This is a genomic window from Streptomyces sp. NPDC098101, from assembly GCF_044760185.1.
GTDB lineage: Bacteria > Actinomycetota > Actinomycetes > Streptomycetales > Streptomycetaceae > Streptomyces.
In genome coordinates, this window is record NZ_JBIWAS010000003.1 from 1 (window position 1) to 54,964 (window position 54,964).

Annotated in this window: 56 protein-coding genes, 1 tRNA gene and 1 riboswitch (1 of these 58 cut by a window edge); of the genes, 29 read left to right on the plus strand and 28 right to left on the minus strand. The window is 72.1% G+C overall.

Translation table 11 applies throughout. From position 1 onward, the window contains the following. Positions 1-166: 166 nt before the first annotated feature. From ACIQVI_RS12795 to ACIQVI_RS12805, 3 genes are all read right to left on the minus strand, one after another. Complete coding sequence (locus ACIQVI_RS12795) at positions 167-883, minus strand: nucleotidyltransferase family protein (protein ID WP_351968920.1); 717 nt, start codon at positions 881-883, stop codon at positions 167-169. Positions 884-1,006: 123 nt separating this feature from the next. Next, positions 1,007-1,417: a hypothetical protein gene (locus tag ACIQVI_RS12800; RefSeq protein ID WP_403594580.1), complete on the minus strand. Its 411-nt coding sequence runs from the start codon at positions 1,415-1,417 to the stop codon at positions 1,007-1,009. Positions 1,418-1,644: 227 nt separating this feature from the next. Then, entirely contained in the window at positions 1,645-2,742 is a 1,098-nt protein-coding gene (locus ACIQVI_RS12805) for an ABC transporter ATP-binding protein (protein ID WP_053643515.1), read from the minus strand. A gap of 182 nt (positions 2,743-2,924) precedes the next feature. On the opposite strand from ACIQVI_RS12805, the gene ACIQVI_RS12810 reads away from it, so the two are divergent. Beyond that, positions 2,925-2,998 (plus strand) — tRNA-Thr (locus ACIQVI_RS12810). A gap of 159 nt (positions 2,999-3,157) precedes the next feature. Here ACIQVI_RS12810 and ACIQVI_RS12815 read toward each other — a convergent pair. Genes ACIQVI_RS12815 through ACIQVI_RS12830 form a run of 4 tightly spaced genes read right to left on the minus strand, consistent with a single transcriptional unit; the run spans position 3,158 to position 7,425 of the window. Next, a complete protein-coding gene (locus tag ACIQVI_RS12815) occupies positions 3,158-3,595 on the minus strand; it encodes an NUDIX domain-containing protein (protein ID WP_403594584.1) in 438 nt (145 codons plus the stop codon). A gap of 44 nt (positions 3,596-3,639) precedes the next feature. After that, entirely contained in the window at positions 3,640-4,431 is a 792-nt protein-coding gene (locus ACIQVI_RS12820; protein WP_403594587.1) for an SDR family NAD(P)-dependent oxidoreductase, read from the minus strand. After that, on the minus strand, positions 4,412-5,521 hold the full coding sequence (locus tag ACIQVI_RS12825) for a hypothetical protein (protein WP_403594590.1): 1,110 nt from the start codon (positions 5,519-5,521) through the stop codon (positions 4,412-4,414). Before ACIQVI_RS12825 ends, ACIQVI_RS12820 begins: the two co-directional genes overlap by 20 nt. Beyond that, a complete protein-coding gene (locus ACIQVI_RS12830; RefSeq protein ID WP_403594593.1) occupies positions 5,518-7,425 on the minus strand; it encodes a nucleotidyltransferase domain-containing protein in 1,908 nt (635 codons plus the stop codon). Before ACIQVI_RS12830 ends, ACIQVI_RS12825 begins: the two co-directional genes overlap by 4 nt. 864 nt (positions 7,426-8,289) lie before the next feature. Here ACIQVI_RS12830 and ACIQVI_RS12835 point away from each other — a divergent pair. After that, positions 8,290-9,315 (plus strand): tetratricopeptide repeat protein, encoded by a 1,026-nt coding sequence (locus tag ACIQVI_RS12835; RefSeq protein WP_403594596.1) that lies wholly within the window; start codon positions 8,290-8,292, stop codon positions 9,313-9,315. Between the two features lie 1,005 nt (positions 9,316-10,320). Here the strand turns inward: ACIQVI_RS12835 and ACIQVI_RS12840 are convergent. Next, positions 10,321-11,448, minus strand: coding sequence for a hypothetical protein (locus ACIQVI_RS12840; RefSeq protein WP_403594599.1), 1,128 nt, complete (start codon positions 11,446-11,448; stop codon positions 10,321-10,323). Between the two features lie 932 nt (positions 11,449-12,380). Between ACIQVI_RS12840 and ACIQVI_RS12845 the strand changes: the two genes are divergently transcribed. Continuing rightward, entirely contained in the window at positions 12,381-13,706 is a 1,326-nt protein-coding gene (locus ACIQVI_RS12845) for a hypothetical protein (protein WP_403594602.1), read from the plus strand. A gap of 353 nt (positions 13,707-14,059) precedes the next feature. On the opposite strand, the gene ACIQVI_RS12850 is transcribed toward ACIQVI_RS12845, so the two are convergent. Beyond that, positions 14,060-14,341 (minus strand): hypothetical protein, encoded by a 282-nt coding sequence (locus ACIQVI_RS12850; RefSeq protein ID WP_403594605.1) that lies wholly within the window; start codon positions 14,339-14,341, stop codon positions 14,060-14,062. Positions 14,342-14,844: 503 nt separating this feature from the next. Between ACIQVI_RS12850 and ACIQVI_RS12855 the strand changes: the two genes are divergently transcribed. The 7 genes from ACIQVI_RS12855 (at position 14,845) to ACIQVI_RS12885 (ending at position 19,236) form a co-directional block, all read left to right on the plus strand. Further along, a complete protein-coding gene (locus ACIQVI_RS12855; RefSeq protein WP_403594608.1) occupies positions 14,845-15,231 on the plus strand; it encodes a hypothetical protein in 387 nt (128 codons plus the stop codon). Between the two features lie 396 nt (positions 15,232-15,627). Further along, positions 15,628-16,023, plus strand: a complete 396-nt coding sequence (locus tag ACIQVI_RS12860; RefSeq protein ID WP_403594611.1) for a hypothetical protein — start codon at positions 15,628-15,630, stop codon at positions 16,021-16,023. A 405-nt stretch (positions 16,024-16,428) separates the two neighbouring features. Beyond that, on the plus strand, positions 16,429-16,881 hold the full coding sequence (locus ACIQVI_RS12865) for a hypothetical protein (RefSeq protein WP_403594614.1): 453 nt from the start codon (positions 16,429-16,431) through the stop codon (positions 16,879-16,881). Positions 16,882-17,171: 290 nt separating this feature from the next. Continuing rightward, positions 17,172-17,921 carry a hypothetical protein gene (locus ACIQVI_RS12870; RefSeq protein WP_403594617.1) on the plus strand — a complete coding sequence of 250 codons (750 nt, stop codon included), beginning with the start codon at positions 17,172-17,174 and terminating at the stop codon, positions 17,919-17,921. Between the two features lie 56 nt (positions 17,922-17,977). Continuing rightward, positions 17,978-18,238, plus strand: a complete 261-nt coding sequence (locus ACIQVI_RS12875) for a hypothetical protein (protein WP_403594620.1) — start codon at positions 17,978-17,980, stop codon at positions 18,236-18,238. A gap of 156 nt (positions 18,239-18,394) precedes the next feature. After that, entirely contained in the window at positions 18,395-18,928 is a 534-nt protein-coding gene (locus ACIQVI_RS12880; protein WP_403594623.1) for a hypothetical protein, read from the plus strand. A 47-nt stretch (positions 18,929-18,975) separates the two neighbouring features. After that, positions 18,976-19,236, plus strand: a complete 261-nt coding sequence (locus ACIQVI_RS12885) for a hypothetical protein (RefSeq protein ID WP_402443137.1) — start codon at positions 18,976-18,978, stop codon at positions 19,234-19,236. Here ACIQVI_RS12885 and ACIQVI_RS12890 read toward each other — a convergent pair. Further along, entirely contained in the window at positions 19,221-19,523 is a 303-nt protein-coding gene (locus tag ACIQVI_RS12890; protein WP_403594626.1) for a hypothetical protein, read from the minus strand. The two genes, ACIQVI_RS12885 and ACIQVI_RS12890, sit on opposite strands and share 16 nt — an antisense overlap. A 102-nt stretch (positions 19,524-19,625) precedes the next feature. On the opposite strand from ACIQVI_RS12890, the gene ACIQVI_RS12895 reads away from it, so the two are divergent. Continuing rightward, positions 19,626-20,666, plus strand: coding sequence for a hypothetical protein (locus ACIQVI_RS12895; protein WP_403594629.1), 1,041 nt, complete (start codon positions 19,626-19,628; stop codon positions 20,664-20,666). An 80-nt stretch (positions 20,667-20,746) separates the two neighbouring features. Beyond that, positions 20,747-22,177 carry a PA14 domain-containing protein gene (locus ACIQVI_RS12900; protein ID WP_403594632.1) on the plus strand — a complete coding sequence of 477 codons (1,431 nt, stop codon included), beginning with the start codon at positions 20,747-20,749 and terminating at the stop codon, positions 22,175-22,177. Positions 22,178-22,209: 32 nt separating this feature from the next. On the opposite strand, the gene ACIQVI_RS12905 is transcribed toward ACIQVI_RS12900, so the two are convergent. Then, positions 22,210-23,598 carry an NAD(P)/FAD-dependent oxidoreductase gene (locus ACIQVI_RS12905; protein WP_403594635.1) on the minus strand — a complete coding sequence of 463 codons (1,389 nt, stop codon included), beginning with the start codon at positions 23,596-23,598 and terminating at the stop codon, positions 22,210-22,212. A 159-nt stretch (positions 23,599-23,757) separates the two neighbouring features. On the opposite strand from ACIQVI_RS12905, the gene ACIQVI_RS12910 reads away from it, so the two are divergent. The 3 genes from ACIQVI_RS12910 to ACIQVI_RS12920 are packed head-to-tail and all read left to right on the plus strand — an operon-like array spanning position 23,758 to position 25,600. After that, the gene (locus ACIQVI_RS12910; RefSeq protein WP_351968901.1) at positions 23,758-24,651 is read left to right on the plus strand and encodes an aminoglycoside phosphotransferase family protein; all 894 of its coding nucleotides are present in this window, start codon (positions 23,758-23,760) and stop codon (positions 24,649-24,651) included. A gap of 25 nt (positions 24,652-24,676) precedes the next feature. Next, a complete protein-coding gene (locus tag ACIQVI_RS12915) occupies positions 24,677-25,243 on the plus strand; it encodes a GNAT family N-acetyltransferase (protein ID WP_403596816.1) in 567 nt (188 codons plus the stop codon). 9 nt (positions 25,244-25,252) lie between these two features. Next, positions 25,253-25,600, plus strand: coding sequence for a hypothetical protein (locus ACIQVI_RS12920; protein WP_351968899.1), 348 nt, complete (start codon positions 25,253-25,255; stop codon positions 25,598-25,600). 24 nt (positions 25,601-25,624) lie between these two features. Here the strand turns inward: ACIQVI_RS12920 and ACIQVI_RS12925 are convergent, their stop codons facing one another. Together ACIQVI_RS12925 and ACIQVI_RS12930 are read right to left on the minus strand one after the other, a co-directional pair. Next, entirely contained in the window at positions 25,625-26,635 is a 1,011-nt protein-coding gene (locus ACIQVI_RS12925) for a zinc-binding dehydrogenase (protein ID WP_403594640.1), read from the minus strand. Positions 26,636-26,729: 94 nt separating this feature from the next. After that, entirely contained in the window at positions 26,730-27,893 is a 1,164-nt protein-coding gene (locus ACIQVI_RS12930) for a phytoene desaturase family protein (protein ID WP_403594643.1), read from the minus strand. A 111-nt stretch (positions 27,894-28,004) separates the two neighbouring features. On the opposite strand from ACIQVI_RS12930, the gene ACIQVI_RS12935 reads away from it, so the two are divergent. Further along, positions 28,005-28,691: a pentapeptide repeat-containing protein gene (locus ACIQVI_RS12935; RefSeq protein ID WP_403594646.1), complete on the plus strand. Its 687-nt coding sequence runs from the start codon at positions 28,005-28,007 to the stop codon at positions 28,689-28,691. Here the strand turns inward: ACIQVI_RS12935 and ACIQVI_RS12940 are convergent. From ACIQVI_RS12940 to ACIQVI_RS12955, 4 genes are all read right to left on the minus strand, one after another. Next, positions 28,688-29,197, minus strand: a complete 510-nt coding sequence (locus ACIQVI_RS12940) for a hypothetical protein (RefSeq protein ID WP_403594649.1) — start codon at positions 29,195-29,197, stop codon at positions 28,688-28,690. The two genes, ACIQVI_RS12935 and ACIQVI_RS12940, sit on opposite strands and share 4 nt — an antisense overlap. A 155-nt stretch (positions 29,198-29,352) precedes the next feature. After that, positions 29,353-30,564 (minus strand): FAD-dependent monooxygenase, encoded by a 1,212-nt coding sequence (locus ACIQVI_RS12945; protein WP_403594652.1) that lies wholly within the window; start codon positions 30,562-30,564, stop codon positions 29,353-29,355. A 113-nt stretch (positions 30,565-30,677) separates the two neighbouring features. Continuing rightward, positions 30,678-31,301, minus strand: a complete 624-nt coding sequence (locus tag ACIQVI_RS12950; RefSeq protein WP_351968893.1) for a response regulator transcription factor — start codon at positions 31,299-31,301, stop codon at positions 30,678-30,680. A gap of 76 nt (positions 31,302-31,377) precedes the next feature. Next, a complete protein-coding gene (locus ACIQVI_RS12955) occupies positions 31,378-32,541 on the minus strand; it encodes a sensor histidine kinase (RefSeq protein ID WP_403594655.1) in 1,164 nt (387 codons plus the stop codon). A gap of 334 nt (positions 32,542-32,875) precedes the next feature. Between ACIQVI_RS12955 and ACIQVI_RS12960 the strand changes: the two genes are divergently transcribed. Together ACIQVI_RS12960 and ACIQVI_RS12965 are read left to right on the plus strand one after the other, a co-directional pair. Next, complete coding sequence (locus ACIQVI_RS12960) at positions 32,876-33,415, plus strand: heme-binding protein (protein WP_351968891.1); 540 nt, start codon at positions 32,876-32,878, stop codon at positions 33,413-33,415. Between the two features lie 83 nt (positions 33,416-33,498). Next, entirely contained in the window at positions 33,499-34,905 is a 1,407-nt protein-coding gene (locus tag ACIQVI_RS12965; RefSeq protein ID WP_403594658.1) for a M1 family metallopeptidase, read from the plus strand. Between the two features lie 80 nt (positions 34,906-34,985). Here ACIQVI_RS12965 and ACIQVI_RS12970 read toward each other — a convergent pair whose 3' ends face one another. Continuing rightward, positions 34,986-35,561: a TerD family protein gene (locus ACIQVI_RS12970; RefSeq protein ID WP_121828119.1), complete on the minus strand. Its 576-nt coding sequence runs from the start codon at positions 35,559-35,561 to the stop codon at positions 34,986-34,988. Positions 35,562-35,677: 116 nt separating this feature from the next. Here ACIQVI_RS12970 and arfB point away from each other — a divergent pair, with 116 nt between their 5' ends. Further along, positions 35,678-36,115 carry an alternative ribosome rescue aminoacyl-tRNA hydrolase ArfB gene (arfB, locus tag ACIQVI_RS12975; protein ID WP_366376120.1) on the plus strand — a complete coding sequence of 146 codons (438 nt, stop codon included), beginning with the start codon at positions 35,678-35,680 and terminating at the stop codon, positions 36,113-36,115. Positions 36,116-36,138: 23 nt separating this feature from the next. Here arfB and ACIQVI_RS12980 read toward each other — a convergent pair whose 3' ends face one another. Continuing rightward, entirely contained in the window at positions 36,139-36,705 is a 567-nt protein-coding gene (locus tag ACIQVI_RS12980) for a flavin reductase family protein (RefSeq protein WP_403594662.1), read from the minus strand. Positions 36,706-36,994: 289 nt separating this feature from the next. On the opposite strand from ACIQVI_RS12980, the gene cdgB reads away from it, so the two are divergent. After that, positions 36,995-38,662 carry a diguanylate cyclase CdgB gene (gene cdgB / locus ACIQVI_RS12985; RefSeq protein WP_351972164.1) on the plus strand — a complete coding sequence of 556 codons (1,668 nt, stop codon included), beginning with the start codon at positions 36,995-36,997 and terminating at the stop codon, positions 38,660-38,662. Positions 38,663-38,770: 108 nt separating this feature from the next. Continuing rightward, entirely contained in the window at positions 38,771-39,751 is a 981-nt protein-coding gene (locus ACIQVI_RS12990) for a carbohydrate-binding protein (RefSeq protein ID WP_403594666.1), read from the plus strand. Between the two features lie 88 nt (positions 39,752-39,839). Here the strand turns inward: ACIQVI_RS12990 and ACIQVI_RS12995 are convergent, their stop codons facing one another. The 3 genes from ACIQVI_RS12995 to ACIQVI_RS13005 all read right to left on the minus strand — a co-directional run bounded on the left by ACIQVI_RS12995 (position 39,840) and on the right by ACIQVI_RS13005 (position 42,987). Next, positions 39,840-40,760 carry a 1-phosphofructokinase family hexose kinase gene (locus tag ACIQVI_RS12995; RefSeq protein WP_403594669.1) on the minus strand — a complete coding sequence of 307 codons (921 nt, stop codon included), beginning with the start codon at positions 40,758-40,760 and terminating at the stop codon, positions 39,840-39,842. Between the two features lie 122 nt (positions 40,761-40,882). Further along, complete coding sequence (gene nagA, locus ACIQVI_RS13000; protein ID WP_351972167.1) at positions 40,883-42,037, minus strand: N-acetylglucosamine-6-phosphate deacetylase; 1,155 nt, start codon at positions 42,035-42,037, stop codon at positions 40,883-40,885. Further along, positions 42,037-42,987 carry an ROK family protein gene (locus ACIQVI_RS13005; protein WP_401420910.1) on the minus strand — a complete coding sequence of 317 codons (951 nt, stop codon included), beginning with the start codon at positions 42,985-42,987 and terminating at the stop codon, positions 42,037-42,039. The genes nagA and ACIQVI_RS13005 overlap by 1 nt, the downstream gene beginning before the upstream one ends. Before the next feature lie 304 nt (positions 42,988-43,291). Between ACIQVI_RS13005 and ACIQVI_RS13010 the strand changes: the two genes are divergently transcribed. The 3 genes from ACIQVI_RS13010 to otsB are packed head-to-tail and all read left to right on the plus strand — an operon-like array spanning position 43,292 to position 45,804. Continuing rightward, positions 43,292-44,572: an extracellular solute-binding protein gene (locus tag ACIQVI_RS13010; protein WP_351972169.1), complete on the plus strand. Its 1,281-nt coding sequence runs from the start codon at positions 43,292-43,294 to the stop codon at positions 44,570-44,572. Positions 44,573-44,584: 12 nt separating this feature from the next. Further along, positions 44,585-44,902, plus strand: a complete 318-nt coding sequence (locus tag ACIQVI_RS13015; RefSeq protein ID WP_403594674.1) for a DUF3263 domain-containing protein — start codon at positions 44,585-44,587, stop codon at positions 44,900-44,902. Between the two features lie 59 nt (positions 44,903-44,961). Then, positions 44,962-45,804, plus strand: a complete 843-nt coding sequence (gene otsB, locus ACIQVI_RS13020) for a trehalose-phosphatase (RefSeq protein WP_403594677.1) — start codon at positions 44,962-44,964, stop codon at positions 45,802-45,804. 34 nt (positions 45,805-45,838) lie between these two features. Here otsB and ACIQVI_RS13025 read toward each other — a convergent pair whose 3' ends face one another. Next, positions 45,839-46,450 (minus strand): hypothetical protein, encoded by a 612-nt coding sequence (locus tag ACIQVI_RS13025; RefSeq protein WP_403594680.1) that lies wholly within the window; start codon positions 46,448-46,450, stop codon positions 45,839-45,841. Next, the gene (locus ACIQVI_RS13030; protein ID WP_403594683.1) at positions 46,447-46,800 is read right to left on the minus strand and encodes a PadR family transcriptional regulator; all 354 of its coding nucleotides are present in this window, start codon (positions 46,798-46,800) and stop codon (positions 46,447-46,449) included. Before ACIQVI_RS13030 ends, ACIQVI_RS13025 begins: the two co-directional genes overlap by 4 nt. 50 nt (positions 46,801-46,850) lie before the next feature. On the opposite strand from ACIQVI_RS13030, the gene ACIQVI_RS13035 reads away from it, so the two are divergent. Genes ACIQVI_RS13035 through ACIQVI_RS13050 form a run of 4 tightly spaced genes read left to right on the plus strand, consistent with a single transcriptional unit; the run spans position 46,851 to position 50,477 of the window. Next, positions 46,851-47,279, plus strand: coding sequence for a hypothetical protein (locus ACIQVI_RS13035; protein WP_403594686.1), 429 nt, complete (start codon positions 46,851-46,853; stop codon positions 47,277-47,279). Next, positions 47,276-48,502 (plus strand): hypothetical protein, encoded by a 1,227-nt coding sequence (locus tag ACIQVI_RS13040; protein ID WP_403594689.1) that lies wholly within the window; start codon positions 47,276-47,278, stop codon positions 48,500-48,502. Before ACIQVI_RS13035 ends, ACIQVI_RS13040 begins: the two co-directional genes overlap by 4 nt. Beyond that, positions 48,499-49,206, plus strand: coding sequence for an ABC transporter ATP-binding protein (locus tag ACIQVI_RS13045; RefSeq protein WP_403594692.1), 708 nt, complete (start codon positions 48,499-48,501; stop codon positions 49,204-49,206). The genes ACIQVI_RS13040 and ACIQVI_RS13045 overlap by 4 nt, the downstream gene beginning before the upstream one ends. Further along, positions 49,203-50,477 (plus strand): ABC transporter permease, encoded by a 1,275-nt coding sequence (locus tag ACIQVI_RS13050; protein WP_403594695.1) that lies wholly within the window; start codon positions 49,203-49,205, stop codon positions 50,475-50,477. The genes ACIQVI_RS13045 and ACIQVI_RS13050 overlap by 4 nt, the downstream gene beginning before the upstream one ends. A gap of 575 nt (positions 50,478-51,052) precedes the next feature. On the opposite strand, the gene ACIQVI_RS13055 is transcribed toward ACIQVI_RS13050, so the two are convergent. The 4 genes from ACIQVI_RS13055 to ACIQVI_RS13070 all read right to left on the minus strand — a co-directional run bounded on the left by ACIQVI_RS13055 (position 51,053) and on the right by ACIQVI_RS13070 (position 54,338). Next, positions 51,053-51,589, minus strand: a complete 537-nt coding sequence (locus ACIQVI_RS13055) for a GNAT family N-acetyltransferase (protein WP_403594698.1) — start codon at positions 51,587-51,589, stop codon at positions 51,053-51,055. Positions 51,590-51,608: 19 nt separating this feature from the next. Continuing rightward, positions 51,609-52,970, minus strand: a complete 1,362-nt coding sequence (locus ACIQVI_RS13060; RefSeq protein WP_403594701.1) for a trehalose-6-phosphate synthase — start codon at positions 52,968-52,970, stop codon at positions 51,609-51,611. A 94-nt stretch (positions 52,971-53,064) separates the two neighbouring features. Continuing rightward, the gene (locus ACIQVI_RS13065; RefSeq protein WP_403594704.1) at positions 53,065-53,358 is read right to left on the minus strand and encodes a hypothetical protein; all 294 of its coding nucleotides are present in this window, start codon (positions 53,356-53,358) and stop codon (positions 53,065-53,067) included. A gap of 38 nt (positions 53,359-53,396) precedes the next feature. Next, the gene (locus ACIQVI_RS13070; protein WP_351970939.1) at positions 53,397-54,338 is read right to left on the minus strand and encodes a glucosyl-3-phosphoglycerate synthase; all 942 of its coding nucleotides are present in this window, start codon (positions 54,336-54,338) and stop codon (positions 53,397-53,399) included. 150 nt (positions 54,339-54,488) lie between these two features. Further along, a riboswitch (SAM riboswitch) is annotated at positions 54,489-54,636 on the plus strand. A gap of 17 nt (positions 54,637-54,653) precedes the next feature. Between ACIQVI_RS13070 and thrC the strand changes: the two genes are divergently transcribed. Beyond that, positions 54,654-54,964: the 5' end (the start) of a threonine synthase gene (thrC, locus tag ACIQVI_RS13075; RefSeq protein ID WP_403594708.1), read on the plus strand. Its footprint extends 976 nt past the window's final position; 311 of the gene's 1,287 nt are visible here — the first part of the coding sequence; its start codon is at positions 54,654-54,656; its stop codon lies off the right edge, out of view.

Here is a 54,964-nt window from a genome sequence, read left to right on the forward strand (position 1 = left end):
CCTCCGGGGGGGGCCCCGGGCCGTGGGCCGCACAGCCGGGGGGGGCCACCACCCGCGGGGGGGGGGGGGGCGGCTCGCGCCCGCTAACACTATGGGGGGGGGGGGGCGGCGGGGGGCCCCCCCTTCTCCGTGCGTATGCGCTTACGTATGCGCGTGCGTACGCCCGTCAGACCTTCTGGGCGGCGAGCTCCTTGGCGGCCTCGGTGAGGTCCTTGGCGGTGTCGATGGCCCGCCAGTACGCCCCCTGGGGCAGCGGGAAGCCGGCCAGGCGCTGCTCGCGGGCGAGCCGGGGGAAGGTGGTCCGCTCGTGGTCGCCGAGGTCGGGGAGGAGCTCGGTGAAGTCGGCGGAGAAGACGTACACGCCGGCGTTGATGAGGAACGGCGACGGCGGCGCCTCGATGAAGTCGGTGATGTGCCCGAAGGTGTCGGTCTCGACGGCGCCCCACGGGATGCGGGGGCGGGCCAGGGCGAGGGTGGCGAGGGCGTCGCGCTCGGCGTGGAAGGCGGCCATCTCGCGCAGCGAGAAGCGGGTCCAGATGTCGCCGTTGGTGGCGTACCAGGGCTCGTCGGACGAGGGCAGGTGCGCGGCGGCGTACTTGAGGCCGCCGCCCCGCCCCAGGGGCTCGGTCTCGACGACCGTGGTCACCTCGAGGGGGAGGACGGCGGCCTCCAGCCACTCCTGGAGCACTTCGGCGAGGTGGCCGCAGGAGACGACGGCGTGGGTGACGCCCTCGGCGGCCAGCCAGGAGAGCTGATGGCCGATGATCGGGGTCCCGGTGCCCGGGATCTCGACCATCGGCTTGGGGCGGTCGTCGGTGTAGGGGCGCAGCCGCGAGCCCTGGCCGCCCGCCAGGATCACGGCCTGCGTCGGAGTGGAGTGCATACGGGGAACGATAGGCGTCCGGCGCTCCGTCCCGGCGGTACGGGGGCGGGGCCCTTCGGGGGTCAGCCGGTCGGCCCCGGTGTCCGGCCCGGTGCGGGGGCGGTCGCCCGCCCGGTGCGGGGGTCAGCTGGCGCGCATGACGCCGGTCGCGTACGAGGTGTCGCAGACCGGGCGGGAGAAGGACTGGGCGCGGGCGGGGCCGTAGCGCTGGACGGCGGCGCGGCCGAGGTCCCGGGCGATCGACACGCAGTGCTGGGCGAGGGAGGGACGGTTCTCGACCTCGCGCTGGAGGTGCGTGAGGGCGACGCCGGGGTCCGTCGCCCGGAGCTCGGCGAGGAGCTGGTCGCGCAGGACGTCCTGCGGGGCGCGGGACTTGGCCGGGACGGAGACGTCCTTGGCGGACGCCGTCAGCTGGGTCGAGGAGTCCTGGCCGGCCCACGGAACGGCGGACACCGCGAGCGTTCCCGAGAGCACCAGGACGACGGGCAGGACGAGGGCGAGGGAGCGGCCGATTCGGCGGGCAGAGTGGGTCACGCAGGCGAGCGTAGCGGGAGGTAGTGATATGGCGACATTTAGTCACTCTCGCGGGGGATGGTTCGAGGTGGCTTTTCGAATCGCGTGTTGACGCGGAGGGCGCCGAGGGGCCGTTGTGGGACCGGAATGCCGGGGTTTCCCGCCGTAAACCCCTCTATGGGATCCGGATGGCCGAACGGCCCCGCGTCCGGGGTGGACGCGGGGCCGTTCGGGTGGTGCTTCCCGGGTCAGTCGCTGAGGCGGGCGCCCGTGGAGGTGGAGAAGACGTGCAGCTCGCCGGCGCGGGGCACCACGTGGAGGGTGGAGCCCTTGGCGGGGACGTCGCGGCCGCCGACGCGGACGACCAGGTCCTTGTCCTCGCCGCCGACGCGGGTGGAGCCGTAGACGAAGCCGTCGGAGCCGAGCTCCTCGACGACGTTCACGGTGACGGCGAGGCCGTCCTTGCTGGTCGGTCCCGAGACGTCGAAGTGCTCGGGGCGGACGCCGACGGTGACGGTGGTGTCGCCGTTGGCGGAGGCGGCGGCGATGGCGTCGCGGGAGACCGGGACGACGCTGTTGCCGAACTTCACGCCGCCGTCGGTGATCGGGACCTCGACGAGGTTCATGGCGGGGGAGCCGATGAAGCCGGCGACGAAGAGGTTCGCGGGCTTGTCGTACATGTTGCGCGGGGAGTCGACCTGCTGGAGCAGACCGTCCTTGAGGACGGCGACGCGGTCGCCCATGGTGAGGGCCTCGGTCTGGTCGTGGGTGACGTAGACCGTGGTGATGCCCAGACGGCGCTGGAGGCTCGCGATCTGCGTACGGGTCGAGACGCGGAGCTTGGCGTCGAGGTTCGACAGCGGCTCGTCCATGAGGAAGACCTGCGGCTCGCGGACGATGGCGCGGCCCATGGCGACGCGCTGGCGCTGACCGCCGGAGAGCGCCTTCGGCTTGCGGTCGAGGTACTCGGTGAGGTCGAGCATCTTCGCGGCCTCTTCGACCTTGGCGCGGATCTCGGCCTTGTTGACCCCGGCGATCTTGAGCGCGAAGCCCATGTTGTCGCCGACGGTCATGTGCGGGTAGAGCGCGTAGTTCTGGAACACCATGGCGATGTCCCGGTCCTTGGGCGGCAGGTGCGTGACGTCGCGGTCACCGATGCGGATGGAGCCGGCGTTGACGTCCTCGAGACCCGCGAGCATCCGCAGGGAGGTCGACTTGCCACAGCCGGAGGGCCCGACGAGGACGAGGAACTCGCCGTCGGCGATCTCGATGTCGAGCTGGTCGACGGAGGGCTTGGTGGCACCGGGGTAGATCCGGGTCGCCTTGTCGAACGTGACGGAAGCCATGGTGATGTGTCCCTTCACCGGCAGGAACGTGCCGGACGATCCGAGTAAAGGAGTGATTGAGGTCTAGTCCACCTGGGTGAACCGCAAGTGACGCTACCCGCCGCGGGGGGATCTGTCAGCACTCCCCGCCCGGTGATATTCCCGACCACCGGGGCACGCTCGTTGGATACACTGCACGGGCTGCCTCCTTAGCTCAGCTGGCCAGAGCACCGCTCTTGTAAAGCGGGGGTCGTCGGTTCGAACCCGACAGGGGGCTCTGCGGGTGTGAGGGCCGGTGCGGGGTGTGGTTCCCCGGCGCCGGCCCTTTCGCGTGTGAGGGGGTGCCTTGAACGAAGCCCCAGGTCAGGTGCCCGGGGCTTCGCGGATGGCGGGACCTCTTAAGGGGCGTGTGCCGTCCGTGTGCCGTACGGGATCTTCAAGGTGTCGCCTCGTCCTCGAGGCTTCCGGCGATGAGGGCACCCCGCAGGACGTGGGCGATCTCCTCGGGCTTGAGGTCGATGCCGTCGAGGCCCTCCACGGTCAGCGGGATCTCCTCCAGCGCGTACTCGCCGCGGCCCTCGGCGCTGAACTCGGGGCCGGTGCGGTCGTCGAAGGACCAGGTCGTGATGCGGGCGAGGTAGAAGAGCTGGCGCTCATCCTCGGACTCCATGGTGTGGAGGAGGCGGACGATGTCGGCCTTCCCTGCGACCTCCTCGTGGATCTCCCGGTGGAGGGCAGCCTCCCGGGACGCGTCGCCGGGTTCGACGCCGCCGCCGGGCAGGACCCAGTACTCGGGGATGCCGGGCCTGGTGCGGCGGATGACCAGCATCGTGTTCTCGGGGGTGACGAGGACGGCGCGGACTCGTTCGCTCATGTCGGTTCTTCTCCTTGCTTGTCGACGGTTTGCTCGCGGCGGTCTCAGTGCAGCAGCCAGCCGCCGTCGACGTGGACGGACTGTCCCGTGATGAACGAGGAGGAAGGGCCCGCGAGGAACGCCACCAGGGCCGCGACGTCCTCGGGGCGGCCCCGGCGCGGGACGCACTGGCGCTTGATCTGGTCCTCCGGCCGCGCGCGGTGCCGGGTGGGGAGGCTGTTCTCGGCCTCGACCTGGATGGCTCCGGGCAGGACCGTGTTGACGCAGATCCCGTACGGGCCCAGCTCGCGGGCGAGGGAGCGGGTCAGGCCAAGGAGTCCGGCCTTCGCGGTGCTGTACGCGACGAGGCTCGTCCGGCCGGCGCGGGCGTTGACGCTGCCGATGTTCACGATCCGGCCCCAGCGGCGCTCGACCATGCCGGGGGTGAACGCGTGGCAGGTGCGGTAGTGGGCGGTGAGGTTCACGTCGAGGGAGTGGTTCCAGGCAGTCTCGTCGGTGTCCTGCCAGGCGACGCGTGGGTAGGAGCCGGCGTTGTTCACCAGGATGTCGACGGGGCCGATCTCGGCGCGGACGAGGTCGGCCATGGTCCGGACGGAGCCCGGATCGGTCAGGTCGGCGTTCACCGCGATCCCGGGGCTGCCCGCGCGCTCGAAGGCGGCGAGGAGGGCGTGGGCGTCGGGGTCCTGGCCGAGGTGGTTGACCGCGACGGTCGCTCCGGCGGCGGCGAGCGCCCGGCCGATCTCGGCTCCGATGCCGGTGGCTCCGCCGGTGACGAGGGCGGTGCGGCCTCGCAGCGGCCGGGTCCGGAGAGGGGGCTCAAGCAGGGGCAGGGACATTGCTGCTCCGTTCGCCGGGGGCGGGGTGAGGGGCTGGTGCGGTGGTGAAGAAGGTGTCGAGCGTCGTGCGCGGGTCCTGGCTCTCGGCGAGCTTGATCAGGACGAGCAGGAGGTCGTGTCCGGACAGCCGAGTGGGCGGGATGACACCGAGGATGCGCAGGGCGAGGAAGGGGCGGATCTCCTCCGGGTCGCTCCCGTTCTCCCCGCGAAGGCCGTCCAGGGCACGGGTGAGGGCCGCGGCGCGACCGGGGCCGGTGTTCCAGGAGTACCGGACGTCGATGTGCCGACTGCTCCGGTGCAGTTCCAGGTGCTCGATGCGCGGGCCGGACAACGGCGGCAGGGCGAGCCGGAGGGTGCGGGCGTGCACGTCGGGCCGGTAGCGGGGGACGAGCCAGCCGCCCAGGCCCATCAGGTACCAGAGCAGGTTCGCGGCCTCGCCCGCGACGGTGTTGCGTCCCGCGAACTCGAAGTCGAGCCAGCACAGCGGGTCGGCGATGTTGGGTTCCGTGGGGTCGCCCTGCGTCAGGCCGGCGAGCCGGTGGCGGTCGGGAGCCAGGGCGTGGCGGAGGCGGTCGATGGTGTCGGCGACGTTCACCGTCAGCGGTCTGCCGTTGGCGGTGAACGTGAAGCCGGCCAGTTCCCGGAGGGTGAGGGTCGTGTCGGTCCGGGGCAGGGTGAGCGGCAGATCGCGGCGCAGGTACCAGCGGTCGAGGCGGCCCCGGGGGCGGATGCGGTCGAGGTAGAGGTCCGGGACGCACTCGGCCAGCCGTACATGCTTCCCGGTCTCCTCGGCCGCCGCCCACAGGTCGGCGCAGACGCCGTTCACGAGACGGTCCAAGCGGGGCCGTACGGCCGGATCGCGGTCGGCGAGGGCGATCACGTCGCCCAGGAGCAACCCGCACCGGCCGGTGGCGAAGACGTCCTCGTAGGCGAGGAGTTGCCGCCCGTCCGGTAACGCGATCTGTCCGTGAAGGGTGGGGACCGCGACGCGGGAGGCGAGTCGTGCCCATCCCTTCGCCTCGGCTTCGGCCCGCTCGCGGGTCGCCACCGGCTTGTGGAAGATGCCCGTCGGTGCTCGGCGGGCGCTCACCGCGTCTCCCCGGGGAGGGTGTCCAGCCAAGCCCGGAGAACGAGGCCTGCGAGCGCCTCGGCGACCGGTCGCTCGGTGCGGGCGGTGGTGACCATGCTCGTGTCCTGCCGGGTGGCGTCGAGGAGGACGGTGAGGGCGTCGCTGTCGGAGGGGCACTCGATCCCGCCGAAGCGGAGCTGGATCTTCGCGAGCAGCGCGGTGACCTTGTAGAGGGCGCGGAGGTCGGGGGTTCCCTTGAGGAGCTGGCGGCGGATCTCGACGGCGGCCTGGATGCCGTCGCGCAGGCTGGCCGTGACGTCGGTGGCCGCGTCCGGAGCGGGCAGGGCCAGGCCGGGCGTGGACCACAGAGGGAGCAGAGCCCCGCTGCCGATGAGCGCGAGGACGTGGAGGAGGCGAGAGGTGACGGCGCCGGTCCGGCACTCGGCCCGCGTCAGTACGGTCATGCCCAGCTTGACCCCGCCGAGTTCCGCTTCCAGGTCCGCGAGGATCTGACGCATCTCGTCGAGGGAGGAGGCGTCGGCGATAACGAGGACGTCGAGGTCGCTCCAGCCGTGCTGGTACTTCCCCCGGGCGCCGCTGCCGGTGACCGCCAGCAGGTCGATCAGCGGGCGCAGGCCGGTGGTGCGGTCGAGGAACTCGGTCAGGTAGGACTCCAGGTGCACGGGGAGCCCGAGCGCGTTGACCGGCATGGTGGAGGGCTGGCGTTCCGGCCAGCGGCGGTCGAGCGCGATGCGGTCCAGCCGGCGCTCCAGCATCAGGCGCGGTCCGTCGTTGCCGATGACCTCGTGGGCGAGGGCGGCGACCTTGTCCGCGCCTCGTGCGCTCTTGACGGCGTCGCGGTCGGCGACGTCCTGGGCGTCGGCGGTGCCCCGCCGGGCGCGGGTGGCCTCGGAGGCGTCCAGGTAGACGATGGTGAGCTGGGGCCCGAGCATACGGGCGAGTTCGACGGTCGAGTCGACGTCGTGCAGCGACTCGATGCTGACGGAGTCGAGGAAGTGGTGGGCCTGGCAGAAGCGGTCCAGGGCGTCCACGACCAGCTCGGCCCGCACGACCGGTGCGAGCCGGTACGGGTCGCGGATCCCGGCCCGATCGGCCGCGTCCTCGACGAGGTACCCGATCTTGAGGCGGGCGTGACCGTGCTGGGTGCGCAGGTACTCGCCGGCCGTGCTCTTGCCGCTCTCCGACATGCCGCCCAGCGCGGTGACGTGGACTCCGGCCAGGGCCCTGCCGGGTACGTCCGGGTGCAGGGGTGCCAGGAGTCGGCGTACCTCGTCCTGGACGGCGACGGTGGGCCGGTCGCCGATACGGATCGCCATCGGGAAACGGCCCTCGTCCACGAGCCGGTTGATCTGCTCGTGGAGGTGGCGCTGGTACGCCGCGTAGGTGTCGGTGACGGTCGCCTCGTGGGCCAGACTCCGGCGGGCGCCTTCCTCCGGGTCGTCGCAGTGCAGGAGGACGAGGACGTACTCGTTCTCCTCAGCGGCCCGCAGATCGGTCTCGTACGGAGCCAGGAGGAGGCGGGCCCGGTCCGCGGCCTGCGCCGCACCCAGCTCCTCCCGTACGGCCACCGTCGCGGCGACGGACGCCTCCAGCATCGGGATGCCCCGGTCCAGCAGGCGTACCGGCGCGGAGAAGGGGTGCCGGGAGCGTGCGAGGTAGGAGGTGGCCAGGACGTCGGCGATCTCCTCGACCGGTCCGGTCTCGAACCACCAGCGGGCCGTGCCGTCGGCCTTGATGGCGGCCCAGCGCGGGTCGTAGTGGTCGAGAGGGCCCGCGGAGGTCGCGGCCGGGCCCATGCGCCGGGCGAGGATTCCGATCTGCTTGGTCTTCCCGGTGTTGTCGGGGCCGCTGAAGGCGACGGACACGGGGAGGGGATACGTGTCGCTGTTGGGCGGGCTGGACATCGGCTTCCCTTCATTGGAGATGCGGAAAGGGGGGTACGTCGGTGAGGCACCGCGGACGGCCTGCGGCGAACGAGGCGGGCCCCGGCCGGGGAGGCCAGACCGAGGCCGGAGGGCCTATACGGGTCCGTCTGCCGGAGGAACGTCCTCAGCACTGAGCGTCGGCCGCGCCGACGGGACCTGTGCGGAGGAGTGCTCGGTGTGGGCCAGAAGGCCGGCCGTGGCGAGCCCGGCGGCCGTCCCGAGGGCCCAGATCCAGCTCAGGACCGTCTCCAGCGGGTCGGATAACGGGGAACGGCTCACCGGGTCACCTCTCGTACGGCGAGGTGCCGTGCCGCACCGGGCCGTCGCGGAGGCGGGATCGTACGGGTCCGTGCGCTGTCAGCGAGCATCGCCACCATCGGGTCCTCTCACGGGTCCGGGCAGTCGCCAACAGGCCCTGGACGGGGCCTGTTCGAGCCATTCGGAGATCTGCGGGGTGATGTTCAGTGAACGGCGGACCACGCCCCCGGGACAGGGCCCAGGATGTAGTCCTGCGTAATCCCGCGTAATCCAGGTGGGGAGGATGACGGGGTGCCGAGGAACCCGGCCGTCGCGGAACTGATCAAACGGGCCTGCCAGGAACGTGGCTGGGGTCCTTCGGAGTTGGCGCGCGCGCTCGGCCTCGCCGAATGCGGCGACCCGCGCCGACTGCAGCGCCAGCACGCCCGGCGGTGGATCGAAGGCGAACGCACCCCCGGCCACTGGTGGCCCTACATCGCACAGGTGTTGGGGCTGGACCCCGAGGCGATCGACCTTCCGGAGCCCATGCCTGCGGCACCCCACACGGATACCGTGGCATCAGTCCTGCATCTGGGAAGGAGCGACGTGGAACGTCGGGAGTTCATCCTCGCCTCCAGCGGATACGCGCTGTCCGCACTCGGCCTGCCCGACATGGACAGCATCACCCGCCGGACCAAGACCGCCCTTCCCTCAGCCGCCCGCGTCGGCCAGGGCGAGGTGGCCGCCGTACGCCACATGGTCAAGGCCCTGGGCGACTCCGCCTCCGAACTCGGCGGCGGCCACGCCCGCCACCTGGCCGTCCGCTACCTCACCCAGGACGTCGCCCCCTGGCTGGAGGGCCGCTTCACCGAGGCCACCGGACGCGACCTGTTCGCCGCGACCTCCCAGCTCGTCCACCTCGCCGGCTGGATGGCCCAGGACGAGGGCGATACCCCCGAGCTGCGCGGGCTCGCTCAGCGCTACTACGCGCACTCCTTCCGGCTGGCCGCCGAAGCCGGTGATCCGGAACTGTCGGCGACGGCCCTCCGCGGCCTCGCCGTGCAGTGCGTCGACCTCGGCTACCGTGCCGAAGCCGTCCAACTCGGCGAAGCCTGCGTGGACTACGGCCGCCACCTCGACAACCCTCGCGCCGTCGCCTATTACGAGGCAACCCTCGCCAACGCCGCCGCCCAGGACGACGACCGCCGCGCGGCCACCAAGCACCTCGCCCTGTCCGAGACCGCCATCGGCAAGCTGGCCGCCGCGCCCGGCGATTCCTGGGCCGCCCACTACTCCCCCGGCCGCTGGGCCCACGAATCCGGCATGATCCTCGCCCGCCTCGGCGACCTCGACGCCGCCGAGGAGCACCTCCACCTCGCCCTCGACATCCACGGCCTCGACCGCCGCCGCACCCGCGCCATCGTCCTCGCCGACCTCGGCGGCGTCCGCCTCCGCCAAGGCGACGTCGATGGCGCCCTGGCCACCTGGCGCGACTTCCTCGACTGCGCGGACGGCATCCGCTCGGTGAAGGTCCAGGCGGCCTTGCAGGACATGCGGGTCCGCCTGCGCCGGTACGACGGGGTCCCGGAGGCCCAGGAACTTCGCGAGCGGGCCAGCCGAATCACGGGCTAGTGAACGCCGTGAGGGAACCGTTCCATGATGCTTTCCTCCGGCACTGATACGGACACCATGCTGACGTCACCTGTCCGTAAGGCCGGCGTGGTGACCTGTTACAGGTTTCTCCACCTCATCAAGGCACCCACCGTGCACGGCGCGGCGCGCGCGGCCCGTCGTCCGGGCCTGCGCTCCTGTCTGCGCCCCGCTCCAGCCCGGCCGCTGGCCGCACGCCTGACAGCTTGGGTTGATGGGCGACGAACCAGGGGCAGCGGCCACAGTGCTCGGGCCAAAACAGTGCCTCCGGCGGGGGCGCTCAGGCTCCGGGATGGCGGGGGCTCCCTACGCGGGTGCCAGCCCGTGGGGTGTGGCGGTGGGGAACTCCCATCCCGTCTGCCATCGACCCAGGCAAAGCCGAGCAGACACGGCACCGGGCGTCCAGGTCGTTCGTACAGTGGCGCGCTCCACCTGGACGCCCGGCGCCGCGCCCGCTCCACGGTGTGGGGCGACGGCAGACGGGATGGGAATTGGAGGTGAGTGGCGGCTAGGACCGATGGCCTGAGACCGCTCAGTGTGGGGCTATATCCCTAGCCTCAAGTGGTGGATGTGCCGGTGTCATAGGCCCAGCCTCGCGCCTCGGCTTTAGAACGGAGAGCCCCACCTACTCTCTTGGCTGCCTTCCCAGAGACACCCTTGAAGTCGATGTAGGAATGAGCTGGCGGCCGGATTTCATTATCCTGTACATCCGAGTCATCTATGGTTCGTAGACCCTCTTGAACCACTTCTCCGACTGTAACCGAACACACGCCTGCCGATGGGCGGCCGATGTTTTCTGTGTAATGCTCGAATGCATCTTGTGCGCTAACAAGAGAGCTGCGAGTAACTGAAAGCTCTCCGTCATCCTTCTGGGTTGGAGTAAAGGCTTGGCTCGATACACGCCCGTCGTGCACAAATGACGGGTGTATCTGACGCCAAACCATCTCCTCTCCCTTCGTCAGTTCAAACTCACCTGCGCGCAGTTCGTCATCGGGCATACTGCTGAATTCCCCCCACCAGGCTCTCTGCCGCTTCCTGCAGTTGATGCGGCGCGAAGGTCGCATCGAGTTCATCGTCGTCAGTGTTGGAGAAAGCGTAGATCTCAACCTTCCCCTCGGGCGTGACCTCAGCGGTCACTTCACCCGCACTGGAACTCCATTCGAGCTGGACGCCACCCTTTTCGGTGGGATAGATGTACGGCCTACTCGCTCCTGAATCGAGCAGCTCTAGTAGGAGAGACTCGGCTTGCCGTAGAACCTTCCTGGCGATGCCCTCCCCGGAGCCCTCCAGCCAGCCATTTTCCAGCTTCTGCAACTCCGCCAGTCGTTCGGACCAGTCGGATGGGAGGACTGGTTCAATCCCTAGGACATCTTGAATCTCGATGATCTCGCCCGCCGTCGACTGAATTGCTACGGCGCTTACGGCAACAGTGGGGGCGAGAGCGGATACATCGAGGTATTGACGTAGATCTGGAATGATGTCGTCGGAAGAGAAGCGGCCGACGATGACTCGGCCATTGCGGGCGAGCCTTACCTTGAAGGTGCCTTCATCGGCTGCTACGCCGATTACTTGGCCTACAACAAGGGTCTCGACTTCGAAACGCTCAAAGCTGGCCAGCTCTTGAATTGATTGTCGAATCCCTCGTGAATATACAGCCGCATTCGGGGTTCCCTCGTCGAAGCTAATGAACTCCGCCTCTTGCAAGCTGCGGCCGAAGCGTGCGAATTCCCTTAGTGCTTGAACCGGGAATTTTGGCGGGATTCCGGACCCCTGTCCGACGGAGCGCAATGCAGTTTGAATCAAAATTCGTGCTTCGTCGAAAACATCAGCGTCATCGGTCTGGAACAGTGCCGCCTCTGAATCTTGTGGCATTACGAGCACGGGCACCACGCTGCCGCTTCTCACCCCGGCCAGGCGAAGGTTGAATCGAGAGAACTGCCTCGGCGCTCGCTGGCGTTGCGGATGGCGCTGCATGTAGAGCGCCTTCGCTACGTCCACCACTAGGCGCTCGTAGCGTGCGAATTCGGACAGGACTTCCACGGGTAGGCCATGCTGCTCGTAGCGGCCTCCCCTAAGGCGCCATGATCCAAAAGTACGCTCTTCGTCAGTCCCCATGGGCCCCACATTAGTGACAGCTCTCCGAGACTTCAGCAGTTTGAAGAGGTCGACACTGATAACGATCTAGGGCTACCGCTGGTGCGCCATGTGCGCAGCGGGTGAGGCACTGTTGCGAAGCCTGCATCCGGCCCAGGCTTCAGGCTCTCGAAGTGGCGGTCACCAATCACCTGCCGAATGAGATCCTGCCGAAGTTGACCCCTAGGCAGCACTATGGCCGGCAGCCTCATCTAGGCCGTTGCGAGTCGCTGACCTGTGGCTATGGCTGTGGCATGAGCATATGGGGCCTACGGAGCCGTTGCCGCGCACAGGCAGACCTGGAAGTTCACGCGCGGCTGGCGCTGGCAGGGCACTCTTGGCCATCGGCGGAGCCTGGTCGTCGGTCGGGTCCCGGGTTTGCACCGGACCACCCCCGGACAGAGCCAGGGATGCAGCTGCACTACAGAGCTGGACACCTCGGAAGCCGACCGCGCGCAGGTGGACGCTATCCTGCGGCACTGACAGACGGCCGCGAAGACCGTGCCACATCCGTGCCAGATCGTGCGGGGAACTACGGGGAACGAAGGGCGTTGTCGGGCTCTACGGTGTCGATCAGCTCCCGCAGCGTCTATGCAGGTCAGATGCGGTCCTGTCTTCCCTCTCTTGTAAAGCGGGGGTCGTCGGTTCGGAACCCGACAGGAGGCTTTGTGGGTGCGGGAGTGTGATTCCCCGGTGCCCGTCCTTTCGCATGATCGCGGCCGTGCCACCTGCGTGCCGCAAGGCCCCGGACGTCGGAGCCCGTCTTCGTGTCGGAGGCGACGCGCACTCCGCAACCCCGCACGAGGGCTCCTGCAACCTTTCGTGGCGTCGCGGGGTCGAAGGGGTGCACGGGAAGCGGGTCGGCGCTTCCGGCAGTACCGGGTGCCTTTGTGTCTGGGGGCGAGGGGGATTTCGTGGTGCGTACGCGTACGGCAGTGGTGGCGGTGGCGTTGGTTGCCGTGCTGGCGCCCGTGGCGCTCGGGGGGTCGGCGGCCTTTGCCGCGCCCGTGACGCCGGTCGCCGTCACGGCGGCGGCGGAGGTCGGGACGGTCGTCCAGGACGGTGGTCGGCTGACCGTTCCGGCGGGTGAGGAAGGGGCGGTGACGCTGCGGTTCACGGCCATGCTGCCGGTGGGCGTCGAGGGCCCGGTGACCGCTTCCTTCGAGCTGGACACCTGGCTGACCGAGGGTGAGGCGGGCAGTTCGCCGGTGAGCCCGGACGTGATCCGCTCCGTCTGCGCGGTCAACGGCGTCTCGTACGGGGAGTGTGCGTGGCACATGCCCTACCACCCGCCCGTCCTGCACGATCCGCCCACCCGGCCCTCCCTCGACCTTCCCGCGGTGCCGGCCGCCGAGAGCCTCGCCTACACCGTCACCTTGGACGCCGATCAGACCGCGGCCCTTCTGGGCCGCCTGAACGCCCTGGTCCAGCTGAGGGACAGTACGGGCGCGACCGTGGCCCGGGGCACGCTCGGCCTCGACTTCGTCGCCGGGACGCCCTCCGCGGACCGGCGCGGCGCCGTCCACGCGCGGGACAAGGACGGCGTGCTGTGGCGGTACGAGGGCACGGGCGACGTCAACCGGCCGTTCGGGACGCGCAAGAGGGTCGGTGGCGGCTGGAACGCCTACACCGCCGTCGTCCCGGTCACGACCGCCACGGCGGACGGCCGGGGCGACCTCGTCGCCCGCGACAAGGCGGGTGTCCTCTGGTACTACGCGGGCACCGGCAAGCCCTCCGCGCCCTTCGCCCCGCGCCAGCGGGTCGGCGGTGGCTGGAACGCGTACACGGCCCTCGTCGGCGTCGGTGACGGCGGTCTGGTCGCCCGGGACGGGGACGGCGTGCTGTGGCGCTACAAGGGGGAGTACGGCACGGTGTACGGACCGCGGAAGCGGGTGGGCGGCGGCTGGAACACGTACACCGCCCTGACCATGTCGGGCGCCCGCGACGGGGCCCTGGGCCGCGACAAGGACGGCGTGCTGTGGAAGTACAACCGCTGGGGCCTCTACCCCTCCCCGCCCTTCCAGCAGCGCCAGCGCGTCGGCGGCGGCTGGAACACGTACACGGCGATCGCGGGCACCGCCGAACTCGGACGTGACGATCGCCCCGACCTCGTCGCCCGGGGCAAGGACGGCAGGCTCTGGCTCTACCAGGGCGTGCACAAGCCCCTGTCCGGTCTCGTCCCCGGCTCCGCCCGCACTCTTGTCGGTGGTGGATGGAACGCCTACGACCTGATCTTCTGAGCCCTCGCCCCCGCGAAGGGGGTTGTCGGGCCGAATCCGACGGGGGGCTTGTGGCAAGGGGCTGGACGGGGGGAGCGATCCACCGGGGCCGGCCCTTTCGTGTGATCCGGTCGTACGGTCTCCCCCTGTCCCGTGATGAACGAGGAGGAAGGGCCCGTGAGGAACGCGACCAGGGCGGCGGCGTCCTGGGCGAGGTGGCCGCCGTATGCCACATGGTTAGGGTTCTTGGCGACTCGGCCTCCGAGCTTGGGGCGGGCACGCCTGTTCCAAGTGCCGGAATCAATGAAGGTCACAGGGGAGACCGATGGGCACCTCTTCGAGTGGGCCTAGGTGCTCAGGGCGCTGAGTAGCGATCAGGTGGTGTCGCCGGCTCGTAGCTCGGCTTTTCGTCGGCGGGTGTAGCCGTCGAGGTCTTGCTTGATGGCTACGACCTCCTCCACACGGATGCGGACGGGCCCGCAGTACAGGGCATCGCACGAGCGGGGGAAGCTGCCGTCGATGAGCGAGATACCGCTGAGCACCACGCCCGCCACGTCATCGACCGCTGTGCACAGGACCGGGTGGAACGAGCAGTCCTCGTAGACGTCGCCCACCTGGATGCCGTTCGGGTTGCCGGGGTGTGGTGTCTCGTTCATGGGGCCAACCTGTCACGAGCGACGGCTTCGGTGCTTCTGTGTTCTGGGGCCGGTCTCTCAGGCTCATCGATCCCCGGGTACGGTGCGCGGCATGTCCGGTGGTCCTCCTGTCTGTCCCGAGTGCGCTCAGCCGATGAAGTCGGGCGGCCTTGTCCTCATGCAGCGGGAGGAGGACGGCAAGCGGACCTGCCGTGTCCTGTGGCGGTGCCCGGACCGGCAGCTCTGGTGGCATTGGGCCGATCAACCGGACGCACCCATGGAGCTGTGTCCGGTCCCGCACCTGTTCGGCAAGTGATGGAGTGGTCAGCTGCCGGGCCGCCCACGGGCCGAGGAGGGGCCGACCAACGGTTGCCACGCGTGACAACAGGTGGCCGCTCGACCGCAGGCCGGAAGCCACCAGCCGGAGAGCGCCCAGGCTCGATCAAGAACGAGGGCAAGCAGTTGTTGGCGCGGCCTCACCCCCAGTCGCCGAAGCGTCGGCAGGTACCGAAGAAGATGACCGTATGCGCTACTTCAACGGGACCGGTTGGCTCGCCATCTTCACCGGCACCGAGACGATGATCGGACGGACCGTTCACGTAGACGCCTGGGACGAGACGACGGGAGTAGCCCTCGTTGTCGATCCCAAGCGCGGCACCCGGCGAGCGGTCACGGATTATCCGGACTTCTCCCATCTGGAGCAGGTGGATCAGGTGGTGGCCGCTGTGCCAGGAGGAGGCTGGCGGGCTTACTGGAAGGACGAAGGGCCGGACCGTGGACCGCTGACCGAGCAGGTTCTCGCATGGCTGATCACCGCGAAGGGGCGAGCTGCGCCGATCACTGTCGATGCTCATGGTCACGTCGACGACGCCGAGGGCGCTGATCGACTCATTCCGCCTGGGGAAGCATGACCACAGCCTGATTCGCCGTCTCGGTTTCCGTCTCATTCAGCGCCGTTCGGCCTCATTCAGGCAGGGGCAGAGCTGCTGCAAGAGCAACGGTCATCCGTATGTGAACGCAGGCGAAGGGCGCCGAACGTACCCTGAAAAGCCCCAGCGGATTTGGAAGCGTGCGCGCTGCCGGCGGCGGCAGGGCCCTCTTGGCCGTCGGCGGAGCCTGGTCGGCGGTGTGGCTTTGTTCATGAGAACGGACAGCAGATGTTCACGACTTCGGGAGGCACCGCCGTCTGGCACTGTTCGATTGCGACAGCAGCAATCGCGCTTCAATGTCCGCGGCCGCCGCGACAGCCGTTGCCGCCCTCCGCATCGTCGAACGCAGTTGTGGGAGAGGGGTGTGATCCTGCACGTATGAACCATCTTGGTGACGCGTACCTGCACACCTGGACGCTGCGCTTTATGGCCCTCTTGGCAGCCGACACCCAGGATCAACTTGTCTGGCTGGGTGAGCATGAGCTGGAGACGAAGGACATCGTTGAAGAGGTCGAGCTCCTCTGCCGCGTCTCCGAAGGACTCGCGGAGCGCGGAGCCTTCGAGCTCGAGGATCTGCGCGGTCTTCGGGCCATCGGACGTCGCCTCGGCGAGATCGATGGCACTTGCCGAGTCGGCCTCTGGGGCAACGCCCTGGCCACGGATCCGGCGTGGGATGACATACGTTTCCTGGCCCGCCGGTTTCTTCTCGCTAGCCTGGGCGACTGGCGTCAGCCACTGCCACGCCCCGTGCACTCGCACACGGGCGACCACTGAGCCGTTCAGGCAGCCGCTGCGACTCTGACGCAGTCGGCTCCGAACACTGAATCGCGAGAACGTCGCGACCACGGCTGGGTGTCGGCAGGTAGCCCGCCGCACGCCGCCTGTTAGATCTCGGCAGCCGCCTCTCGGGCTGAAACTCAGGCAGCGTTCGAATCCTTGGTGTGCTCTGGCGCCTCCCGAAGTCGTGAACATCCGCTGTCCGTTGTCCGTTCTCATGGACGAAGCCAGCAGTGCGAATCCGGCAGAAGTTCACGAGCGGAGCCCCCCGGACTGATCATGATCGTTGGTTTTCGGTGTCTACAGGGAGTGGCATTAGATGTAGGGCGGCTGGGGACGGGCGCGGGCGCGTGGGACGAAAAGTGGATGCCGGGTGCTGGGTTCGGCAGGCATGATCGCGCCATGTCGACCGATGTCAGCGGAATGATCGAGTGCCGACCGGGGGCCCGACTGTGGGGCCCGGACGACGAGGACACGGTCTGGGAAGCGGGTATCGACCTCTTCCTGCTCAACAGGGGCAACGCCTACGACGGCCTGGCCTGTCTCTTCGGGATCCGCAACACCTTCGGCTTCCGTCCGCTCGCCGAGGACCGCGGCTTCCCGGGCGACGCGTCGGAAGGGCTGAGGGAGGAGTTCGCCGACTACGGCGGTCCCGACTGCGTATACGGGACGACATGGCTGACCTGGGCCGAGCTGGCGGCCGTCGACTGGCAGGAGACGGACGGTTCCGGTACTCGGAGCCGTGTATCGGCTGCGGGGCCCGACACGGACTGGGGTCGGGTCTGGAGGGTCATGCACGTTCTCGCCGAGGTCCATGGCGCGGAGAACGTACGCCTCGTCGTCTGGTTCCACTGATCCGCCCCCGTGCGGAACGTGCACCGGTCAGACCGACCGTCGTTTCAACAAGGTGCATCTGCCGCGCGCTCGACGACTCGGGTCGCGCTCCCGTCTTCGCCCCACTCCGGCCGGGATGGTCGGTTCCACGGGTTCAGGCGACCAGCATGAGGCGAGCCCTGGAGGTCATTGCCCCAGCATCTTGCTTTGCCGGGTGGGTGCAACAGGCTCCCCGACGCGCCGGAAGTTCACGGGGCCACAGTCACTCGCTCCAAAGCAGTCCCAGTTCAAGCCCGGTCTACGTTTGGCCTGTGAACCACAGCGATTCCAGCGCCGGAGTGCCCCGCGAGCCCGACCTGCCGTCCTACCGGGCAGTCCTGGCGGAGACCGACTGGGGCTCGCTCCAGACGGCGTTCGGGAGTGGGGAAGGGCTTCCCCCGGTTCTGGAGCGGCTGTTGGTGCCCGATGCCAAGGTTCAGGTGGCCGCTTTGGCGGAGGTGGGTGAGCTGGTCGGGCATCAGAACAGCATTTACGAAGCCACCGCCCCCGTCGTCGTGTACGTCGCCGGCATCCTCGACCACCCGGCAGCCATGTCCCTCCGGGCCTATCGCGACGTTCCCGTCCGTGCGGCGCTGCTGGGCCGGCTGTTCTCCACGGTCTACGACGCCTCCGACGAGGTCGTCGGGTGCATCGAGCGGTGCTCTCCCGGCTTCCTCGCCCGCGACACCGTCGTGTCGGCCTTCCGGGAGCTGCGACCGGCGCTTTATCGGGCCGTCGAGCCCTTCCTTGAGGACGGTCATGAGGACGTGCGCGAAGCTGCCGTTCTTGCCGCGCTCGTCCTCGCCGAGCATCCCGCGCTCGCCGGGCACCGCGATCGGCTCGCCGTGCACGCGCGCCGGATCCTGGAGACCCGTGGCGACGGCGATTTCGGCCGGCGGGTCGCGTGGAAGGCCCTCGACGCGTGGGGGCACGACCTCACCGGTGTCGCACCTCCCCGCGAGGAGGCATGGGACTGGGGGCCGCACAGTGATGGGCGCGGCGATCTCGTACCTCCCTTCTGAACGAGGGCCGAGGACCGAGGACCGGTATCCGCAGAGCGCCCTTGTAGCGTGACCGGGTGGACGAAGAACCCGTACTCATCACGCTCACGCCTGACCAGGCGTTCGTTCTGTCCGATTGGCTGTACGAGGTGATGATGGAGTCCGACAAGCTGGACGCCATCGTGCCGGATCGCGCGGTCTGGTCCGGGCTCTACGCGATCTCCGGGACTCTGGAGAAGGAGCTCGCGGGGATCTTCGCGCCCGATTACGAGGAGCGGCTCGCGGCGGCCCGGGGGCGTTTGATGGAGCTCATGGGCGGTGCGGGGGAGGGGGAGTGACGGGAGGGCTTGGCCTCGACGTTCCTTCGTCTTGAGTGGCTGCCCCCGCGTGTCGTACCTCCGGTTCTTGAAGGGGCGGCAGCACACCGGTGCCGTCGTGTTCGACCGGCTTCGCGCCTCGGTGTGTTGTCGGTGCCCGGTGCTAGCTTCAGCGGCATGGCGAACCGTTCATATCTCTACTCCGCCGACTCGATGCCGAGCGAGACGGAGAACCCCCAGCGGATCCGGTGCATATCCGAGCACAACTGGGACATCCCGCTCGCGCACAAGCTCTTGGTCGGGCGCGGAACGACGATCGTTCCGTCCATGATCTGGAACCCTCCGATCGGCATCGCCGGGGAGTACGCCGACGGGGCGGCCCTGCTGCTCGACCTTCTGCGCGTGGTCGGTGAAGGCCTTGAGGGGGACGGCGAGTTCGCGGAGTGCGTCGCCAGGACCACGGCGCACCTCGACAAGCAGCGGGCGAAGTACTTCGTGCTGGAGACCGGGGAGATCGTCTCGATGACGGACGACGACCCGGTGGGGAGCGTGCGGAGTCTGGTGGCCGGGGAGATCCCCCGTGCCGTCGCCCGGGCCGAGGCGGCGATCGCCGGCCGGGACGACGACTGGCTGGCCTCGGTCCGGGCCGACTGGCAGAAGCACTTCGCGTCCTTCTACGCCGACGCGCTCTACTTCTCCTTCCCCGGCTGACGGGGCGGGCGGGGCGGGCGGGGAGGCGTCGGCAATACGATCGGCGGATGTCTTCAGAGGTGTCCGGGGTCGTCTGGTCCCTCCAGGGGTTCAGCAAGGCGGACGAGTTTCTGCGTACCGAGTTTCCGATCAGCCGCGAGCAGATCCTTCGGCTCCGGGAAGTGATCGAGCCGGACGCGGACGACCCCTGGATGTTCCTCGGGTACGAGGTGCCCGTCGAGGTGTGGCCTGCGGTGGACGCGATCCTGCGGTGCGGTCCGCCCGATCCCGGCCTCGACTACTTCACGGGCTCCTACGCGTCCGAGTGATCGGATCCGGTGCCGTGGCCGGGGGTACGGGCTGGCCGCCGCCGCAGCATCCCGTCACGGCGCGTCGGCCAGGTCAGGGCCCGGACCAGGGCGTTGTTCACCACGAAGTACTCCGGGCGCACCCAGCCCTCCTCCTTGGAGTACGGGCCCGGGCCCTCGCCCCGGTACAGGCGGTGCACGAGGCGGTCGTACGCGAAGCCGCCGGCGAGGAGGAGCGGGGCGGTGAGCGCGGCGGCGAGGGTGATGCCGCAGCGGAGGGCCAGGTGGGAGCGTCCGTCTGTGCGCACGGAACGCAGTATGGCCTCAGCGATCGTCACCGAACCACTGGCGCCGCCAAGAGCCTTGTGTTCCGATCTCCTCCGGTGGCAGGCCATGAGTGAGGTGACCCGGTGAGCGGCTCGGTGCGGACGAACTCGTACGCGGGCCGTTGCGCACGCTGCGGCGCGGACGTCGAGGCCGGGAGCGGGGTCCTGCTCCGCAGCGCGTGGGGGCGGTGGGTGGTCTACCACCCGGAGCACGCGCCGGTCCCCGACGCGGACGGCACCACCTCGGACGCCTCCGCGATGCGCTCCAACCGGCGGGACGGGGAGTGCGAGGCCTGCGGGTCGAGCGTGCCGGCCGGGGACGGGGTGCTCGTGAGCACGGCTTTCGGCGGGTGGGAGGTCTACCACCGCGAGCACGTCCGCGAGCCCGCGCCGCCACCCCGCCGTCACCACACCGGTTGGCACCGGCGCCGTCTCATGGCCCTGGACATCGCGACCACCGGCAACCGCCGCGGCGTCGACCGCGTCCTCGGCGCGGCCGTGTGCGCCGGCGACGGGACACGCCGGTCCTGGCTCGTCGACCCCGGTCCCGGGCCGGTCTCGGTCGCGCCCGGGAAGGGGCACGGGATCCCGGTCGAGCGCGCGCGTGCCGACGGGCGGCCCGCCGCCGAGGCGCTGGAAGAACTGGCCGTCGTGCTCGCCGGACACCTGGCCGCCAAGGAGCCCCTGGTCGTCTGGCACGCTCCGTTCGTGCTCACCACGCTGGAGACCGAACTGGTCCGGCACGGGCTGGTGCCGCTCTCCGGTCGTCTCGCCGGCGGCGTGGCGCCGGTGTGCGATCCGCTCGTCCTGGACCGGCACGCCGAGCCCTTCCGGACCGGAGGACGGGCCTTGGAGACGGTCGCCGAGTGGTACGGCATTCCGCACGAGCGGCCCGGTGACCCCTCCTGCGACGCCGAGACCACGCTCGTCCTCGCGCAGGTGATCGGGGCCTGCCATCCGGCCGCGGGCCGCCTCTCCCGCCCCGCGCTCCACAGGGAGCAGGTGCGGTGGCACGAGCAGTACGTCCAGGAGGCCGAGGCCCGGCGCCCCGGCCGGGACCGGGACCGGTGTTGGCCGCTGGGTGAGGTGCGGGTGCTGGAGTGGGAGGACCACGCCACCGTCTGATCCCTCCGGGCGTGCAACCTTCCGCCCTCCCCGGTGGTCTGTGTGCTGAACGTTCCGTACGTACAGCGTGAAAGGCCTCCGTGTACCCGAAGAGTCTCGTCGCCACCCTCACCGGTGGTGCCATGTCCGCCGTCGTCCTCGGCGGTCTGCTGGCCGCCGCTCCGCAGGCGGCCGCCGCCGGTGTCACCTGCGGGACCAACGTCTTCATGCGGACGTTCTACAAGAACACCTCGTTCACCGGGACGCCCGTGAAGACCGACTGCGACGCCGCCGTCGGCGAGAACTGGTCCGGCAGTCCGGTCGCCGGAGTGCCGTCGAACAACTTCGGGGCCCGCTGGTGGGTGTCCCGCGACTTCGGCTCCGGAGGGCCGTTCACGTTCACCGTCTCCGCCACCGACGGCGTCCGCGTCTACCTGGACGGCGTCCGCAAGATCGACCTGTGGACCAACACCGGTGACACCGCCCGCTCCAAGAGCGTGAACCTGACCGTTCCCGCCGGCCGGCACACCCTCCGCGTCGACCACGTGAACTGGTCCGGCGCCGCGAAGGTCGCGTTCGGCTACGCGCCCAGGACCGCGGCCGCCCAGGACAAGGTGAAGCCGCTCGCCCCCACCGACGTGCGGACCACCTACAACACCACCACCCGGAAGACCACCGTCTCCTGGGCCGCCAACAAGGAGATGGACCTCGCCGGTTACTCCCTCCACCGGCGGGCCGTCGGCTCCAGCACCTGGACGGCCGTCACCACCGCCACCACGGCGCGCAGCCACACCGATCCGCTCGTGAACCGCGACGACCGCACGCCCTACTACTACGAGGTGCGCGCCAGGGACCGGGCGGGCAACACCTCGGCCGGCAGCGCCGACGCCCTCGTGCGCCCGCTGCCCGTCGTCGCCTCCCTGACCGGCACGTACGACAAGGCGACCGGCAAGGTCACCCTGAAGTGGCCCCTCAACACCGAGCCGCACTTCGACCACTACACGGTCCTGAGCAACGACCTGGTGGAAGGCTCCTACGCCTGGGTCCCGCTCGGCACCACCAAGGGCAACACCTGGACCACCCCCGTCGTCGCCGACGGCGAGACCCACCACTACCGCGTCCTCGTCACCAACGACGGCGGCACCACCACCCACAACCCGAGGACGCTCGACGCCACCGCTCCCCACGAGCTCTGGATCGACATCCCCGACGGCATCGCCCCCGCCCAGGCCCCCGACCTGGCCCTCGGCTCGTGCACGGGCGGCGTCCAGGCGACCGCCACCGACTGGACGCCCGCTCCCATCCGGGACTTCACCGGCTTCCGGATCGAGCGCCGCGCCGTGGGGACGACCGCCTGGTCGGTCGTCCTGGACAAGGGCTACGACCCGCGCCGCGACCCGGCCACGGCCACCGTCTGCGTCGCCCAGCCCGCCGACGGGCGCGCCTACGAGTACCGGGCCCGCACCTCCGACGGGGCCGGGAACCTCTCCCCGTCCAGCGAGGTCCTGTCCGTGACCCTGCCGACCGGCTGACCCGCACCCGGCCGTCCCCGGTCGGCCCCCGCCTACCTCCCGCTCAACCGGTTCGCCAGCACCGCCACCCGGTCCGTTCGGGCCGACAGGCCCAGGGACTCGCGGTGGTCGGCGCCGCGGAAGGCGGCGTACATGGTCTGGACGCCGAGCCAGCGCAGCGGCTCCGGTTCCCACTTGCGGACCTTGTGGCCGACCCAGGGGAGGGCCGTGAGGTCGGTCGGGCCGGACTGGCCGGAGTCCTGCTGGATCAGGTCGCGCAGGGTGCGGGCGGCGAGGTTGGCGGTGGCGACGCCCGAGCCGACGTAGCCGCCCGCCCAGCCCAGGCCCGTGGAGCGGTCGAGGGTGACCGTCGCGCACCAGTCGCGCGGGACGCCGAGCACGCCGGACCAGGCGTGGTCGATCCGTACCCCCGCGAGCTGCGGGAAGAAGCGGACCAGGATCTCGCGCAGGGCCTCGACCGTCCGCGGCTGGGTGCGGCCGTCGTTGTCGGTCTTCGAGCCGAAGCGGTACGGGACGCCCCGGCCGCCCAGCGCGATCCGGCCGTCGGCGGTCCGCTGGGCGTACATGTACGCGTGCGCCATGTCGCCCAGGGTCTCGCGGCCCTCCCAGCCGATCGACTCCCACTGCGCGTCCGTGAGCGGCTCGGTGGCGATCATCGAGGAGTTCATCGGGAGCCAGGTGCGGCGCTGGCCCGCCAGGGAGGCGGTGAAGCCCTCGGTGCAGCGCAGCACGTACGGGGCGCGGACCGTGCCGTACGGGGTCACCGCGTGCTTCGGCCTGATCTCCGTCACCGGCGTCGACTCGTGGATCGTGACCCCCAGCGCCTCGACCGCCGCCGCGAGCCCCTTCACCAGCTTCACCGGGTGGAGGCGGGCGCCGTGCGGCGTCCAGGAGGAGCCGACGGCGCCGGTCACGCGGACGCGTTCGGCGGTCTCGCGCGCCCCGTACAGCACCCGGTCCGTCTCGCCGAAGGCGATCTCGACCGTGTGGAAGTCCTTGAGCCGGGCCAACTGGGCGGGAGAGAGGGCGACTTCGAGGACGCCGCCCCGGTGCACGTCGGCGTCGATCCTCTCCCGCTCGCAGACGTCGACGACCTCGGTGACGGTCGCGTTCATGGCCTGCTGGAGGCGGACGGCCGCCTCGTGGCCGTGCAGCCGGGCGTAGCGGTCGCGGCCGGCGATGCCGTTGTAGAGCCAGCCGCCATTGCGCCCGGAGGCGCCGTACCCGCAGAACTTCGCCTCCAGGACCGTGATGTTGAGGAAGGGCACGGCCTTCTTCAGGTAGTAGGCGGTCCACAGGCCGGTGTAGCCGCCGCCCACGATGCAGACGTCGGCGGTGGTGTCGCCGGGGAGCGGCTCGCGGGGTGCGGAGGCGCCCTCCCGCGCGTACCAGAACGAGATGCCGCCGTTGACCGTGCTCATGTGTACCCCTGCACTGTGGTGTGCTCCTGCCCGTGTGCCCCTGGACGCGGAATGTGTGGGCGGGACGTTACCCGGGCCCCGCGACCCGTGGATACGGGCGCCGTGGTGGGGCTTTCCGCGCCGGGCCCGACAGGGTGTACGCCGTCTAGGCTCGGCGGCATGGTCCACGTGCCGGAGGAGCTCGCGCGCTCGCAGGCGAAGTACAACGGCGACGCGGGGCGGGCGTTCGTCGCCGGACTGCCCCGTACCGCCGGGGAGTTCCTCGACCGGTGGGGACTGCGGGTCACCGGACCCTCGATGTACGGGATGGCCTCACTGGTCCTTCCGGTGGAGCGGCGCGCGGACGGCGTGCCCGCCGCCCTGAAGATGCAGCTCCTCGACGAGGAGACCGAGGGCGAGCCGGTCGGGCTGCGCGCCTGGGACGGGGCGGGGGCCGTACGGCTCCTCGACCACGACCCCGCGACCGGCACCATGCTCCTGGAGCGCCTCGACGAGTCCCGGCCGCTGTCCTCCCTCCCGGACACCCGGGAGGCGATGCGGATCGTCGCGGGCCTGCTCGCCCGGCTCACGGCCGTCCCCGCGCCGCCCGGCCTGCGGACGCTCGGCGGCATCGCGGCCGGGATGCTCGCGGAGGCGCCCGGGGCCGCCGCCCGGCTCGGCCCGCAGGACGCGGCGGTCCTGCGGGACTGCGCGGCGGCGGTACGGGAGGTGGCGGGCGAACCGGGCGACCGGCTGCTCCACTGGGACCTGCACCTCGGGAACGTCCTGGCCGCCGGGCGCGAGCCCTGGCTGTCGATCGACCCCAAGCCGCTCGCGGGCGACCCCGGCTTCGACCTCCTCCCGGCGCTCGTGGACCGCTTCGATCCCGACCCGGACGAGGTGCTGTGGCGGTTCGACCTGCTCGCCGAGGTCGTCGGGGACCGGCGGCGCGCGGTGGCGTGGACGCTGGGCCGGGTCCTCCAGAACGGCCTGTGGGACGTCGAGGACGGGGAGCCGTCCCTGGCCGCCGAGCAGGTCGCGGTCGCGCGGATCCTGCGGGAGAGGCGGGGGTGAGGGCGGCCCGATCCTCAAGGGCCTGATCCTCAAGGGACCGGGGCCGCCTGCGGGACCAGGGCGTGGATTTCGCTGGTCACGGAGGCCCCTCGCGGGGCACCCTGGCCCCATGATCCGTACCGCCACCCCCGCAGACGTCCCCGTCGTCCACGCCCTCATCCGCGACCTCGCGGAGTACGAGAAGGCCCTCGACGAGGTCCGTACGACCCCCGAACAGCTTCACGAGGCCCTCTTCGGCGAGCGGCCCGCCGCCTTCGCGCTCATCGCGGAGGACGCGTCCGGCGAGCCGGTCGGCTTCGCGCTCTGGTTCCTCAACTTCTCGACCTGGCGCGGCGTCCACGGCATCTACCTGGAGGACCTGTACGTCCGCCCGGAGGCGCGCGGCGGCGGCCACGGCAAGGCGCTGCTGCGCGAGCTGGCCCGGATCTGCGTCGAGCGCGGCTACGAGCGCCTGGAGTGGTCCGTCCTGAACTGGAACAAGCCCTCGATCGACTTCTACGAGTCCCTGGGCGCCCGTCCGCAGGACGAGTGGACGGTCTACCGGCTGACGGACGGGGCCCTGGCGGAGCTCGGCGGTGCGGCGGGAGTGTAGGAAAGGGGCATGGACAACGACGACAACGACATCGAGCGGCGCTTCCGGCGGATCACCGACTTCATCGAGGCCCGCCTGACGCCGCTCTTCGACCCCGCGAACGGCAGCGACCACGGCTTCGGCATGGACGACACCTCCCGCGCGCTGCGGGCCGCCCGCTACACCGTGCAGGCCGCGTCGGCCGTCTCCGGCCTCGTGGAGAAGCGGGCGACGGCCCCGGAGCTGCGGCAGGTCGTGGACCAGGCCCTCGAACACAACTGGGACGTGCTGCGGTCCGTCGCCCGGATGTGGGAGGACCACCCGGACTTCGCGAAGGAGTTCAAGGCGCACTCCTGGGACGTCGTCGGGGCCGTCTGAGGCCCTTCTGAAGCCCGCCGGGTCCTACGGGATCAGGACCACCTTGCCCGTCGTGCCCCGGTTCTCCAGGGCGCGGTGGGCCTCCGCCGCCTCCGCGAGCGGGAAGCGGTGGACGGCGGGGCGGAGGGCGCCGTCGGCCGCGGCGGCGAGGGCGGCGAGTTCGAGGTTCCGGACGTCGCCGCCCGCCTTCCGGATCATCACCGGGCCGAGGACGGATTCGGAGGTGATGCCGCGCTCCGCCAGCTCCTCCGGGGTGAAGGCGAGCGGCTCGCCGTCGTGGAGGCCGGCCCCGGACCAGCCGAAGACGACGTGCTGCCCGCCCTTGCCGAGGAGGTCCACGGCGGCGCGGCCGGTGTCGCCGCCGACCGAGTCGAAGACGACCGTGGCCGTACGTCCGCCCAGGGGCCCCTCCAGGTACGCGCGGACCTTCTCCGGCCAGTCGGGCTCCAGGTAGTCGACGGCCAGGTCGGCGCCGTTCTCCCGGACCAGGGCGGTCTTCGCGGGCCCGCCCGCGAGGCCGACGACGGTGGCGCCGGCGTTCTTGGCGTACTGGACGAGCAGGGTGCCGATGCCGCCCGCGGCCGCCGGGACGATCGCGACCGACGCGGGGCCGAGGTCGGTGAACTGGAGGATGCCCAGGGTCGTGCGGCCGGTGCCGATCATGGCGACGGCCTCCGCCTCGCCGAGGTGGGCGGGCAGGGCGTGCAGCCGGGCGGCGTCGGTGACGGCGAGTTCCGCGTAGCCCCCGGGGGCCATGCCGAGGTGGGCGACGACCCGCTCGCCGAGCCAGGACGGGTCGGTGCCCTCCCCGAGCGCGTCGACCGTGCCCGCGACCTCGCGGCCGGGGACCGTGGGCAGCTCGGCGGGTGCCGGGAAGGGGCCGGTCCCGCCCTCCCGGAGCGCCGTGTCGAGCAGGTGCACCCCGGCCGCCGCGACCCGGACGCGGACCTGTCCGGGGCCCGGGACGGGGTCGGGGACCTCCTCGTACGTGAGGTTCTCGGCGGGGCCGAAGGCGTGGAGGCGGACGGCGTGCATGACGGTTCCCCTGTCGTCGTGCGACGGATCGCGGTGGTCGTGACGGGAAAAGCCTCCGACCTCAAGCGCGCTTGAGGTCAAGGTCCGCGAGGGATCAGCGCCTCCCGTACGCGACCCGCTCCGCCCGCAGCGCCAGCGACACCGCCTCGACCGCGCTCGTGAACGACACCTCCGAGAGCACGCCCGGCGCCGCGACCTGGTCGCCCACCAGGTACACCCCGTCGCCCCGGTCGACGGCCGGCCGGTCGCGCCAGGTGGTCCCGGGGCGGTCCACCGCTCCCGTACGCCCCCGGGACAGCGACGCGCGCCGCCACACCGTCCGCTCGCGCCAGCCGGGGAAGCCGAGGTCGAGGAGGCGTTCCGCGTGGGCGACCCCGTCCGCCCTGGACGCGTCCGGGCCGACGGGCAACTGGGCCTGGAGGAGCTGCTGACCGGAGGGGGCGAGCGAGGGGTCCTGCGCGGTGAACCGCTCGATCCAGCCGGGCGCGTCCAGGTCGGAGACGACGAACGGGTCCCCCTTCCGGGTCCGCAGCGCCAGGTCGACCAGGACCGTGCCGCCGCTCTCCCAGGTCAGCGACGGGTCGCCGAGGAGCCGGGCGGCGGCGGGCAGGGCGGTGGCGACGATCACCGGGCCCCCGCCGTCAGGCAGCGCGTCGACCCGGGACGAGGTCTCGATCCGTACGCCCAGCTCCCGGGCCCGGTCCGCCATCCGCCCGATCAGCGCGCCCCAGCCGCCCCGGACGTAGTGCGCCTCGGGCGGCAGGGCGGTGGCCCGGCGCAGCCGTTCCTGCACGAAGCGGGCGGAGAGCGCGCCGGGGTCGTGGTGGAAGAGCGCGACCCCGCTGTACGCGGCGGCCGTGCGGGCGGCCCGGGCGCCCGAGAGCCCGGTGGCCCAGGTCCGGAAGTCGGTGCCGACGGGGGCCTTCCGGGCGGTACGGAGGGACTGGCGGAGCAGGCCGGGCGGCGGGACGCGGCGGAGGGCGCCGCCGCGGTGGAAGCGGAACCGGAGTCCTTCGGCGGGCGGCAGCGGGGCGAGCGGGCCGAGGAGTCCGCGCTGCTTGAGCCAGGTCCAGTGCGGTCCGCCGCTGTAGAGGGCGTGCGGGCCGTCGTTGGTGCGGTACGGCCCGTCGGCGGTGCGCGCCCGGCCGCCGAGGTCCCGGTGGGCCTCGTACAGGGTCACGGCGGTGCCGGCCTCGGCGGCGGTGACGGCCGCGGTGAGTCCGGCGAAGCCGCCGCCGACGATCGTGAGCTTCCGCATGGCGCTCTCCCTCGTTCTCGGGCCCGTTCTCGGGTTCCGTACGGGGACGGGGCGCGGGCCCGTGTTCGTGACACGGGGGGCGTTGTCGGTGTCGTACATCACCATGGGGGAATGGCGAACCACGGTACGAGGGCGACGGGGCGGAAGAGGAAGGTGCCGGGGGCGCGGCGGCCGGAGCTGCGGCTGCCGCCCCTGGAGCCGTACGGGGGCGGTCTGGAGGCGGACGGGGACTACGACGGCCTGGAGCTGTCCGGGCTCGACCTGGCCGGGCAGTCGGGGGAGGGGGCCCGGTTCCTGGACTGCGCGCTGCGGGAGTGCGCCCTCGACGGGGCGCGGCTGACGAACGCGCGGTTCCTGGACTCGGTCCTGAGCGGGGTGCGGGGCGTGGGGACGGACCTGGCGGGGGCGCAGCTGCGGGACGTGGAGGTCGTGGAGGCGCGGCTCGGCGGGACGCAGCTGCACGGGGCCGTCCTGGAGCGGGTGGTGGTGCGGGGCGGCAAGATCGACTATCTGAACCTGCGGTCCGCGAAGCTGAAGGACGTCGTCTTCGAGGGGTGCGTGCTCAGCGAGCCGGACTTCGGGGGCGCGGTCCTGGAACGGGTCGAGTTCGCGGACTGCGCCCTGACCGGGGCCGACTTCTCGGGCGCGCGGCTGAGGGACGTGGACCTGAGGGGCGCCCAGCGCCTGGAGATCGCGCGCGGGGTGGAGTCCCTGGCGGGCGCCGTGATCTCGACGACCCAGCTCTTCGACCTGGCCCCGGTGCTCGCGGCGCAGCTGGGGCTGCGGGTGGAGAGCTAGCGCTTCTCCGGCAGGCGGGGGAAGCGGGCCTGGAGGGACCAGACGGCCGGGTTGTCGGCGAGGCCCTCGTGCATGTCGGTGAGGTCCGCGATCAGGTCGTGCAGGAAGTCGCGGGCCTCGCGGCGCAGTTCGGCGTGGTTGAAGGTCACCGGCGGCTCGTCGCCCGGCATCCAGTCGGCCTCGACGTCCACCCAGCCGAAGCGGCGCTCGAACAGCATCCGGTCCGTGGACTCGGTGAAGTCCAGCTCCGCGTACTGCGGCTGCGCGGCCCGGCTCCCGCGCGGGTCCCGGTCGAGCTGCTCCACGATGTCGCAGAGCGCCCACGCGAAGTCCAGCACCGGCACCCACCCCCAGGCCGTGGACACCTCCCGGTCCGCCTCGGTGTCCGCGAGGTACACGTCCCCGCAGAACAGGTCGTGCCGCAGCGCGTGGACGTCCGCGCGGCGGTAGTCGGTCTGCGGGGGGTCGGGGAAGCGACGCGAGAGGGAGTAGCCGATGTCGAGCACGGGGTCGATGGTGTCACGGCCCCGGGCCGGGCTCGTACGGCCCCGGGCCCGGCTCGTACGGCCCCGGGCCCGGCTCGTACGGCCCCGGGCCCGGCTCGTACGGCTCGTGCTCGGCTCTTACGGCCCCGGGCCCGGAACCGGTTCGTGCGAGAGGCTCACCCGCTCCGTCCGTGCACCGCCCTCGCCACCCGGGGGCCCAGCCAGCGCTTGAGGCGGCGGAGGGGTTCCAGGGAGCCGGCGGCGCGGTCGAGGCGGTAGTAGAGCTGGGGCGGGACGTGCGGGAGGAGGGGGGAGTGGCGCTGGCCGAGGAGGGCGAACATGCGGGCCGGCTCCAGGACCATGTAGCGGGGCAGGTTCTCGTACCAGCGGGCGCTGTAGCGGGCCGCGCTCTGGGCCGAGACGAGTTCGGCGCGGCGCCGCTTCCCGTACAGGGTCAGGGCCGTGTCCAGGTCCCGGCCGCCGTCGCCCAGGGCGTCCGCGAGGGCCAGCGCGTCCTCCAGGGCCAGGGTGGTGCCCGCGCCGATCGAGTAGTGGGTGGTGTGGGCGGCGTCCCCGAGCAGGACCAGGTTGCCCCGGTGCCAGACGCGGTTGGTGAGGGTGCGGAAGGTGAGCCACCGGGCGGGCTCCTCGGCCCGGGCCCGGCCGATCAGCTCGTGCCCGTCGAGCAGGTCGTGGAAGAGCTTCTCCAGGAGGCGCAGGCTGTCGGCCTCGCCCAGCGCGTCCAGGCCCAGGCCGGTCCAGGTCTCCGGCGCGCACTCGACGACGCAGGTGGAGCGCTCGCCGCTGAAGCCGTATGCGTAGCACCAGATCCAGCCGTGCTCCGTCTCCTTGAAGGCGAAGCTGAACGAGTCGAAGACCTTGGTCGTGCCGAGCCAGACGTACCGGTTGCGGCCGCTCGTCACCTCGCTGCCGAAGTGGTCCGCGTGCGCCTCGCGCAGCGCGCTGTGCACCCCGTCGGCGGCGACGACCAGGTCCGCGCCGGCCAGCTCGGGCGCGTCCGGGCCGCTCACGTCGTGCTCGTACGCGATCCGCACGCCCAGCTCGCGGGCGCGGTCCGCGAGCAGCGCCAGCATCCGCCGGCGCCCGATGCCGAAGCCCGCGTCGCCCCGGTGGAGGGTCCGCTCGTCGCGGACGATCGCGACCCCGTCGGTCCAGGTCACGGAGGCGTCCGCGACGGCCCGCGCCGACTCCGGGTCGCCCGCGCGCAGCTTGTCGAGGAGCCCGGCCCAGTACGTGACGCCCCAGCCGTACGTGGAGCCCTCCGGGTTCCGCTCGTACACCGTGATCTCGTGCGACGGGTCCCGCCGCTTCAGGAGGACCGAGAGGTAGAGGCCGGCGGGACCGCCGCCGACGATCGCGAGCTTCACGTGCGCTCCACTGGGACTGGTTCGTGACACCGTGCGGTGGGGAAGTAACGCACGGTAGCAGTGGAGGGGGAGGGGTGGGGGCAAAGGCCGTACAAAGGCGTGCGGAAGGGGGCCTACGGCAGCAGGCGCCGCTCCTTCGCCACCGCCACCGCGCCCGCCCGCGTGTCCACGCCGAGCTTGGCGTAGATCCGGCCCAGGTGGGTCTTCACCGTCGCCTCGCTGATGAACAGGGCCCGCGCGATCTCCCGGTTGCCGAGGCCGCGCCCCAGCTGCCCGAGGATGTCCCGCTCCCGGTCGGTGAGGCTCGGGCCCGCCGCGCCCCGCATCCGGTCCATGACGCGGCTGGCGACCGGCGGCGAGAGGGCCGTGCGGCCCTGCGCGGCCGCGTGGATGGCCGCGAACAGCTCCTCCGGCCGCTCGGCCTTCAGGAGGTAGCCGGTGGCGCCCGCCTCGATCGCCCGGGTGATGTCGGCGTCCGTGTCGTACGTGGTGAGGACGAGGACGTGGACGCCGGTCGGCGCGATCCGGCGGGTCGCCTCCACGCCGTCGATCCCGGCCCCCAGCTGGAGGTCCATGAGGACGACGTCCGGCTTCAGCTTCGCCGCCAGGGCGACCGCCTCCTCGCCGCTGCCCGCCTCGCCCACGACGTCGATGTCGGGGGTGCTGCCGAGGAGGGCGAGCAGCCCGGCGCGGACCACCACGTGGTCGTCGCAGAGCAGGATCCGTACGGAGGACATCACGACTCCAGGGAGAGCGGGGGCGGGTGGGGCGTCACGCATCAGGAGCGGGGCGTCACGCATCGGGAGCGGGGCGTCACGCATCGGGCGAGAGCGGGATCGCGGCCGAGAGCACCGTGCCCTCGCCCGGGGCGGACTCGACGGTCAGGGTGCCACCGAGCTGCTCGGCCCGCACCCGCATCGCGGGCAGCCCGTGGCCGCGCACCCCACCCGGCCGGTCCGCCGGGTCGAAGCCGCGCCCGTCGTCGGCCACGTCCAGGACCACCTGGTCGCCGAGGTACGTCAGGGTCACGGCGGCCGAGTCCGCGCCCGCGTGCTCCCGGATGTTCGCCAGGGCGCCCTGCGCGATCCGCAGCAGCGCCGACTGGGCCCGGTCGGGCAGCGGCACCGGCGTCCCGTCCACCCGGAACGCCGCCGACTCGCGGGCGGCCACGCCCCGCAGCGCCTCCTCCAGGCCGCCGCCCCCGGCCAGGTCGGCCGGCGCGAGGTCGTGGACGAAGCGGCGGGCCTCCGCGAGGTTGCGCTCGGCGATGGACTCGGCGGTACGGACGTGCCGGCGGGCGGTCTCCGGGTCGCCGTCCCAGGTGCGGTCCGCCGCCTGGAGCAGCATCTGCTGGCTGGACAGGCCCTGCGCCAGGGTGTCGTGGATCTCCATCGAGAGCCGCTGCCGCTCGGCCAGGGTCCCCTCGCGGCGCTCGATCGCGGCGAGCTCACGCCGGGTGCGGATCAGGTCGTCGATCAGCGCCCGCTGGCGCGCCGCCTGCCGGTCCGAGTACACGAACACCCCGGTGGCCAGGGCGGCGACGGCCGGCGGGGCGACGATCAGGTTCGGGTCCCAGCCGCCGTGCGCGAGCCGGACCTGCGCGAAGACCACGAAGGCGGTGAGCAGGGCGACCAGGCCGAGCGCGGCGCGCGGCGGGAGGGTGCGCAGGCCGGTGTAGAAGAGCGGCACCGCGCACCAGGCGAAGCTGGGCGCGAGGACGACGAGGAGGACCCAGACGGCGACGACCGTGCCCAGCCAGGCGATCCGGCGCGGGGTGGCGCGGGTGCCGAGGACGGGGCCGAGGAGGTAGAGGGAGGCGAGCGCGCCGGTGAGGGCGACGATCCAGGGGCTGCGGGCCTCCCAGTCGTGCCGCAGCAGGAAGCGGGCGAGCGAGGCGCCGAGCAGGAGGAAGAACGCGGTGTGCATGATCCGCGCCAGCCGGCGGGCGTCCGGGTCCCGCTCCATGTCCTCCTCCATGTCCCGGCCTTTCTGATCCGTCGCTGCCGTCGTCACTGCTGTTGCTGTTGCTGTTGCTGTCGCTGCCGTCGTGGCCGTCGCTCTTCGTACGGTCCCACCTGCGCATACCCCTTCATCCTGGCCCGACGGGACCAGTCCGGCATCAGCCGATCGGCTGACCCCGCCGTCCACCGGTGCGCTCCCGGAGGGCAGCCGGACCGTGGACCGGGAGACTCCGGGAGCGGCCACAGGATGGATGACAGAGCGAGACGGACGAACGGATCGCTCGGCCCGGGGCCCCGCGCCTCCCTTCCCCGGTCATCCCACTCATCCTCCTCATCCCACGGAGTTCCCCATGAAGAAGATCCTCCTCGGTGCCACCGCGGCCGCCGTCGTCGCCGCCGGCACCTTCGGCGTCGTCTCCGCGAACGCCTCCGCCCCGGCCGCCGCCGCTCCCGCCGCCGTCCGCGCCGACGCCTCGAACGGCAACCTCCAGCAGTCGACGCACCTGACGATCGAGGCGGCGACGAAGGCCGCGCAGGCGACCCTGAAGGCCGCCGAGAAGGAGAACCAGCGCGTGTCGGTCGCGGTCGTCGACCGCAACGGCAACACGATCGTCACCCTGCGCGGCGACGGCGCCGGCCCGCAGTCCTACGAGTCGGCCGTGAAGAAGGCGTACACCGCCGTCTCCTGGAACGCCCCGACCTCCGAGCTGGCCAAGCGCCTGACCAACGCCCCCACCCTCAAGGACATCCCGAACACCCTCTTCCTGGCCGGCGGCGCGCCCGTCACCGCCAAGGGCGCTCCCGTCGCCGGCATCGGCGTCGCCGGTGCCCCCTCCGGCGACCTCGACGAGAAGTTCGCCCAGGCCGGCGTCGCCTCCCTCGGCCGCTAAGGCCGGCCCCCCGACCGGCCGTGGCGCCCGGACCCCCCGCCGGGCGCCACCGCCTTTCCCCGCCCGCTGCATACGATCGTTCCGTGAAGCACCGCCACCGTCACCGGACCCGCACCGGAGCCGCCGCCCTCACCGTCCTCGCGGTGCTCGTGGGCGGCTGCACCGGCGCCACCGGCGGGGTCCGGGGCACCCCCGGCGCCGCCGGGCTCCGCGACCCGTACTTCCCGAAGCTCGGGAACGGCGGCTACGACGTGCGGCACTACGCCCTCTCCCTCGCCTACGACCCGGCCACCGGGCGGCTCGACGGCACCGCCGAGATCACCGCCCGCGCCACCCAGGACCTCAGCGCCTTCAACCTCGACCTGTCCGGGCTCACGGTCGGCGCCGCGCGCGTGGACGGCGCCCCCGCCGCCCACAACCGGGCCGGGAACGAGCTGACCCTCCGCCCGCGCGAGGAGATCCGGAAGGGCGCCGAGTTCCGCGCCACCGTCACGTACGCGGGCGTGCCCGAGCCGCTCACGGACGCGGACGGCTCCGAGGAGGGCTGGCTGCGCGACGACGACGGCGGGGTCGTCGCGGTCGGCGAACCGGCCGGCTCGGCCACCTGGTTCCCCGGCAACCACCACCCCTCCGACAAGGCCGCGTACGACATCGCCCTCACCGTCCCCGCCGGGACCGACGCCTTCTCCAACGGCGTCAGGACCGAGCGCCGCACGGAGGCGGACGGGCGCGTCACCACCGTCTGGCACACGCCCGAGCCGATGGCGAGCTACCTCGCGACGGTCATGATCGGGCGGTACGAGACGGGGACGGCGACCGCCCTCGGGACCGTGCCCGTGCTGACCGCCGCCGAGCCGGAGGTCGCGGCGGAGAGCGCCGCGCTGCGGGCCGAGATCCCGACGCTCCTCGCCCGGCAGGTGCGGCGCTTCGGCCCGTACCCCTTCTCGGCCGCCGGGGCGGTCGTCACGGAGGAGGGGACCCTCGGCTACGCCCTGGAGACCCAGACCCGGCCCGTCTTCCCGGCCTCCTCCTTCGACCGGACGACCCTCGTCCACGAGCTGGCCCACCAGTGGTTCGGCAACTCGGTGTCCCCCGCCACCTGGCGGGACCTGTGGCTGAACGAGGGCTTCGCGACGTACGCGGAGTGGCTGTACGCGGAGGAGTACGAGGGCGTCCCCGCCCGCACCGCCTTCGAGCGGGCCTTCGCGCAGCGGGCCAACTGGGCCTTCCCCCCGGCCGCCCCGCCCACCGCCCGCAACCTCTTCGACCCGCCCGTCTACCAGCGGGGCGCGATGGTCCTCCACAAGCTGCGCGAGACGGTCGGGGACGAGGTCTTCGACGGGATCCTGCGCGGCTGGCCCGAGGAACACCGCCACGCCAACGCCTCCACCGCCGACTTCACCGCCTACGCGGAGGAGGCCGCCGGGAAGGACCTCGACGCGCTGTGGGACGTCTGGCTGTACGGGGACGGGAGGCCGGACACGCCCTGAGCCCCGGCGGAGGGGTCCCGCCGGGGCTCAGGGTCGGCTATTAGCCGCGTCCGTCAGAGGTCTCGGACGTCTCGGACGTCTCAGAGGTTGACGCCGAAGTCGCGGGCGATGCCCTCCAGGCCGGAGGCGTAGCCCTGGCCGACGGCGCGGAACTTCCACTCGGCACCGTTGCGGTACAGCTCGCCGAAGACCATGGCCGTCTCGGTGGCCGCGTCCTCGGAGAGGTCGTAGCGGGCGAGCTCGGCGCCGCCGGCCTGGTTCACGATGCGGATGTACGCGTTGCGGACCTGGCCGAAGTTCTGCGAGCGGGCGACCGCGTCGTAGATGGAGACCGGGAAGACGATCTTGTCGACGTTCGGCGGGAGGGCCGCGAGGTTGACGTTGATCTGCTCGTCGTCGCCGCCGCCCTCGCCGGTGCGGTTGTCACCGGTGTGCACGATGGTCTGGTCCGGCGTCGACTTGTTGTTGAAGAAGACGAAGTGGGCGTCGGAGGCGACCTTCCCGGCGGCGTCCACACCGATCGCGGAGGCGTCGAGGTCGAAGTCGGTGCCGGTGGTGGTGCGGACGTCCCAGCCGAGGCCCACGGTGACGGCGGCGAGGCCGGGGGCCTCCTTGGTCAGGGAGACGTTGCCGCCCTTGGACAGGCTCACAGCCATGGAAAGTCCCTTTCATCGGGGTGTCGTCGCCTGGAGAAACGCGCACGGCCCCCCGACGGTTCCCGTTCCGTCCCGGACGGAAATCAGGATGACTCCGACGGCCCAGTGCGGGGAACATGGAGGGCATGTCCGGTCCCTATCCGATCCGCGGCTCCGTCTCGCTCCCCGAGGCCGAGCTCCAGTGGCGTTTCTCGCGTTCGTCGGGCCCGGGCGGACAGCACGTCAACACCAGCGACTCGCGGGTGGAGCTCCGCTTCGACCTCGCGGCCACCGACGCGCTCCCCGAGGTGTGGAAGGCCCGCGCCCTGGAGCGCCTCGCCTCCCGCCTGGTCGACGGCGTCGTGACCGTACGGGCCTCGGAGCACCGCTCGCAGTGGCGCAACCGCGAGACGGCGGCGGTCCGCCTGGCCGCCCTCCTCGCCGAGGCGACGGCCCCGCCGCCCAAGCCCCGCCGGCCGACGAAGATCCCGCGCGGCATCAACGAGCGGCGGCTGCGGGAGAAGAAGCAGCGCTCGGAGACCAAGCGCACCCGGCAGTCCCGCGACTGGGGCTGAGCCGCGACACCCCCGGACGCCCCTCAGCCCAGCTGCCGGTACTTCCCCTGGAAGTACGTCAGGGGCCCGCTGCCGTCCGCCGGGGACAGGCCCACCGTCAGGACCCGGCCCACCACCAGCGTGTGGTCGCCGGCCACGACGCGGTTCTCGGTGCGGCACTCCAGGACCGAGAGCGCGCCGCCCATGAGCGGGGCGCCGCTCGCCCCGCCCCGGGTGTACGGCACGTCGGCGAAGAGCAGCCGGTCGCTGACGCGGTTCTTCATCGAGAAGCGCCCGGCGAGGTGCCGCTGGTTCTCGGAGAGCACCGAGACCGCCCAGACGGGGACCTCGGTCAGCAGGTCGTCCATGCGGGAGCCGTTGCGCAGGCTGATCAGGACCAGGGGCGGGTCGAGGGAGACCGACGTGAAGGCGGTGGCCGTCATGCCGACGTCCTCGCCGCGCGGGCCGTCGTCGGGGTCGTGCGCGGTCACCAGGACCACGCCCGACGCGAGGCGGGACATCGCCGCCCGGAACTCTTCGTTGCTCACCCCCTCAGCATGGGGGATCGCCAGATCGGTCACGGGGGGCGGGGAGAGGGTCTTCTGCGGCACGCTCCCGACGCTAGGACGGCTCCCCGGGGACCGCATCGGGCGGGAGGACCAGGACCCCACCCCCCGCCGGTCCTAGGACCCTCGGGCGGAACCCCGGAGGACACGCCCGCGACCCCCCATGACCTGCTGTGACTTGAGTCACAGCGGCCAGTATTTGTTGACCCTGTGTACCGGCTGCGCAGCTCACTGTGATTCAGTGGCAATCGCAGTACACAGCGAAATGCCACCGTGCAACAGGAAGCCGATCAGAACCCTGGAGTTGCTGTCGAGGTCTCGGGGAGGGCGAGCGATGGAGACCGAGTCGGAGCCGTACGTCCGTCTCTCGACCCTGCGGCAGCTGCATCAGGTCGTGACGGACCTCAACACCGCGCGCAGCCTGGCGGACACCCTGCAGACCGTCGCGGACGGCGTGGTCGCCGGCCTCAACTACGAGCTGGCCTGCGTCAACCTCGTGCGCCCCGACGGTGACCTCGTCGTCGCCGCCTTCGCCGGAAGCTCCGCCGCCGAGGCCCTGATCACCGGCCGGGTCGGCTCCCGCGCCTCCTGGGAGCGCCGCCTCTCCATGGGGAGGGCCTGGGGCGACCTGCGGTTCATACCGCACACCGAGGGCTGGGTCCTCATGGAGGACGACGTCCCCCAGTGGCACACCGACGGCCCGGCGCCCCGCTTCGAGGACGAGTGGCACCCCCACGACCGGCTCTACGCCCCGATGTACGCCTCCGGGTCCGGCCGCGAGCTCCTCGGCGTCATATCCGTCGACCGCCCGCGCAACGGCCGGCACCCCGGCCCCTGGGGCCAGGAGGCGCTCCAGATGTACGCCTCGCAGTCGGCCATCGCCATCAGCAACGCCCGCCTCCGCTCCAACATGCAGCGGGCCCTGGTCCGGCTCGAACGGGAGCAGCAGGCCCTGCGCGCCAGCGAGGAATCCTTCCGCCAGGCCTTCGAGTACGCCCCCTCCGGCATGGCCATCGCCGAGATGGGCGGCGACCAGCACGGCCGGCTGCTGCGCACCAACGACGCCCTGTGCCGGCTCCTCGGCCGGCCCGCCTCCGTCATGCGCCGCTACTCCTTCGCCGACCTCGTCCACCCCGAGGACATCGGCACCCTGCTGCGGACCTCCGCCGAGGGCGGCCGGGCCGAGCTGCGGCTCGCCCGCCGCGACGGCACCTACGTGTGGGTCTCCCTGCGGAACTCCGTGGTCGCCGACACCGCCGACGGCCCCCGCTTCCTGCTCACCCACGTCGAGGACATCGAGGAGCGCAAGCGCCACGAGCTCCAGCTCGCCCACCGCGCCTCGCACGACGCCCTCACCGGCCTGCCCAACAGCGCCGAGCTGCGCTCCCGGCTCTCCGCCCGGCTCTGCGAGCGCCCGGCGGACGCCCCGGGCTCGTACGGCGACGGATACGGCCCGGTCCCCGGCACGGGTCCCGGATCCGGCTACGAGCCGTACGAGCACGAACACGAGCACGGCTTCGGCTTCGAGCCGGCGGGCGGCGCGGGGCCCTACGACCACCACGTCCACATGGTGGCCCCCTCGGGCGGCGAGGTCGACGACGGCACCAAGGGGCTCGCGGTCCTCTTCTGCGACCTCGACGGCTTCAAGTCGATCAACGACCGCTTCGGGCACCACACCGGCGACGCCGTCCTCATCGAGGTGGCCCGGCGGCTCACCACCGGCGTCCGGGACGGGGACACCGTCGCCCGGCTCGGCGGCGACGAGTTCGTCGTCCTCGCCGACGGTCTCGGCGCGGCCGACGCCGCCGACCTGGCCGTACGCCTGCGCAACGCGATCATCCCGCCGATCCGGGTGGACGGGCGGGCGGTCCGCGTGGGGGCCAGTTTCGGCATCGGCTGGGCCGAGTGCGGGATGTCCGTGGAAGAGGTCCTGAACTCCGCCGACCAGCGGATGTACGTGGAGAAGCGCTCCCGGGCGAAGGTCCAGCGCCGGGCCGGCTGACGTGCCCGCGGGCCCCCACCAGGTCAAGGGTCCGAGTCGGGGAATGGTCCGTTCGGGGTAGGCTCGCCGGGTCGGCGACGGCTGGCGAGCATGGAGAGGATGACCCGGATGGCTGCCGGTAACGACGGCTCGAACAAGCCCGAGGACGACGATCCGTTCGGCTACCTGTACGAGGACGGACGGGCGGCGGGCGCGCAGCCCCCGCAGGGCGGCGGCTACGGCTACCCCGGCCCCGGTCCCGCTCAGCCGGGCGTGCCCCGGACCTCGTACAACCAGGTCAGGACGGTCGGCGACCGCCGCCAGTACGGCGGGGGCCAGCAGCACGCGCAGCCGTACGTGCCGCCGCAGCAGCAGGCGCCGTACGGGCAGCCGCACGCGCAGTACGCCGCGCCCGAGACCTACGGCGGCCAGCAGCCGCCCCGCCAGACCCCGCCGCCCCCGCAGCGCGGCGGCTCCGGCCGGGGCCCCAACACCCGGGGCCTGCTGATCGGCGCGGTCGCGGTCGTCGCGGTCGTGGTGCTCGGCATCGCGGCGGCGGTGATCACGAACATGAACAAGGACACCGGGGACGACAAGGCGGGCGGCACCGCCCCCACCCCGACGGCGTCCTCCCAGCCCTCGGAGACCCCGAGCGGCGAGCCGAGCTCGGCCTCCCCGACCCCCACCGAGCTGCCGAGGCAGGACGCGGCCACGCTCCGGCTGGGCGGCCCGGCGAAGCTCGACACGGCCGTGAAGGGCGCGAAGGGCCCGGGCGGCGCCTACGTGTCCTTCAACGGCGAGGGCGGCTCCGCGAGCTGGTCCGTGGACGTGCCGAACACCGGGGACTACACCCTCCGGATCGTGTACAGCGTGCCCGGCAAGGACGCGAAGACCTCCCTGACGGTCAACGGCGAGAAGCCGCGCGAGATCAACATGAAGAACTGGGCGAAGGCCGCCGAGGGCGACTGGGAGAAGGGGTGGACCTACACCTACTCCTACGTGAAGCTCAAGGAAGGGTCGAACTCGCTCAAGATCTCCTGCGAAGCGGGCGACTCCTGCGACGCGGCCCTGGACCAGGTCTACCTGGAGGCCGGGCACACCGGCCGGTGACCTCTCCCCGAGGGGTCACCCCGCAAGAGGTCTCCCTCTCAAGGGGTCTCCTCCCCCTAGGGGTCTTCCCACCTAAGGGGTCTCCCGCCTAAGGGGTCTCCTCCGTCACCTTCACCCGCGTCAGCAGCTCCTCGTACGCCGTGCGGTCGAATTCCCCGGCCACCGGGGAGAGGACCGTGGCCGCCGAGAGGGCGACCGCGCGGGTGAGGCGGTCCGGCCAGGGGGTGCGGTCGACCAGGCCCGCGAGCAGGCCGGCGACGGCGGAGTCGCCCGCGCCCGTGGGGTTGCCCCGGACGGGGGCCGGTGGGGCCGCGCGCCAGAGGCCCTCCGGGGTGGCGGCGAGCAGGCCCTCGGGGCCGAGCGAGGAGATCACCGCGTGGGCGCCCCGGCGGCGTGCGTCGAGGGTGGCCCTGCGGGGTTCGCGGGCGCCGGTGAGCTGGGCGAGTTCGTCCGCGTTGGGCTTGACCAGGTCGGGGCGGGCGGCGATGCCCCGCCGCAGGGGTTCGCCGCTGGTGTCGAGGAGGACGGGCACGGCGGCCGCGCGGGCCAGCCGGACGAGTTCCGCGTACGCGCCGACGTGGATGCCCGGCGGGAGGCTGCCGCAGAGGGCGACGGCGGCGGCGCCGTCGAGGAGCGCGGCGAAGCGGTCGCGGAAGGCGTCCCACTCGGCGGCCGTGACGTTCGGCCCCGGCTCGTTGAGCTGGGTGGTGTCCCCGTCGGCGGCGTCGACGACCGCGACGGTGCGGCGGGTGGGCCCCGCCGTCTCGACCAGCTCGTCCCGGACCGGGGTCGCCGCGAGCCGCTCCCGCAGGACGGCCCCGGTGGCGCCGCCCGCGAAGCCGGTGGCGACGGTCTCGTATCCGAGGGCGGCGAGGACCCGGGCCACGTTCAGCCCCTTGCCGCCGGGGCGCTCGATCACCTGGGTGACCCGGTGGGAGGCGCGCGGGGTGAGGGCCGGGACCCGGTAGGTCAGGTCCAGCGCCGTGTTGAGGGTGACCGTCACGATCACCTGCCCACCCCCGTACTTCCTGTGAAGACCTCTGGAACGTACGTTCCGACGGCCCCTGATCATGCCAAAGGAAAGGCGGCAGGCCCAGACCCCGGCCCGCCGCCCTTCCGCATGACTCCTGATCAGGCGGCCGCGGCGATCGCCGGTTCCACGATCCAGGCGCCCTTGCGCATGACGCCCCGGAGGTTGAACTCGGCGTCGAGGACGACGATGTCGGCGTCCTTGCCGGGCTCCAGGGAGCCGACGCGGTCGTACGCGCCGAGGAGGCGGGCCGGGTTGGCGGAGATCGCCCGGACGACCGACTCGACGGGCAGGCCGTCGACGGTGACGGAGCGCTTGAAGGCGCGGTCCAGGGTGAGGGTGGAGCCGGCGATGGAGCCGCCCTCGACGAGCCGGGCGACGCTGTCCTTCACCTCGACCTCCAGCGGGCCGAGCATGTAGCGGCCGTCGCCGAAGCCCGCCGCGTCCATGGCGTCGGTGATGAGCGCGACGCGTCCGGCGCCCGCGTGGTGGAAGGCCAGCTCCAGGGCGGCGGGGTGCAGATGGGTGCCGTCGTTGATGAGCTCGACGGTGATCCGCTCGTCCTCCAGGAGGGCGGCGATCGGGCCGGGCGCGCGGTGGCCGAGGGCGGGCATCGCGTTGTAGAGGTGGGTGGCGACGGTGGCGCCCGCGTCGATGGCGGCGACGGTCTGCTCGTACGTGGCGTCCGTGTGCCCGATGGCGGCGATCACGCCGTGCTCGGCGAGGAGCCGTACGGAGTCGAGGCCGCCGGGCAGCTCGGTCGCGAGGGTGACCATCTTGGCCCGGCCGCGCGCGGCGTCGACCAGCTTGCGGACCTCGGCCGGGTCCGGGTAGCGCAGCAGCGTCTCGTCGTGGGCGCCCTTGCGGCAGGGGGAGATGAACGGGCCCTCGAAGTGGATGCCGGCGATCTCGCCCTGCTCGGCCAGCTCGGAGAGGAGACCGGCCCGCTCGGTGAGGAAGTCCATCTCGCCGGTGACGAGCGAGGCCACGGTGGTGGTGGTGCCGTGCAGGCGGTGGGTGCGGACGCCCTTGAGGACCTCCTCGGCGGTGCCGGAGGTGAAGGACGCGCCGCCGCCGCCGTGGTTGTGGGTGTCCACGAAGCCGGGGACGAGCCAGTGGCCGGTCAGATCGATGGTCTCGGCGTCCTCGGGTGCGCTGCCGACGATGCGGCCGCCGTCGACGATCACGCGTCCGTTCTCGACGATCCCGGTGGGCAGCACGACGTGTGCGCCGGCGAGAACCTTGTGATCGGCCATCAGGCGGAAACCTCCGAGTCGGTGGGGCGCTGGGCGGCGAGCAGGTCCCAGGCGAGGAGGCCCGCGCCCAGGCAACCGGCGGTGTCCCCGAGGGCCGCCGGGACGATGGCGGGCAGCTTCTGGAACGTGACTCGCTCCTCCACCGCGGCCCGAAGTGGTGTGAACAAGGTTTCCCCGGCCTCGGCGAGACCGCCACCGATGATGAGCGTGCGGGGGTCCAGCAGGGTGAGCGCGGTGACCAGACCGTCCGCGAGCGCGTCGACGGCGTCCTGCCAGATCCGTACGGCCGTGGGGTCGCCGGACTCGACGGCCTTCGCGCAGTCGGCGGCGTCGGCCTCGGGGTCGTCGCCGGCCTCGGCCCAGGCGAGGGAGACGGCGGAGGCGGAGGCGTACCGCTCCAGACAGCCGCGCTGGCCGCAGCCGCAGGCGGTGCCGCCGGGGCGGACGACGATGTGGCCGATCTCGCCCGCGTAGCCGTGGGCGCCGGCCTCGATGCGGTCGCCGATGCCGATGGCCCCGGCGATGCCGGTGCCGAGGGGCACGAAGAGGAAGCGGTCGGCGCCGTTGCCCGCGCCGATGCGGCCCTCGGCGAGGCCGCCGGTGCGCACGTCGTGGCCGAGGGCGACCGGGATTCCGTCGAGGCGACGGCTGAGGAGTTCGCGCATGGGAACGTCGCGCCAGCCGAGATTGGCGGCGTAGACGGCGATGCCGTTCTCGGCGTCGACGATTCCGGGGACGGCGACTCCGGCGGCCGCGGCGGGCTCTCCGTACCGCTCCTGGCCGAGGGCGCGGAGGTCCTCCGCGAAGCCGAGGATCGTCTCGACCACGGCCTCGGGGCCCCGGTCGCGCCCGGTGGCGCGGCGGGCCTCGTGGAGCAGGGTGCCGTCCGCCCCGACGAGGGCGGCCTTCATGCCGGTGCCGCCCACATCCAGGGCGATGACGTGTTTCACGTGGAACAGTCTGGCGCGCGGAGGCCCTAAAGGTCTAGTCCACTGCCGAGGATTGTTGCGAACGGATACAAATTCGATTCCCGCCCCGGCTCCTCCCGCGCGGCGCGCGCCCCGGACGCGCCCCCCGTTCACCCTGCGCCCGCCCCCTCGTTCGCTCCCGCGTCCGTTCCGCGGCTTTTCGGAAGGGTGTTGCGGAAGTGATATCCGAGTGGTGTAGACCTCACGTACGCGCGCGAGGCAGACTTGCGGCCCTGACGAGAGCAAACGTGCAGCTCAGCGCAGCTCAACGACGAGCAAAAGGTGGATGAAGCCCGTGCAGCGGCGACGATTTCTTGGACTGACCGCGGCCGCCGCGGCCCTCGGCCTGACCGCCACGGTCTCCGGCTGCGGCTCCCTGGGCGGCGACTCCGGCGACGTGACCCTGAAGCTGGTCGCCGCCGAGTACGACCTGACCGGCGGTGACTCCACCAAGAAGTACTGGACCGACCTCGCCTCCGCCTTCGAGGCGCAGCACCCCGGGATCAAGGTCCAGGTCCAGGTCGAGTCCTGGGACGACGTCGACCGCAAGGTTGCCGAGATGGTCAAGGCCGGCGAGGCCCCCGACATCGCGCAGATCGGCGCCTACGCCGACTACGCGGCCGCCGACCAGCTCTACGCCGCCGACGAGCTGCTCTCCATACCCGTCCAGGCCAACTTCCTCGCGCCGCTCGCCGCCGCGGGCGAGCACAAGCAGGTCCAGTACGGCCTGCCCTTCGTCGCCTCCACGCGCCCCCTCTTCTACAACAAGGCCCTCTTCGAGAAGGCCGGCGCCGAGCCGCCCACCACCTGGGACGAGTTGGTCGCGGCCGCCGGGAAGCTCAAGAAGGAGGGCGTCCGCACCCCCTTCGCGCTGCCGCTGGGCCCCGAGGAGGCCCAGGCCGAGGCCATGATGTGGCTGCTCGCGGGCGAGGGCGGCTGGACCGACGCCACCGACCACTACGCGGTCGACTCCGAGGCCAACATCCGCACCTTCGACTGGCTCCGGACGAACCTCGTCGGCAAGGACCTCACCGGCCCCGTCGCCCCCGGCAAGCTCAACCGCAAGGCCGCCTTCGCCGCCTTCGCGAACGGCGAGGTCGGGATGCTCAACGGCCACCCCTCGCTCCTCAAGGAGGCCGCGAAGAAGGGCGTCGAGGTCGGGCAGGTCCCGCTCCCCGGCGCCGACGGGCCGTCCAGGACCTCCATGGGCGTCGCCGACTGGATCATGGGCTTCAAGCAGAACGGCCACCGCAAGGAGATCGGCGACTTCCTCAACTTCGCCTTCAACGACGACAACGTCCTGAAGTTCGCCGGGGACAACGACCTGCTGCCGGTCACCGTCAGCGCCTCCAGCCGCATGGAGACCGACCCCGAACACGCCAACCTGCGCGTCTTCCTCAAGGTCCTCCCCGACGCGCAGCTCCCGCCGGTCGGCAAGACCTCGTGGGCCAAGGTCAGCGAGAACGTCAAGCAGAACATCGGCAAGGCCGTCACCCCGAACGGCCGCCCCGCCGAGGTCCTGGCCTCGATCGGCCGAGTGGCGACGGCGGCGGAGGCCGACGAGTAATAGGTTGGTCGTATGACCGAGGACCGGGAGACGACGCACGAGGGGAGCGGTGGGGCCCCCGCCGGCCCCGCCCGTCCCGCCGACCCCGCCTGTCCCGCCGACCCCGCCGGTCTCACCGAGCAGGAGCAGGCCCTCCTCGCCGTCGAGCGTCGCTCCTGGCCGGGCCCCGGGGCCAAGGAGCGGGCCGTGCGGGAGGGCCTCGGGCTCTCCCCGACCCGCTACTACCAGCTCCTCAACGCCCTCCTCGACGACCCGCGCGCCCTCGCGCACGACCCGGTGACCGTCAACCGGCTGCGCCGGATCCGCGAGGAGCGGCAGCGCAGGAGGTAGGGCGGAAGGCGGCGGGCGCGGGACGGTAGCGAGGGCCTCGCGTGGGTAGGGTCGAGAACATGGCCACCAGCCTTCCGCACCCGACCACGTCCGCCGGCCGCGACGGCCTGGCCGCGATCCTCGCGCGGCCGGAGGAGACCGTCGTCGCCCTCGACTTCGACGGCACCCTCGCCGACATCGTGTCCGACCCCGAGGCGGCCCGCGCCCACGCCGGGGCCGTACCCGCCCTCGCCGCCCTCGCGCCCCGGGTCGCCTCCGTCGTGGTCGTGACCGGCCGCCCCGCCGGAGTCGCCGTCCGCAACGGCGGCTTCGCCGGCGCCCCCGGCCTGGAGAGCCTCGTCGTCCTCGGCCACTACGGCGCCGAACGCTGGGACGCCGCCACCGGCGCCGTGCGGGCGGCCCCCGTGCACCCGGGCGTGGCCGCCGTCCGCGCCGAGCTGCCCGGTTTCCTCGACCGGGCCGGGGCGTGGCAGGGCGTGTGGATCGAGGAGAAGGGCCGCGCGGTCGCGGTCCACACCCGCAGGGCCGCCGACCCGGAAGGCGCCTTCGAAGCACTCAAGGGCCCCCTCGCCGGCCTGGCCGCCGACCACGGCCTCGTCCTGGAACCGGGCCGGATGGTCCTGGAACTGCGGCCGCCGGGCGTGGACAAGGGCGTGGCGCTCGCCTCGTACGTACGGGAGACCGGCGCCGGTGCCGTGCTCTACGCGGGCGACGACCTGGGCGACCTGCCCGCCTTCGCCGCCGTCGAGAAGCTCCGCTCCGACGGCACCCCCGGCCTCCTGGTCTGCAGCGACTCCGGCGAAGTCCCGGAACTCTCCACCCGCGCCGACCTCTCGGTCCCGGGCCCGGCGGGAGTGGTGGCCTTGCTGACGGCTTTGGGGGAGGCGGTGCGGGGGGACTGAGGGCGGGAGGGTCCGGCGGGAAGGCGGGCCGCGCTCAGCGGAACAGGTCGGCGACGACGTAGACGGCCACCAGGGCCAGGACGGCCACCGCCCCACGGGTGGCCACGCGCAGCCGTCGCCGCCAGGCCGGGTTCCGCTCCAGGAGCAGACCGGTCGCCAGCTGGCCCGCGACCCAGGACAGGGGCAGCAGGACGAGGGCGCCCAGGCGCTCGGAGCCGGATATCTGAGGGACCCTCATGACCTCTCCCATGCCGTGGTCCAGGGCCGGGAGCAGCGGGCCGCCCGCGGCGATCACGTCCGAGCCGATGCCGAGGGTCACCGACCACAGGATCGCCAGCAGGTAGAGCGCGGCCACCCCGCGCAGGCCGGAGGCCATCCACTCGCCGGGGGTGGGCCAGGACCGGGAGGTCAGGCCCAGGAAGGTGAGGGGGCGGTTGTGCGCCCCCGCCTCCTCGGCGAGCTGCCGCGCGTACGCGGCGGGGCTCTCCAGCTCTTCCACGGACGCGCCCTCACGCAGATGGGCCGTCAGATCGGCTACTGCCTCGGCCCGTTCGCGGTGCGGGAGGGCCAGCAGACGGTCGTCGACCTCCGCCGCGTACTCGTCCATCCGGTCCCGCTCGGCCACCGGCCCGCTGACGGCGTTCATTCAGGATTCCCTTCCGTTCTGTCGGCTCTGTCGCCTCTGTCGGCCAGGCGCTCGATCGCCCCCGCGAGCCGCGCCCACTCCCCGTTCGCCTCCGCCAGGGCCTCTCGCCCGGCCCCGCTCAACTCGTAGTACTTACGGGCGGGCCCGGCCGTGGAGGGGACCAGGGAGGAGGTCAACATGCCGTCCTTCTCCAGGCGGCGCAGCACTCCGTAGACGGACGGGTCGGCGACGTCCCGCAGCCCCGCGTCGCGCAGTCGCTCCACCAACTCCAGGCCGTACGACTTGCGTCGGTCCAGCGCCAGGAGAACCGCCAGCTCAAGGGCTCCCTTGAGTAGTTGACTGGATCGCATGGTTCTATGGATAGCATAGAACCATGTTGGAAAGGAAACATCTCGTGTCCATGCGAAGCACCACGGCCCGTCGCGGATTCGGCGCTCTCGGGGCCGCCCTCGTCCTCTCCCTCGCGCTCACGGCCTGCGGGGGTGGCTCCGACGCGGCCGAGGCCGTCGCCGCGTACGACCCCGCGGAGGTCGAGATGCTGCGGAAGCAGGGCGAGCGGAGCGGCTTCGAGGTGACCGACGAACTGCTCCTGGAGACCCTCAGGACCCGGGACGACTGCCGCACGATCAAGGCGGTCGTGGACGCCGTGGCCAAGGGCGAGAAGAGCGGCCCGGCCTTTGAGAAGTTCGCCGCGCTGCCCAAGACGAACGAGGACCGCGGCCAGGCGGAGCAGGCCGACTACTTCCGGACGCTGGCCGACAAGGTCGAGCTCGGCGACGTCCAGGAGGCGCGCGACTACCACGTCGCCAACTGCGCGGGCGTGAAGTGAGCAAGCGCCGAGCCGGGCGCGCGAAGGCGCGGTCCGCGCGGGGGATCACCGTCGGTGCCGCGGTCGTGGTGGCTGCCGCCGTCGTGGCCGCCGCGGCGCTGGCCGTGGACTCCGAGGAGCCGGGGGAGCGCTCCTCCGGAGGGCCCGCGCCCGTCGAACACCTCGTGCAGGAACGTCCCTTCCGATCCGTGGTCACCCTGGACGCCCGGATCCGGGCGCGGCAGCCGCACCCGGTGGGGCCGCCCGACGCGCGCGAGGCCGAATGGTCCGTGGCCGACGGGACGCGCGTCGCCAAGGGCACGGTGCTCGGCCGCCACGTCCCCGTGACCGGGGAGAAGAGTCTGGCCGACATGGAGACCGAGCTGGCCGACGCCCGGCGGGAGCGGGCCGACCGGGCCAGGCTGCTGGACGTCGACGTGGACCAGGCGGAGGAGAACCACCGCAAGGCCACCGGTGAGGAGAAGGTCACCGCCGGGAGCGAGCTGGTCAGGACCCGGCTGGTCGCCGGTCAGGAACTGGAGAAGCTGGACGTGCAGATCTCCCGGCTGGAGGCGAAGGTCTCCGCCGCGAGGGGCCGGACCCGGACCATCACCGCCCCGGCGGCCGGCCGTTTCGTCCTCGGGACGGGGGGCGGTGCCGAGGTGCGGCCCGAGGGGTTCGAGACGTCCGCCGCGGTGCCGCCGGTCCTGATGTACCGGCTCGACACCCCGCAGGCCGCGCGGGCCGCCGCCGTCGTCAAGATCACCGGCGGCCCGGCCGAGTTCCCCTGCACGCCCGTCACGTACCGCGGCGCGGAGCCGGGGGAAGGGGCTGGGGCGGCGCCTGATGAGGGAGCCGGCGGGTCGGGTACGGCGGAGGGCGCGGGTACGACCGGCGGTGCCGGTACGACCGGAGGCACCGGTACGACCGCCGGAGCGGACGGTGCGGAGGACGCGCCCGGTATCTCAGCGTCCTGCGCGGTCCCGAGTTCCGTACGTGTCTACGCTGGGCTCGTCGGCACCATGGCCATTACCGTCGTCGACCTGCCCAGGGCCACCGTCCTGGACGCCTCGGCCATCCGGCTGGCCGCCGGGGAGAAGGGCCTGGTCACCGTACGGACCGCGGACGGCGGCACCGAGGAACGGGCCGTCGTGCTGGGCCCCACCGACGGACTCGCGTACGTGATCACCGAAGGGCTTCGGCCCGGTGAGACGGTCCTCGCCCGCTCGGAGGGGCAGCGGTGACCCTCAGCCTGACCGACTGCCACGCCTCCTTCGACCAGCCGGACGGCACCACCCTGGACGTGCTTCGCGGTGTGTCCATGGAGGTGCGGGCGGGCGAATCCGTCGCCATCCTCGGCCGGTCGGGGTCGGGGAAGTCGACCCTGCTCAACGTCCTGGGAGCGCTGACGCCGCCGCAGCGGGGCAGCCTTCGCGTGGACGGCGGGGACGTGTGGGCGAGGAAACCGGCCCAGGTGGCCAGATTCCGCGGTGCCACCTTCGGCTTCGTCTTCCAGGACTATCTTCTGATGCCTCGTCACAACGCTCTGGACAACGTGGCATTGCCCCAGCTGTGCGGCAGTGTCACCGAGTGGCGCGGCCGACGCCGCCGGGCCCGCAGGCTGCTGGCGGACGTGGGTCTGGCGGGCAAGGAGCACGCCCGTCCGGCGGAACTGTCGGGCGGGCAGCAGCAGCGGGTGGCCATCGCCCGCGCGCTGATGCGCGCACCGCGCGTGGTGCTGGCGGACGAGCCGACCGGGGCGCTGGATCCGGACACGGGCAACGAGATCGTGGACCTGCTGCTCTCGGTCGTCGCCGACCAGGGCCGGTCGCTGGTCCTGGTGACGCACGACCTGGAGATCGCGGACCGCTGCGACCGGCGGATCCATCTGGTGCGCGGCGAGATAGCCGACGAGGCGAACGGGCGGGCGGGGGCGGGGAATCGATGATGTGGAGGCGAATCCTCACCGGCAGCCTGGAGGAGATCAGGGTCAACCGGCTGCGGTCGCTGGTGACCGGGCTGTGCATCTGCGTGGCCGTGACGGCGTTCTCGCTGGTGATGCAGTTGGGTCAGGGCGCGCGGCAGTCGATGACCGAGACGGTGGAGCTGACCCAGGGCCGGGCCGGGACCTGGCGGGTGACGGCCCAGGGCGCCCCTTCGGAGGTCCTGCTGGCCGGTTCGGCCGCGGCGGCCGGGGCGCCCGGTGCCGGGGTCCGGGCGTGGGGGCGGGCCGTACGGGTGGGCGAGGTGAAGGCCCGGGTGCGGGATTCCGCCTCCGGACCGGCGCCCTCCGCGGTCATCGGACTGCTCGCCGTCGACCCCGCGATCGCCGACGTGGCGCCCGTGCCGCTCAGCGGCGGCCGGTGGCTGACCGAGGACGACGCGCGGGACGGCGCCCTGCCCGTGGTGCTCTCGCCCGGCGCGCTCAGGAGCCTGACGGCCACCGGGGAAGGGGTGGCGGACGCCTCGTCGCTGATCGGCGGGGAGCTGCTGGTGGGACGGCCCACCGATCTGCGGCTGCGGATCGTGGGGGTCGCGGCGGACGGTCCGCTGATGCGGTTCCAGTCGGAGGGCGACCTCGGTTTCGTACCGATCCACTCCGCGCGCGCCGACGGCGTGCATCCCGCTCTCGCGGGGCTCTCCGGCCCGGCCGGCTCCGTACAGACGTATCTGCTCTCCGGCGACGGCTCTTCGGGCGCGGGCAAGGACACGGTACCGGCGACGCTGAAGCGGGTGCTTGCCTCCGCCGGGCATCCGGCGGCGCAAGCCACCGCCGAACGCGTCGACCGCGCGGACGACTTCGCCGCCGCGACCCGCTCGCTGAGCACTGTCCTCGGCGTGATCGGAGCGGTCGCCCTCGGGGTGGGCGTCCTCGGGGTCGCCAACGTCAGCCTGATGAGCGTGCGCGAACGGACCCAGGAGTTCGGCCTGCGCAGCGCCCTCGGAGCCTCCCCGGGCGTCATCGCCTGGCTGGTGCTCACGGAGACGGCCCTGGTGATCCTCGCCGGAGGCGCATCCGGAGTACTGCTCGCGGCGATCCTCTCCCGTGCCGCGGGCGCGGCCCTGGGCAGCACGCTCGGCGGTTTCCCCCTCACCCCCTTGTCCCTGTCCACGGCCACGGTCGGCCTGGCCGTCAGCGCGGCCTCGGGCCTCCTGGCCGGCCTGCTCCCCGCCCTACGGGCCCGCCGCCTGAGCGTGGTGGAAGCCATCCGACGCTGAGCGCCGTCGTGACCCCGGCCCACGAAAGCCCGCCCAGACGGCGGGCGAGCCGGACGGGCACCCGTCACGTGTGCACGGCAACCACCCACGGACCCCGGCCACGCTTCCCTTTGACGCCCCGGCCTCGGCCCACGACGGCCCGCGCACTCCCGGAGCGGGGGTGCGGCACCCCCGAGGAACGGAGCGGAGCGAGTACCGCAGGGCCCCGTACGGCGGGTGCCCTTGCGTACTTAAGACGGAGTGACCGGGTCGGGTCGCTGAGCTGCGTGAACGCTCGAAAGGCCATTCACTTTCGGATGAGATCATCCAGAAATGAATAGAGCCCGGTAGGTCGGCATATCCCAGTCCTCGGTCTCGCGAAGCCTCAAGCAGCTCTCCGAGGCGGGTTCATCTACCCCGACGGCCGTGACTGGCGCATCCGTCCCGACTTCGCGTTCAACGGCAACGGGGCAGCCCAGGGCCGCGCCGTCCAGGGCATTCCGGCCGACGCCCCCGACCCGTACACGCGGAGGGGCGCCGGGCTGACCGTCATCGACGGTGGAGACGACGACGGCGACGAGTGAACTCCGTCCCCGTCAGGCACCGGCCCCGGTCGGTCGGATCATCGCGGTGAGTACGGGGGACTCCGGGGACGGGCGGCTCGTGCCGATCGTCTCGTAGCCCCAGGACTCGTAGACCCGCCGGACCTTTCCGTCGCCCGCCGACGCGTTGACCATCAGGGACACGTACGCCTCGTCGCGACCGGCGAGGAGTTCGTCGTGGACGCGGCGCGCCAGGCCCGTCCCCCGGTGGGGGAGCGTCACACCGATCTCCTTGAGGGCCAGGGTCGGGGAGCGGGTGAGGGCGGGGTCCACGTCGCCCATCCTCGTCCACCAACGGTCCCCGCTCTCGACCGTGTTGCCGTACGCGTAGCCCACCGGCTGCCCCTCGGCGTCGAACGCGAGCACCGCTCCGAACCCCGGCTCCCGGCCGTGCCGCTCCAGGCGCTCGGCGAAGGCCGGCACCGCGTAGTTCGGCAAGTGCAGCAGGGGCTCGCGCACCTTCGCGTACACCGCGATCAGGGGAGTGGTGACCTCATGGGCGTTCGTGTAGCGGCGCAGTCCGGTGGGCACGTGGGTCTCCTCCGGGGCCCTACGCAGGCCCCCTCAACGCCTCCAGCTGGTTCAGGAACCAGCGCTGGGGCGGTAGGGCCGTGGAGGCCGTGGCCAGGCGTTTGGTGCGGTCGGCGCGTTCGGAGGGGGGCATCGTCAGGGCGGTGTGGAGGGCCTCGGCGGTCTCCGAGACGTCGAAGGGGTTCACCGTGAGGGCGTCGTCGCGCAGTTCCTCGTAGGCGCCCGCCTCGCGGGAGAGGACCAGGGCGCAGCCCTGCTCCGAGACCACCGGTATCTCCTTGGCCACCAGGTTCATGCCGTCGCGGACCGGGTTCACCAGGGCGACGTCCGCGAGGCGGTAGGCCGCGAGGGAGCGGGTGAAGTCGTCCTTCACCGAGACCAGGACCGGGGTCCAGTCCTCCGTGCCGAACTCCGCGTTGATCTCCTCCGCGAGCGCCGCCACCGAGGTCGTGTACGAGCGGTAGACCTCCAGGTCCTGGCGGGAGGGGTACGCCGACGCCAGGTGGACCACGCGGCCGCGCCACTCGGGGCGGGTGGTCAGGAGCTCGCGGTAGGCCAGCAGGCCGCGCAGGATGTTCTTCGACAGCTCGGTGCGGTCCACGCGGACGATGGTCTTCCGGTCGCCGACCTCGGCCCGCAGCTCCGCCAGCCGCTCGTCCACCGCCGGCCGGTACGCGAGCGCCCGCAGCTCCTCCGCGTCGACGCCCAGCGGATGCACCGCGACCCGCGTCCCGGTGCCCTCCACCCGCGCGCCCGCCGCGAAGGCCTCCGCCCAGGCCGAGGTGTGGAAGCCCAGCTCGTCCGCGCCGAGCATCCCCCACAGCAGCTCCTCGCGGACGTCGTCCGGCAGCATCCGCAGGTACTCCGGGGACGCCCACGGCGTGTGGGTGAAGTGCGCGATCCGCAGGTCCGGGCGGAGCTCCCGGAGCTGCCCGGGGACCAGCGCCAGGTGGTAGTCCTGCACCAGGACCGCCGCCCCCTCGTCCGCCGCCCCGGCCAGCGCCTCCGCGAAGGCGCGGTTGTAGGCGCGGTACGACTCCCACCGGCGCCGGAACTCCGCGTCGTACACCGGCTCGCGCGGGACGTCGTACAGGTGGTGGTGGAGGAACCACAGCACCGAGTTCGCGATGCCGTTGTACGCGTCCGCGTACACGTCCGGATCGATGTCCAGCATCCGTACGCCGGGCTCGCCGACCCCGCGCCGGACCGCCTCCCGGTCGCCCTCGCCGAGGGCCGCGCACACCCACACGCTGTCCTGCGAGGAGACGGTGCTCAGGCCGGAGACCAGGCCGCCGCCGCCCCTGCGGGTGTCGAGCGAGCCGTCCTCGCCGAGCACGTACGAGACGGGACCCCGGTTGGATGCCACGAGCACAGTAGCCATGTGGCGAACCTAGCCCGTCCCGTAAACGCTCAAACGTACGTATACAAGACGGGGGGATCCGGCCACGGAGGGTGAGTGAGGGCCCCCGCGGGGCTCAGGGGGCGGGGCGGTCGCGCAGGGCCGCCCTCGCCACCAGGCCCGTCGCCGCCAGCGCCGTCACCAGGCCCCCGAGCAGCCAGAGGCGCTCCTCGTTCCCCCGGGAGCGGGGCGGAGTCACCGCCTTCCCCGGTGCGCCCGGCGCACCCGGCACCGGGGACGCGTGGGCCGGGACCGGCGGCGCCGGGGCCGCCGCGTCCGCCGGCGCGGGCGCCCACGCCACCAACGTCAGGCCCGCCACCGCCAGCGCCCTGCCCGTACGTCGTCGTCGTCCGAAGTCCATGGAACCCATGGGCAGTGAATGTATGTAAAACGGGTCATAAGGTCGCGTTACGCCACGCGGCGCCGCGCGTACTCCGCGATCTCCGCCATCGGCGGCCGCTCCTCCGTGTCCACCGCGTACGTCCGCGGCTCGAAGCCCCCCTCGCCCCGCTCGAACTGCGTCAGCAGCGGCCGCACCATGTGCCCCCGCGACAGCCTCAGCTGCGCCGTCCGGTAGATCGTCGCCGCCATCCGGCCGAGCGCCCGCCCGTCCTGGTGCCGGTGCTTGCGGACCCCCACGTCCACCTGCGCGAGCCCGTCCAGGCCCACCGTGTGCAGCGCGTCCACGAGGAGGCCCAGCTCCACTCCGTAACCGACCGGGAAGGGCAGCCGCTCCAGGAGCGAGCGGCGGGCCGCGTACTCGCCGCCGAGCGGCTGCACGAATCCGGCCAGCAGCGGCCAGTGCAGATTGAGCAGCGGGCGCGCCACCAGCTCCGTCACCCGGCCGCCCTGACCAGGGGTGCCGTCCAGCGGACGGTCGTACATCGCCTTGACGAGGTCCACGTCCGGGTCGGTCAGGAGCGGGCCCACGATCCCCGTCACGAAGTCCGCGGAGAAGTCCCGCAGGTCCGCGTCGACGAAGCACACCACGTCCCCGCTCGTCACCATCAGTGACCGCCACAGGACCTCGCCCTTGCCGGGCACGGCCGGTATCCGGGGGAGTATGTCGTCCCGCGCCACCACCCGCGCCCCGGCCGCCGCCGCGACCTCCGCCGTCCGGTCCGTGGAGCCCGAGTCGAGCACCACCAGCTCGTCGACGAGCGGCACCGCCTCCGACATCAGCTCGCGGCGGATCACGGCCACGATGTCCCCGACGGTCGCCTCCTCGTTCAGCGCGGGCAGCACCACGCTGACCGTCGTCGCACGCTTGGCGGCGAGGATCCGCTCCAGCGGCCGGTCCGCCACGGACCAGGACCGCCGGGACAGCCAGCGCTCCACCTCTTCCAGCACGTGATCTCCATCTCGCGGTTCGGACGGGCCGTCCAAGCACCCGGGCCTTCGGTTACAGTCTTGAACAACGCAGCGACCCCGTGCACGTCGGGGTGGCGTACGCGTCGGAGCGCAGGAACGAAAGTCCCGGCCCTCCCCACAATCGAATACCGCTCATCCAGAGGGGCAGAGGGAAACGGCCCGTTGAAGCCCCGGCAACCCTCCAGTCGGTTCGTCTCGTCATCCAGCGAGGTCCCCGGCTAGGGAAGGTGCCAAATCCGTCTCATGGCGAAAAATTCGCCATTGAGAAAGATGAGGAGAAAGGGCCTCGCCTCCATGGCTGTTCAGACCGTCGCACCCGCCACCACCGTCGACCTCGGTCCCGCGTCCGGGCTCTCCTGTCGCGAATGCGGTGAACTCTTCGCCCTCGGCCCGATCTTCGCCTGCGAGCTCTGTTTCGGCCCGCTCGAAGTCGCGTACGACCTCCCCGCCGGCGACCCCGAGGAGCTGCGGAAGCGCATCGAGGCCGGCCCCGCCAGCATCTGGCGCTACGCCCCCCTCCTGCCCGTCCCGGCCGACGTCGCCGAGAAGCCGAACCTGAACCCCGGCTGGACCCCGCTCGTCAAGGCCGACAACCTCGCCCGCGA

Coding starts and splice junctions, on each gene's coding strand:
- ACIQVI_RS12795 (WP_351968920.1), bottom strand. CDS start 883: ATGCACTCCACTCCGACGCAGGCCGTGATCCTGGCGGGCGGCCAGGGC.
- ACIQVI_RS12805 (WP_053643515.1), bottom strand. CDS start 2,742: ATGGCTTCCGTCACGTTCGACAAGGCGACCCGGATCTACCCCGGTGCC.
- ACIQVI_RS12815 (WP_403594584.1), bottom strand. CDS start 3,595: ATGAGCGAACGAGTCCGCGCCGTCCTCGTCACCCCCGAGAACACGATG.
- ACIQVI_RS12820 (WP_403594587.1), bottom strand. CDS start 4,431: ATGTCCCTGCCCCTGCTTGAGCCCCCTCTCCGGACCCGGCCGCTGCGA.
- ACIQVI_RS12830 (WP_403594593.1), bottom strand. CDS start 7,425: ATGTCCAGCCCGCCCAACAGCGACACGTATCCCCTCCCCGTGTCCGTC.
- ACIQVI_RS12840 (WP_403594599.1), bottom strand. CDS start 11,448: ATGGGGACTGACGAAGAGCGTACTTTTGGATCATGGCGCCTTAGGGGA.
- ACIQVI_RS12850 (WP_403594605.1), bottom strand. CDS start 14,341: ATGAACGAGACACCACACCCCGGCAACCCGAACGGCATCCAGGTGGGC.
- ACIQVI_RS12855 (WP_403594608.1), top strand. CDS start 14,845: ATGCGCTACTTCAACGGGACCGGTTGGCTCGCCATCTTCACCGGCACC.
- ACIQVI_RS12860 (WP_403594611.1), top strand. CDS start 15,628: ATGAACCATCTTGGTGACGCGTACCTGCACACCTGGACGCTGCGCTTT.
- ACIQVI_RS12865 (WP_403594614.1), top strand. CDS start 16,429: ATGTCGACCGATGTCAGCGGAATGATCGAGTGCCGACCGGGGGCCCGA.
- ACIQVI_RS12880 (WP_403594623.1), top strand. CDS start 18,395: ATGGCGAACCGTTCATATCTCTACTCCGCCGACTCGATGCCGAGCGAG.
- ACIQVI_RS12885 (WP_402443137.1), top strand. CDS start 18,976: ATGTCTTCAGAGGTGTCCGGGGTCGTCTGGTCCCTCCAGGGGTTCAGC.
- ACIQVI_RS12905 (WP_403594635.1), bottom strand. CDS start 23,598: ATGAGCACGGTCAACGGCGGCATCTCGTTCTGGTACGCGCGGGAGGGC.
- ACIQVI_RS12910 (WP_351968901.1), top strand. CDS start 23,758: ATGGTCCACGTGCCGGAGGAGCTCGCGCGCTCGCAGGCGAAGTACAAC.
- ACIQVI_RS12920 (WP_351968899.1), top strand. CDS start 25,253: ATGGACAACGACGACAACGACATCGAGCGGCGCTTCCGGCGGATCACC.
- ACIQVI_RS12925 (WP_403594640.1), bottom strand. CDS start 26,635: ATGCACGCCGTCCGCCTCCACGCCTTCGGCCCCGCCGAGAACCTCACG.
- ACIQVI_RS12930 (WP_403594643.1), bottom strand. CDS start 27,893: ATGCGGAAGCTCACGATCGTCGGCGGCGGCTTCGCCGGACTCACCGCG.
- ACIQVI_RS12935 (WP_403594646.1), top strand. CDS start 28,005: ATGGCGAACCACGGTACGAGGGCGACGGGGCGGAAGAGGAAGGTGCCG.
- ACIQVI_RS12950 (WP_351968893.1), bottom strand. CDS start 31,301: ATGTCCTCCGTACGGATCCTGCTCTGCGACGACCACGTGGTGGTCCGC.
- ACIQVI_RS12955 (WP_403594655.1), bottom strand. CDS start 32,541: ATGGAGGAGGACATGGAGCGGGACCCGGACGCCCGCCGGCTGGCGCGG.
- ACIQVI_RS12960 (WP_351968891.1), top strand. CDS start 32,876: ATGAAGAAGATCCTCCTCGGTGCCACCGCGGCCGCCGTCGTCGCCGCC.
- ACIQVI_RS12970 (WP_121828119.1), bottom strand. CDS start 35,561: ATGGCTGTGAGCCTGTCCAAGGGCGGCAACGTCTCCCTGACCAAGGAG.
- arfB (WP_366376120.1), top strand. CDS start 35,678: ATGGAGGGCATGTCCGGTCCCTATCCGATCCGCGGCTCCGTCTCGCTC.
- cdgB (WP_351972164.1), top strand. CDS start 36,995: ATGGAGACCGAGTCGGAGCCGTACGTCCGTCTCTCGACCCTGCGGCAG.
- ACIQVI_RS12990 (WP_403594666.1), top strand. CDS start 38,771: ATGGCTGCCGGTAACGACGGCTCGAACAAGCCCGAGGACGACGATCCG.
- nagA (WP_351972167.1), bottom strand. CDS start 42,037: ATGGCCGATCACAAGGTTCTCGCCGGCGCACACGTCGTGCTGCCCACC.
- ACIQVI_RS13010 (WP_351972169.1), top strand. CDS start 43,292: ATGAAGCCCGTGCAGCGGCGACGATTTCTTGGACTGACCGCGGCCGCC.
- ACIQVI_RS13015 (WP_403594674.1), top strand. CDS start 44,585: ATGACCGAGGACCGGGAGACGACGCACGAGGGGAGCGGTGGGGCCCCC.
- otsB (WP_403594677.1), top strand. CDS start 44,962: ATGGCCACCAGCCTTCCGCACCCGACCACGTCCGCCGGCCGCGACGGC.
- ACIQVI_RS13025 (WP_403594680.1), bottom strand. CDS start 46,450: ATGAACGCCGTCAGCGGGCCGGTGGCCGAGCGGGACCGGATGGACGAG.
- ACIQVI_RS13030 (WP_403594683.1), bottom strand. CDS start 46,800: ATGCGATCCAGTCAACTACTCAAGGGAGCCCTTGAGCTGGCGGTTCTC.
- ACIQVI_RS13035 (WP_403594686.1), top strand. CDS start 46,851: ATGCGAAGCACCACGGCCCGTCGCGGATTCGGCGCTCTCGGGGCCGCC.
- ACIQVI_RS13050 (WP_403594695.1), top strand. CDS start 49,203: ATGATGTGGAGGCGAATCCTCACCGGCAGCCTGGAGGAGATCAGGGTC.
- ACIQVI_RS13060 (WP_403594701.1), bottom strand. CDS start 52,970: ATGGCTACTGTGCTCGTGGCATCCAACCGGGGTCCCGTCTCGTACGTG.
- ACIQVI_RS13065 (WP_403594704.1), bottom strand. CDS start 53,358: ATGGGTTCCATGGACTTCGGACGACGACGACGTACGGGCAGGGCGCTG.